Raw genomic sequence first — 56,386 nt, 5'->3', positions numbered from 1 at the left:
TGGCTCACCCTTCATCGGAAAACCGGCATTACTATCAAGACAGCCGACGGTGAAATCGTTGCCACAAACCTCACCAGTAAAGATGCGCTAAAATTAGCTGAACTGCTGGTCGCTAAAAAGTGAGGTGGAGATAGCATGCCACAGATAAGTCCATCTCCACAAACGACCCTGGTTATCCTGCTTGGAGCAAGCCAGTGGCCACGCTTTCCTGAACTTCAAAGCTCAAAAGCATTCACGAATTCGGCCAGCCAGTTGAAAAAGTACTTGCTCAACCCGCGCCAATTCGGGCTTTCAGCGGAGAATTTATTAGATCTCTTTGATGTAGACCAGAGCGCGGATGATATTGATAGCGCTATTGGTGACTTCCTTGATCAAAGGATAAAGGCACTGAAAAGCTCAGGGAGTGCGGCCAGAGACCTGCTCGTTTACTATGTTGGTCATGGGGATTTGTTGGCTTTCAAGCTGAATATTACCTGGCGATCCGCCGCACCCGCAGCGATAGCCCGCGAGCTTCCAGTATAGGCATAGCGTCGTTAGCCGATACCCTGAAAGAAAAAGCGCGACGGCTGAGACGCATTCTGATTCTAGACTGCTGTTTTGCTGCCGCCGCCTTCCACTCATTTCAGTCCGCGCCCGGTCAGGTGGCCTTCCAACAGACGGTTGACGCCTTCAAGGAGGCAAGCCAGGGAACGGGATATCCCCAGAGAGGAACTACGCTGTGGTGTTCCTCGGGACCCAAGGTTCCTTCACTGATTTCACAAGACGGCAGCCATACGATATTCACGGAGGCGCTACTAAAGGTCCTCACGACCGGCAATCCGCACCAGGCGAACAAATCCTATTTGTCCCTGCGTGACCTGAATATGCTGGCCACAGACCTGCTGGCCGATTCATCGAATGCGCCCCGGCCCCATCTGCATTCTCCTGATCAGAGCGAAGGAGACATTGCGGATATCCCCTTTTTCCCAATGTCGCGCTTCAGAACAATGGGCAGCCGGGCAATAAACCACTCCCGATAACGGCTAATCCGGCAAATAGACCTGATCCTTTGCATCAGGTAGCGGCTAACGCGGTGAATAGACCCGATCCCTGGCAAATGCCCGCACAGCCCGCCCTCTGGTATCAGCCAGGAGGGCTGGCTGCCCCCGAGGAACTGGCTAAGCTTTTCACAAAAAAGCTTGCGCCCAATAATCCACGTGCTTCAAATGAAGTTAGCCTGGCATATATTTTGGAAAAGGAGTCGCTGCCAGCTACTGGTAGTAGCCAGGTTATACACGTCTTATTGGAAGCCAAACCAGCCGCATTCCTGGCAGGAATTCGGGCACCTCTCAACATAGCCGTGGTGATTGACCGCTCCGGCACAATGAGAGGAGCCAAAATAAGAAATATCAGGGAAGCCGCGAAAAAGATCGTTGATTACCTGGAACCATCTGATTATATCTCTGTAGTTAATTTTGATGATACGGCACAAGTAATTATCCCTTCGATGCCTTGTAATGACAAACCGGGCATGAAAGCTGCCATTGATCCCATTCGGGATGGGGTGGCTCAAGCATGTCGTCGGGTATGATTCGTGGACTGGGCGAACTGCACCGCTGGAATATCCCCAACGCGGTCAGCCGCATGGTCTTGATCACCGATGGGCTCACCCACAAGGATGCTGATCGCTGTCGCCAATTAGCACGCGATGCAGCGGCGGCTGGCATCTCTATCATTACGCTGGGTGTTGGGTCAGATTGGGATGAGAGCCTGTTAAACGATATCAGCCAGCTAAGCGGCGGTCCACCTGCCCAACGTATCCAATCGCCTGAAGATGCGGTAGAATTCTTCAATCAGCAGGTAAAAAACAACATAGCAACCGTGGTGCATAACACAGTGCTGACCTTGCGTTCGCCCGCAGGTATCACGTTTCGCAAGGCTGTGAAGGCCCTGCCCAATATCCAGAATATTGATCCGGCAGCACTGTCGGAATACCCGGTAGTAATCCCACTGGGGAACTGGCAACAAGATACGGTGAACTATGTACTGCTTGAGCTGATGGTCAACCCATCCTCTGCCGGTCACTCCCGTATTATTCAGGCTGATCTGGCTTATGATATACCCGTTGCAGGTACCTTTGATGCACATCTAAGAGAGGATATCAACATAGACTACACCGCCGGACCCAATCAGGGAACGCAGATAAACGCCCCGGTAAGAAATCCAGTCACAACCATAAGCAAAGATGCCAATCCAGGCGTTATATGCAACCAGTGTGGTTACCGAAATCGTCCCGGCGCAAAATTTTGTAAACAGGATGGGCAACCTCTTGTACCCGGATCTTCAATTCCGATCCAGGCCAGACCGATCCAGGCCAGACCAGTGCAGTCGGGATCATCTCTACGGCAAACACCTATTCAGGCCAGACCAGTGCAGTCGGGATCATCTCCACAAGCGCAGCCTACTATACGAGCCCGTCCAGTGACAACCAATAGTCATACGAGTGGTCAGCAAGCGGTGTACGATGAAGGTCTACAACTGCTCAAGGACAAGAATCATTCTGGCGCTATCGCCTACTTTAAGCTGGCGCAAAGTCAGGGAGATAACAGCTACACAGCGCTTTATTACCTGGGATATGCCTATCGCCAATATGGTGAATCGCTCAAAGAAAGTGATCAGTCGCTTTTTAAGCAGAACACGACGATGGCTGCCGAATACTTTGAGGAGGCATTGAAAGTTAAACAGGATGCTTCAGAGGCTGCCTTTCAACTCGGCCTGTGCTATCGTGATCTAGAACTGTCTGCGCAAGCCATCAATGCCTTCAGAAAGGCCCTGGTCCTGGCACCAAAGGATGAGGCCATTTATCATCAGCTTGGGCTGATTGCGCTGGAACGGCACGCCTATCGGGAGGCCGAGGCATTTCTGACGGATGGCTTGAAGCTCGACCCCGATCATGCCTTAATGCTGATGGCCCTGGGACAGGTATATTCTGAAACCAAACAGCTACCGGCGGCCATCAACATGTTGCGCCAGGCAACGCAACTCGATCCAAACATCTGGCGAGCATGGTATTATCTAGGCCAGGCCCATATGAAACTCAAGGAGTGGAAAATGGCCTTAAGTGCATTAGAACGGGCACGCCAGCTGAATGTAAGTGAGGTAGACATTTATATCGCAATGGCAACTACATATCTCAAATTGCATGAAAAACATAAAACACGCCAGATGTTAGACGAAGCATTAAAATACGACCCTGTTAACGCAGATGCCCTTAGGTTGCAAAGACAACTTTGATCACCCTGATATTGGGATCTTGTGTGTGTCGCAAGGTCCCACGCACCTCACTTAGCCACCAGACAAGCAATTGAGCACAACAAGAAACACGAATCGTACATGCAGGATTTGCTCCCGCTTTTGATCTTCACGCTCGAAAAGCAAAAAAATAAAGCCCCCTCCCCTTCTTTGAGCAACCATGCAACAAGAAAAGAGATGTCATAGGTTCGGGCCTCAGCGCCCGATTGCCCCACCGGTAGTGGGCCCGGTCTCTCGTCACCGACACCTCGACCCACGCGGTGCCCAAACACGGACCATGCGTTTGGGCACCGCGTGGGCAGAGGTGAATGCCACGAGGGACCGAGCGGCGAGGAGACCGGGTCGCCCTACCGGGGCGACAATCGGGTACAAGACCCGAACCTATGGACCCGAACCTATGAGCATCGTCTTTCTTGTGGCTTTTTCGTACACGTACAATTCGTTGTTATTGTGGCGCCCCGATGCATTTGCTTATTTTGAAATGAAATATATTGGAGAATGTCCCAGATTGTCGTCCGGGTAGGCACTTTTTGAATTCTATGAGGCTGGCCATTCTCTTCCATTCTTATTGTATCACCTCCTGTCTACTAGCACACTGCCTTTTTGGACGATTTTTTTTGGCATTCTTTCCCCTATACTCAAGCGGAAACGATGCCACTCTGGCGCACCCGCGATGGCGGCAAGCGAGCAATCTGTTCTATATAGAGGAGGGAAACGTATGAGTTCATTTGTGCTTGGTTTTCAGGATATTGACAGAACAAAACTCATGGTTGTGGGGGGAAAGGCGCGAACCTGGGGGAACTTTCCAGGATCGAAGGAATACGCGTACCAGATGGCTTTTGTATTTCCACTGAAGCCTTTAAAAGAATCATTGGGGAAACGTCGTCGATTAACGAATTACTTGATCAGTTAGCGCTTCTAAAAGTGGAAGACCGGGATAAAATCAGTGAACTTAGCGGTGAGCTTCGCAGGGTCATCGAAGGGGTAGCCATCCCTCAAGACATTCGTGAAGAGATCGCCCGCCACCTCGCCAGGCTTGATGAAAAAAATGCCTACGCAGTACGATCCAGCGCAACTGCAGAGGATTTACCGACGGCTTCCTTTGCGGGCCAGCAGGATACGTATTTGAACATTATCGGAAAGGAGGCAATCCTCAAGCATATCAGCAAGTGCTGGGCATCGCTCTTTACCGAGAGGGCAGTAATTTACCGCCTGCAAAACGGCTTCGACCACCGGAAAGTCCTCCTGTCTGTGGTTGTTCAGAAGATGGTCTTCCCGCAGGCGGCAGGAATTTTGTTCACTGCCGATCCCGTCACTTCTAATAGAAAAGTGGTATCTATTGATGCAAGCTTCGGACTTGGTGAGGCCCTGGTCTCCGGCCTGGTGAATGCGGATAGCTATAAAGTGCGTGACGGCAAGGTTATCGAGAAGAAGATAGCAACCAAAAAATTGGCTATCTATGCTTTAAAAGATGGCGGTACGAAAGAACAGGAGATTGAGCCTGAGAGGCAGCATAGGCAAGCGCTGACGGATGAGCAGATTTTGCAGCTTGAGCGCATAGGTAGAAAGATCGAAGAACATTTCGGTTGCCCCCGGGACATCGAATGGTGTCTGGTTGATGATACATTTTCTATTGTCCAGAGCCGACCTATCACTACTTTATATCCCATTCCCGATGCCAATGACCAGGAAAATCACGTGTATATATCTGTCGGTCATCAACAAATGATGACGGACGCCATGAAACCATTGGGAATCTCTTTCTGGCAGCTAACGGCTGCACGCCCCATGTTTACAGCTGGGGGAAGGTTGTTTGTTGATATTACACAGGATCTAGCTTCACCAGCCAGAAGAGCAATTATAGTAGATGTCCTGGGAAAAGATCCGCTTATAAAAGACGCACTCATGACTATCTTAGGGCGGGGAGATTTTATCAAATCGCAACCAGATGATAAGCAGGGACAAATTCCCGGTAAAAGCAATCAAGGTTCGTCGCTTGCGAATTATAAAACACTCAACGAATACGATCCGGCAATCGTTTCTGGTTTGATCAAGCGTAGTGAAACATCGATAGAAGAACTAAAACAAAACATCCAAACGAAATCAGAATCGGATCTGATTGATTTTATTATGGAAGACATTCAGCAATTAAAGAAGAGCTTATCTGATCCGCAAAGTTTTGGCGTGTTTATGACTGCTATGAATGCTTCATCATGGATCAATGAAAAAATGATGGAGTGGTTAGGTGAAAAAAACGTGGCAGACACGCTTTCTCAATCTGTACCCAACAATATCACTTCGGAAATGGGTTTGGCGCTGTTGGATGTTGCAGATGTGATTCGCCCTTATCCAGAAGTAATTGAGTACTTGCAGCATGCAAAAGATGACAACTTTCTGGATGAGCTGGTCCAGTTTAATGGTGGACAGGAAAGCCGGGACACCATCCAGGCTTATCTCAACAAATACGGAATGCGCTGTGCCGGGGAAATCGATATAACGAGACCTCGTTGGAGCGAAAAACCAACTGCTCTTGTCCCCCTGATTCTCAGTAACATCAAAAACTTTGAACCCGGTGAAAGCAAGCGGAGATTTGAGCAAGGGCGACAGAAAGCATTGAAAAAAGAACAAGAGTTATTGGATCGATTGAGGCAACTACCGGATGGCGAACAAAAAGCCAAAGAGACAAAACGCATGATCAGTCTGATCCGGAATTTCATCGGGTATCGTGAATATCCAAAATATGGCATGATTAATCGCTACTTCGTTTATAAGCAGGCTTTACTGAAAGAAGCCGAACAACTGGTACAAGCCAACGTTCTTCATAAAAAAGAAGATATCTACTATCTTACTTTTCATGAACTTCGTGAAGTCGTACGCACAAAGAAACTGGATGACCAGATCATCAGCAAACGGAAGAACGAGTACACATTCTATGAAAAACTCACGCCCCCACGTGTTCTCACGTCTGATGGGGAAATCATTGCAGGTGAGTACAAACGAGAACATCTCCCTGCCGAAGCTCTTGTAGGTCTCCCTGTTTCTTCCGGCGTTATAGAGGGACGAGCACGTGTCATCTTACACATGGAAGAGGCCGATCTAGAAGAGGGAGATATATTAGTCACCTCATTTACTGACCCCAGCTGGACACCATTGTTTGTATCCATAAAAGGCCTGGTCACCGAAGTTGGTGGACTGATGACCCATGGAGCAGTTATCGCACGTGAATATGGCTTACCAGCTGTTGTCGGAGTAGAAAATGCCACCAGGCTGATCAATGACGGACAGAGAATCCGCGTTAATGGCACGGAAGGCTATATAGAAATCCTGTGAAGTGGGGAAAAGGAACTTATGGGTCAAACGACAACCTGCTCATGATCCTATCCTCATCAACATATGAGTGTCTGGAGATTCTGGGTTTCATCTGGTATGCTTGAGAAATAAGGTTATTGATACGTTCAGGCTAGCATGGAGGCAAGCAGATGGTTGGTAAGCGCCAGATTACGACAATGTGTCCGATGAATTGTACGCCAACTCAGTGTGGCATGAGGATTGAGGTTGAGGATAATAAGCTGATCTCACTCAAGGGCGATGCGCAAAATCCGGATAGTCGCGGTTTCCTGTGTATTCGGGGACGGGCCACGCCGGAGATTTTTGATAATCCGAAACGACTGCTGCGGCCGCTGCGCCGCGTGGGTGAGCGTGGTGAGAATCGTTGGGAGCCGTGCTCATGGGATGAGGCGTACGAGCAGATCGTAGCAGCGATCCAGCAGACACAGCCCGAGCGGGTGGGGCTCTGGCGCGGCCACGGCACCGGGACGACAGGCCCGACTGGCAATACGTTGATTACACGCTTCGGTATGCTGGGCGGCTATCAGCAGTGGGTGAGCGCGATTATCTGCTGGGCGATGGGCGGCTATGGATTGGGCCTGACCGGGGCGCTACAGACCAATACCAAGGAGGACATGGCGGCCAACTCGCGTACCATCCTGTTGTGGGGTGCTACCCTGGCCAGCCAGCCCGATCTCGCGCCGCACCTGGTGGCGGCCCGCAAGCGCGGCGCGCACATTATCCAAATTGATACGCGCCGAACCGAGGCCTCAAGCCACGCCGACGAGGTGATCCTGCTACCTCCCGGTAGCGATGCCGCGCTGGCCCTGGCGCTGGCACACGTGATTGTGCAAGAAGGGCTGCATGATCAGACCTTCATCGACGAGCATACGCTCGGCTTTGAGCAGTTCGCCGCCCATCTGCAGCAGTACACGCCGGAGTGGGCCAGCACGATCACGAGGATTGAGCCGGAACGCATTCGAGAGTTGGCACGCCGCTACGCCACCCAGACGCCCGCAGTGATCGTGCTGGGCGGTAGCTCGATCTTTAAGCACCAGCATGGCTGGGAGCCGGCCCGCGCCATCCCTTGCCTGCCAGCGCTTACCGGACAGCTGGGCATCGCCGGCGGCGGCATGGGGCAGCGCCACGGTGCCGCCCCCGAAAGCGTCGGCTACGCCAATGTGCTGGCGGATATCACCCAGAAAATGCCCGCGGCAGACGCGATCCCCAGCCATATGCCAAGCATCACCGAAGCCCTGACCAACGGCCAGCTGGATGTACTGCTCTTGCTCGGCAGCAACATGCTCTCATCCTATGCCGATAGCAACGAGCTCGCACGCGGGCTGGACAAAACCCGGCTGATCGTCTCCTATGACCTCTTCATGAACGAGAGCGCCCGGCGCTACGCCGACCTGGTCCTGCCGGCCACCGCCTGGCTGGAAGATATCGGGTTGAAGCAAACGGCCACCCATATCTACCTGATGGAGCGCGCCCTCATCCCCGAAGGCGAGTGCCGCTCCCTGATCACCATCCTGCGCCAGCTAGCCGAGAGGCTCGACATCGCCAACTTCTTCCCCTGGCAGGATGAAGAAGCGTATGTCAACGCCCTGCTGGCCGCTCAGAAAACGCCAGACGGCCAGGCCCTGACGGTAGAGGAGATGCGCCGCCGTGGAGGCTACTGGCCGAAGAACGGGCTCTCCCACATCGCTTATCAGGAGTACAAGTTCCACACCCCATCCCATAAAATCGAGTTCTGGAGCGAGCGCGCGCGGCAGGCCGGGCTAGCGCCCTTGCCCACATACACAGCGCCAGCGGGCGAGCAGTATCCCCTGCGCTTCAGCCAGGGACGCACGCTCACGGCCTTCCACTCTTTCTTCGACGAAGGGCAGGCCCTACCCACGCTGGCCCGCGCCAATCCCTGGCCCGAACTATGGATACATCCCGAGGACGCCAGGAAACGCCAGATCGAGAATGGAGCCGCCATCGTTATCAGCAACCAGCGCGGCCAATTTGAGGCCAGAGCCCACGTCACCCCCGACATCATACCGGGCACGGTCTGGATGCGCGACGGCTGGTCCGGTATCAACCGCGTCACTAACGGAGCGCCAATCGTCCCCCTGCACGCCAACGACCTCGTGCCCAACATTCCCGGCGGCCAATCAGCCTTCGACGCCTGGGTCGAGGTAAGCGCAACGTGTGCCAGTATTCCCACCGCACATGATTAGCGCAGGGATCTGAACGCTGCGCGGATCTCGGTCGCAAAGAGCTCTGGCTCTTCCCAAGCTGCGAAGTGGCCGCCCTTGTTGACCTCATTGAAGTAGATGAGGTTGTGATACGCACGCTCAGCCCAGCTCCGCGGGGCACGATAGATCTCGCCGGGAAAGACCGTCACAGCAGCAGGAATGGAGATATTCACCGCGTTGAAATTGTTCGCGTTGTTCTCCCAGTAGAGTCGCGCCGACGAGGTCCCGGTGTTGGTGAGCCAGTAGAGCGTAATGTCGTCGAGCATCTCATCTTTAGTGAGAGATCGTTCGGGCTCACCGCCGCTGTAGGTCCAGTCCGCGAACTTGTCATAGAACCAAGCCGCCAGCCCGACTGGCGAATCCGCCAGACTGTAGCCCAGGGTCTGTGGACGTGTCACCATAATGTCCGCATAGCCGGAACCCCTCGTGTAGAGGGCATTCAGTTGTTCGAATGCGGCCTTCTCCTTTGCAGAAAGCCCGGACGGCGCTGGATCGCCACACTTGAGGACTTTCGCGATCTCCGGTGGGACGGTGGCGGGCATATTCACATGAATACCCAGCAGTCCCGGAGGAGCCTGACGCGCCAGCACGTCTGAGACGACCGAGCCCCAATCGCCGCCCTGAGACACATAGCGCGTGTATCCCAGACGTTGCATCAGTTCGTGCCAGGCGCGCGCCATGCGGTCAGGATTCCAGCCCGTTCCCTGCGGCTTGCCCGAAAAGCCATACCCCGGCATCGAGGGAATGACCAGATCGAAGGCATCCTCAGCGCGCCCTCCATAAGCGGGAGGATCAGTCAGCGGGCCAATGACCTTCAGCAGTTCAAGAATGGAACCCGGCCAGCCATGAGTAATGATCAATGGCAAGGCACCGGGATGAGGAGAGCGAATGTGCAGGAAGTGAATGTCGAGCCCGTCGATCTTCGTCAGAAATTGGGGCAGGGCATTGAGCCGTGCTTCCACCTTGCGCCAGTTGTAGTCAGTGCCCCAGTAGCGGACGAGTTCCCGGATCTTCGCAAGCTGGGCACCCTGAGATCGATCTGTAACCGTCTCGGGGTCAGGCCAGCGTGTAGCTAACACGCGTCGGCGCAGGTCAGCAAGGGCCCCTTCGGGAATGTTGATATGGAAGGGGCGAATGGCGGCCTCAGCGCTCATAACGGGAGGGGCGGCCCTCCTGACATCTTTGCATCCTTTACTTCAGTAAAGGCCTGGAAAAGAGCAGCCAAGGATGTTGCGGCTGCCGCTCCACCAAGATGGCGGAAGAGGGTTCTCCGGTTCATGGACGAAATGCTCGGAGAGAACTCAACATCTTTTTGGGGCGGACGAAAAAAAAGAATGGATTGGTCATTCACTAAAAATACGCCTTTTGTCTGAGAAAAGAGACAACCGGTAAATGACCTGAAGGGTGAGCAGCTTTAGTTCTCAGGATCTAGCTCACTTTTGATGATTCAGCCCGCTTGATTTCTGTAAGAGGATGATGATTCAGAAATTTCCCTTCGTTTTCCAAGAGAGATCAGGAAACGTGCCACTCCTCAACCAGCGCTTATTATTTTTACTTTTTCGGGCAGGAAAGCATAAAAGCGGGGACAAGCCCCGCACGTATAGATCTTTATTATTGCTGCTTTGGTTTCAGGGAGTTGGGTTTTAGAAGGGTTTCTGGCCGCTTACGATGAAGCCAACCGCACCGGCGAAGAAGTGTTGTTCTTCTTCGGCCTGCTTCAGAGCGCTCCAGAAGCGGGTGAGGTCATCGGTTGAGAGCGAGCCGCTGTCCTGGGCACGCTGCAGGAGGCCGCGAAAGACCAGTTGGAAAAATGTGTAATCGAGCTGCATCATACGGCCATCGATCCTGATGTTATGAAGACCGGCCTCCTGGAAGAGGCGCGGCAACTGTCGTCCAAGCCAGGGGTGCTGCATCTGCTCGCAGGCCGCATGGACAATCTTGCGGACCAGGTGGCGGTCGGCTATATCGACAATGATTAGCTCCATATCACCATCAGCAACAACGATCTGGGCACCCGGCCGCGCGACACGTACCATTTCGGCCAGCCCCAGCGCGGGTTCGCTCAGATGACTGAGCACACGTGAGGCGCGGCAGCCATCAAAGCTTGCATCTTCAAAGGGAAGTTGAGTGGCATCGGCCCGCACATACTCTACAGGAAGCTGCGCCTGCTCAGCGCGGGCACGAGCCACCTGTAGCATCGTTTCGCTGTTATCGATACCGACCACGCGGCCATGCGGCCCGGCAGCCGGTATCAGCTCCTGAGTATCCTGACCGGTCCCACAGCCAACGTCCAGGACCGTCGTGCCAGCTGCCAGCGCCAGTCGCGCAATCATCTCTTGTTGGTAGAGCCGCGTCGCGTGTAGCGCGTGCGAAGTATCCATGAATTGAGAGAAAAACGTAGGATTGGTAGTTTGATCAACCGCATGAAACTGAGACACATCATTAACAGGTTTCTGCATAGTTCCGTCCTTTCGGAAGGAAGCATACAGCCTCATGTTACCTGAGAGTCAAGAGGGAAGCCAGCCATTCATCAAAAGAAGGGTCATCATGACAATGTATATGACGGAACACAATGCAAGCAGCACGGTAAGCGGTATATAGAAACGACTTTGTTGGATAAACCTGGCGCGGATTATGATAAAAAATCCAAGCATGGCAGAGACGATGCCAACAAGAAGCATCCATAGCGTATGCTTGAACAGAAAAGTCTCCAGCCAATACATCCCGATACCTACATATCCACCTGCTATAGCTGTAAGCAGAAGAGGCATCGGCTGCGTGAGTTTGCTATTGTTAAGGCTCATATAACTCCTATAATATTTTTTAAGTAGGCAGACGTTTATATTTATGTAACGATCTTTCTATTGTCTAAGTTACGAATAATAATGTTATTGGACAAAACTTGTATTTTCATGAAATGGTACAACATATACAAATATCCTTATTGTCATTAGTAAAATTTGGGGGAGCCAGGAGATGGGGTACCGTGCTAATTGCGTGATTATTGAGCAGGGAAGGGCGAAAATATATTATGCGGGTGGGCTGGCGACCATCATACCACGCTTGCTGTTCGAAGAGTTTGCCGACCAGTGGAGACACATTTCCCCATTCACCCTTATCAGAGGAGGAGTTGCACCAGATTCTTGCTGCCTTTTCTATATAGAAATAAAAGAGGTACATATTATGTCGAAACCTGGCGCAAAGAAAGCATTGCGACAACGCAGAAAACAACAACAAAAACAGCAACAGCATGCCCATCAAAAGCAACAGCGTGTCCAGCAAAAATCGAATCAAGTAGCCACAGCAATTCCACCCACATTTGATGGCGAGCAGGTAGGAGCGCCAACAACGGGAGCGAGCTGGCTGGGACAAAAGATCGCCGCCCTATTGCGGTTCCGCAAAGCTTGAGTCCTGACGGCTTTTTCCTGGGAACCCCGCATATCGTTGCGGGCTCGCAACGAGAAACGCGGCCGGCTCATTTATAAGTGTCTGGCAAACGGGGCACGAGCCTTAGAGGATGGGGCTCCATCCTCTAAGGTATGTGTCAGGGTCAATAGGTGTCTTCTTGGATGGCTTCGTAGAGCACGACGGCGGTGGCAACCGCGACGTTGAGTGAATCGCTGTTGCCACGCATCGGGATGCTGACCACGAGGTCGCAGGCCGCCTGCTGCTCCTGAGAGAGGCCCTGGCGCTCGCTACCCATGAGCAGAATGGCGGGTGACGGATAACCGACCTGGCGATAATGGACAGCGGCCGCATCCGAGGTGCCAATCACCGGATAGTGATGCAGGCGTTTCCAGTCCACAAAGTCCTGGAAAGAGGCCTTGACCAGGCGGCGCGACAAGATCGCCCCACGACTGGCGCGTAACGCGACCGGATCATATGGATCGGCGGCGTGATCCAGCAAAAACAGGCCACGGCAGCCAGTCGCGTCGCAGGTACGCAGGATAGTCCCCAGGTTACCAGGGTCCTGGATCGCCTCCAACGCCACCCAATAGTCGCCCGTTGAAAGTCGCAGCTCCTTGAGCGACTCCCAACGCTGGGGGATAACGGCGACAATGCCTTGCTGAGCATACTTGAGGGAGAGACACTCCAACACGTCGGCACTGACATACAGCCAGGGCAGTCCCTGTTGCTTGTACGCTTCGACCAGTTCCCAGGCCTGCTGGCTCTTCAACACGTCAGGGGCCACAATCAGCTGGCACACGCGGCCCGGCTGCTGCAAAGCCTCGATGACCTGGCACAGCCCTTCAATCAAGGCCAGGCCAGTGCGCTCGCGCTCAGGGCGCTTCAAAAGGGTACGCAGCTGTTTGATCTTGGGATTATTCCTGCTCGTAATGATGGTATCAGAAAAGAGAGCAAGCGTAGTATGTTGTTCTGTCAGAGTATGATGCTGATGCTGCTGTTTTGCCATGAGTTTGTCTGCTTTCCAGATGTATGTGAGACAACAAAATCAAAAGTCTCAGCCAACCTCTGAAAAAGGGAAAACATGTGTAAGCAATGGTAGAGGCGGCCAGGACATGAGGAGAGCCTGGCCCAGACACACCAAAGAGGGGAAGGGTAAAAAAGGCAAAACACTATACACCGATGCATGTCAAGCTACATCAGTAGAAGAAGAGAGAGATACTCTTCAAATTGAGATTTAGCCTCCTTGCGAGCCTGAACCAAGCGCTTACAAGGAGGCAGGGACATTATCCCTGATGATACGTAAATATGAAGAAATCATATGCAAAATGTACCATGCAGAGTAATCGGTGTCAATATGCAAATCCCAAAATTTAGCAGACCATGAGGTATACTCTAAAAAGATGAGATCGGCACAAAAGGGAACCTTGTAGACAAGAGACCAGGCATGCATAGCCCACTTCAAGCGGAGAAGGGACTTTCCAAAACACACCCTTAGATCTGTGCCTGGCCCCCATCGATGGCCAGTTCGATACCAGTAATAAAACTACTGTCATCCGACGCCAGGAACACAACAGCTTTCGCAATTTCGTCAGGCTCGCCCATACGTCCCAATGGAACGCTGGCCGCAGCACTTGCCTTGAACTGCTTACGCTCCTCTTCTGTCGTTACTAAGTCGTCAGAACCAGGGGTATTGGTTGGACCAGGACTGACGGCGTTAACGCGGATCTTACGGGCTTTCAGGTCCAGTATCCAACTGCGTGCGAATGAGCGGATCGCCGCATTAGATGCACTGTACACACTAAAGGCCTCTGTTCCTTTGTTCGCGGTGCTTGAAGCGGTCAGAATGATCGAACTACCATCCCGCAAGAGCGGGAGCGCCTTTTGCACCGTGAAGAGCAACCCTTTGACATTGATGTCGAATATTTTGTCGAAGTGAGCTTCGGAAATCTTCCCCAGGGGAACGAATTCCCCAACTCCGGCGTTTGCGAAAACGATATCTATGTGGCCATGTTGCTGCTGCACGGTGGCATACAGACGATCAAGATCTGCGAGGTTTGAGACATCTCCCTGAACCGCTGTCACGTTCTTGCCAATCTGCCGTACCGCAGCATCCAGTTCACTTTGACGGCGACCAGTGATGTAAACATAGGCGCCCTCTGCGACGAAGCGCTGAGCCGTGGCGAGGCCAATGCCACTGTTACCACCCGTGATGACGGCGACTTTTCCTTCAAGCTTATTCATGTGTTTTTCCTTTGTATGAAAGCGAGTATTGATTCAAAAACGCTTTACCATGTTCTATCGATACTCATAGAACAGACTGATGATGCTATATAAGAGAGCTAAAGAAACTCCTTGCTCGCTCTTTGCCGCGCAAATGTAACTATACTAGTTACATTTGCCAATAAAAAAAGAGTGGGTCTCCTCATATCTGAAGAACACCACAATTTAGTCAGGATCTAGAATACCAGGGTTCACTCTTGTTTGCGTAGCTTGAGAAGAAGGAGTCAATGTCTCAGCGAGAACGTCAGCCACAGTACTCTGAGCCAGCTGTCGCTTCATCGCAGCCTCTGTATCGCTGTAGAAACGTGTCAATGCTGGCTGGATGCCTTTTCCGATGACACATTTCTGGTTGGGAAGCGAATGGTGCAGTTCAAAAAGCGGCGATTGCTCAACTGCTTGATAGACCTCCAGCAGGGATATCTTTTCAGGAGGACGTGTCAATGTCCATCCAGAGCCTGTTCCACGTTGCACATTGACCAGATTGGCTTTGTGCAGCATTCCCAGAATCCGCCGGATAAAGACGGGATTCGTGTTGACACTTCCCGCTATTTGATCTGAGGTGATGCTATCCTGTTGTTGTGACGCAAGAGCAATCCAGGTTAAAGTGTGCAGCGCGATAGTAAAATGGCTATTAGGTCTCATATGTATGCTCTCCTCTTCTCATTGTAACCAGTATAGTTGCAATGAGAAGAATTGTCAAGTGGGTATAGCAAGAAAGCCCAAAGCTACGTAAGAGCGTGCTTTGGAAAGTGCCTTCCCGCTTGAAGTGAACAGGACTTATTATGTCAGAACGCCCTCGCGATGAGAATCGTTCGAGAGCTCCTGAACCTGTACGCTACCCTGGTGTTGTGTCATCTGCATCAATGGCTTGACCAGATCCATCGGTAGCGGGAAGATAATGGTTGAATTCTTCTCGATGGCGATTTCGGTCAGGGTTTGCAGATAACGTAGCTGTAAGGCGGCCGGTTCAGCTCCCAACACTTCAGCGGCACGCGCCAGCTGGGTCGAGGCCTGTAACTCACCCTGGGCATGGATCACTTTCGCGCGCTTCTCACGCTCTGCCTCGGCCTGCTTGGCCATGGCACGCTGCATTGAGATCGGCAACTCCAGATCCTTCACCTCGACGGCCGTTACCTTCACGCCCCAGCGCGAAGTATGCTCATCGATAATCACTTGCAGCTGATGATTAATCTTGCTGCGCTCCGTTAGCAGTTCATCCAGGTCCGATTGGCCCAGGACATTGCGTAAGGATGTTTGCCCGATCAGGGTGGTGGCCTGTTTAAAGTTCACCACATTGACGACGGCCGCCACTGGATCGACGACATTGAAGTAGAGGACCGCCGTTACTTTAAGCGTCACGTTATCGTGTGAGATGATCTCTTGCGGCGGCACGGTGTGCGTGACGATACGCAGATCGACGGTACGCATCTGTGAAATGAACGGTGGGACAAGAAAGAGGCCCGGCCCCCTGGCACCGATCAAGCGTCCCAGCACAAAGATTACGCCACGCTCATATTGCTGTACGATACGAATAGCCGAGAGGAAGAGAAATGCAATAACAAGGACGATAACGCCAAGTAGAGCCCATACCAGTAGACCCATGGCAAGCCTCCTTATGGCTTTAGGAGCACCAGCCGCAATAGAAATGAGGTAAAGCTATGCAGATAAAGCTATATACAACAGTGTACATGACAGATAAAGCATTGTCAACAAAAACAGGTATGGTATTTAATTTATGAGATTATACTAGCAAATTATCAGGTTTAAAGCAATATCGTCTGACAATCTAACACTCTTTACTTCATTTTATTATAATGGTTTAGCTATAAATGATTACGTCAAAAAATAATGTCGACACCGCATAACTTGATATTTATTACGCGTCACCAACAGATAGTGTATACTTAAAGAGTCGCATAGAACTTCCTATGAGTCTGACAGCGTAGGCCAAAAACATGCATGCTTTTCCTGAGCTAGCGGAAGAGGTAACTGGACTGCTGCTAAGGATTCATTTGATCGAGGTAAAATAAAACCATGGGTGATCCCATCACACAGATGCGACTTACCATACGCCTGGAGAGGTACCTGAGCGACTATGCGAAAAAGAAGGTCCAGAAAGATGCCCCCTACCGAGAAGAATGGGATAGAGCCTGGCACGTGGCCGAGATGGCTCGTGCGAACAATGATCTCACCCCGGTAGTGCTTGATGATGTGAGATTAGCGTTGAATAAGCTATAACTGTGCTAGCCCAACGATGCGTATCGATTCGGGGATAAGCCTCGAACCGATACGCATCGTTGTTATTCTAATTTTTCGAGCAGGAACGGAAAAAGCGGGGGCAAGCCCCGCACGTACACTTTGGGCGATCTATGAGGTGGCACTGGTGTAGCGGCGCAGGCCGCGTTGCCAGGTAAGGTGGGTAAGTAGGATGGCCAGGAGGCCTAAAGCGAGACCGAGGAGGAGGGTGAGGGGTTGGGGCCACGGGTGAGGGACTGGGTGGGGAAGGTGGAGACAAAAGCTATAGGAATAACGGAGATCAGGAGGAGGCGCAGGGGCTGGCGGTAGATATCGATGGGGTAGCGCCCAAACTGCCAGGCAGCGGAGTAGAGGACATCTAGCTCGATAGAGGGGGTCCAGAAGGCCAGGCAGGCGAGCAGGACACGGGAGGCCCAGGTGAGGGTACAGCCGACCGCGAGCAATAGGAACCAGCTAAGCCAGCTCCAGAGGGTGGGGACGATATGGATCTGGTTGAGGCCGACGAAAATGACGATCAGGCCCAGCAGAACCTGGGAGAGCGCTAGCGGGGCACAGCTACCCAGGCTGGCCATGAAGAGGCTGGAGATCGGCCGCAAGAGAAGATGGTCGAAGCGGCCATCTTTGATCTGGCCACCAAACCAGCTCAGATTTGGCTCGATGCAGGCAGCCAGGAAACCGCTCACCAGTTGAAAGGTGCCAAGCAGGATGATGGCCTCCCCCTCGCTCCAACCAGCCAGCGCGTGCGTCTGGGTATAGATCAGGCTCAGGGCGATCCAGCCAGAGCCGATCCCGATCAAGGTCATCAAGATCTGGAACAGGAAGTTAGCACGAAAAGTCAGCTCACGGCGCAGGGAGAGCGAGAAGATCAAAGCAAAGATTCTTAGGATACGCATGGTTTTACCCTCCAATCGCGGTATAGCGACGCACACCAGCCTGCCAGGCCAGCATAACCCCGGCTAGAAAGAGAATAATCCAGAGCAGCTGCCAGCCATAGCCGAGCAGCAATGCTGGCGGCGCGAGATGCTCGCTGACGATCTCGGCCGGAAAACCAAGCATGGCGCGGAATGGTAGCGCCTCCCCCCAAAGACGCAGATTGGAGGGGAAAAGCGGGATCGGGACCGCAGAGCCACCCAGCAGAAAGAGCAGCGTCTCACCAAAGCCAGCCACGCCGTGCGCCTGCTCGGTCCAGAAAGCCGAGAGCGAGAGGAGATAGGTAAACAAAAAGCGCAAGATGGCCGCCAGTAAGAGTGCCGGTAGGGCGAACAGGATGTCCGTGAGGGCAAAGTGGGCGTGGGTAATGAGCTCCAGCAGCAGGATCAGGGGCAGGCCGATCATGATATGCCAGAAACGCAGAGCGATGTTGGCACCTAGCGGTCCCAGCACCACCGGCTGCGGTTTGAGCAGGTCATGACTCAGTTCGCCGGCATAGATACCATTGGAGAAGGTATGCTGCTCATACGAGACGGTCAGGAGCTGGCTCACCAGCAAAGCGATGTAGTAGGTCGAGATGGTCGAACTGCCAGGCAGGGCGACGGTCCAGATCGCCAGGCCCAGCAGGGGCGCGACAGCCTGATTAATAACCATCGTAAGCAGGAAAGAGCGCCAGGCCAGCCACTGCAGGATCTGCCGCCAGGTAGCCATCAGCAACAAACGGAGCAAGCGCTTCATAGCACACCCTCCCGGTAGATCTGGTCGATCACACTCTCCAGCGGCGGCTCCTCTACCGATAGATCGGAGACCTCCAATTCGGCGAGCAGGCGGGCCGTCAGCCCGGGCACCTGCTCACGCGGGAGGCGCAACACAGCCGTAGCTCCATTCAACTCAACTAGCTCGCCGTAGCTCTGCCAATCATGGTTGTGGCTATCAGAAATCGTCACCCGTAGAAGCTTGGTGGGAGACAGCCGGGCCGTGAGCCCGTTCAGGTCGCCATCGTATTTGATGATACCTTTGTCAATCAGGATAATGCGGTTACAGAGGGTCTCCACGTCCACCATGTAGTGGCTGGTCAGCAGGACCGTCGCACCGGTGCGGCGGCAATAGCTGGCGATAAAACGGCGCATCATGCCAACGGCCATCACATCCAGACCCAGCGTCGGTTCATCCAGGAAGAGGACGCGAGGACGGTAGATCAAGGAGAGCGCCAGACCACAGCGCATCCGCTCACCCAGGCTCAGGGCACGCACCTGGCGGCCCAGCAGTTGCTCCAGGTCCAGCAGCTCGGTCAACTCGGCCAGGTTCTTCTGGAAATCCAGCACCGAAACATCATAGATCGTTTGCTGAAAGCGCAGCGAGTCCAACACCGTCAACTCGGTTGGGCCACCAATCGGCTGGCTGCCACGGATCAAGGCGATCGAGCGCAAAAAGGGCACCTCACGGCTCCAGGGCGTAAAGCCCTGCACACGCACCGTCCCACCACTGGGATGCAGGATGCCACTCAACATTTTCAGGGTTGTTGTCTTACCCGCCCCATTAGGGCCAATGAAGCCCACCAGCTCGCCAGGTTCGATGGAGAACGAGATGTCCTGTACCGCCTGCACCTCACGATAGCGGCGCCGAAACAACGAGCCCAATGCCGCCTGTAAGCCAGCCTCACGCACAGGAACTTTATAGCGCATGGAAAGATGATTGACAGCAATTCCAGACATAGTAATGCCTCCCTCCACATTTCTGTAAGGTCTATTACACTCTTGCTTCAGGCATGCTTATACACATGCTATGCTGCCCGGGCCGGCCTTGCTTTATTGGCAACATCTAAACCATACAACACATATGCAAGTGTAGAGGGTTTAAAGCACTTTACCGCTCTGGGTTCTGCCTGACTGGCTCAATGGACGAATCAGGCAGAACCCAGAGCGATAAAACCCTCCATCTGATGTTGAAGGTTTTACCTGAAGGTAGCAGGGCGATTGACAGCTCCCTGAGGGATGCTTCCCTGGAAGACTTGCAGGATATTGTGGGCGGCCTCCAGCTCGATGGCCAGCCTGGCCTCGGCCACTGCGGTTCCCAGGTGAGGGGTAAAGAAGGTGTGGGCGACATCGGCCAGCAAGGCAGGCGGGACCTGCTGAGGGTGGTCTGGCAGCGCCCAATCCTCTAACTCAAAGACATCGGCAGCATAGCCTCCAAGCTGGCCAGTGGACAGGGCGGCCGCGACCGCCTGCTCATCCACAATCGAGCCGCGCCCAACATTGATCAAGAGCGCGCCTCGACACAGACGAGCCAGGCAGGCCGCATCAAAGAGGTGCCGCGTCTCACGGTTCAAGGGGAGCAAAGGAAAGATAATCTCACTGCCGGTCAGCAGCTCATCAAGGGTGGCATAGCGCACACCCAGACGCTCTTCTTGCTGCTCATCCAGGCGCACAGCATCGAAATAGAGCAGCTTAACATCAAAGCCTGCCAGCCGCCGTGCTAAGGCCCGGCCGACAGCTCCCAGGCCCAGGATACCCACGGCGCGCCCGGTCAGGCCGGTCCCGTATAGTTGTGGCCGCCAGCCATGATAGCTACCACTGCGCACAAGACGATCCCCCTCATGCAGGTGGCGGGTAAGGCCCAACAATAAGCCCACCGCCAGTTCAGCGGTCGGGACCGTCAACAGATCAGGAACAATCGTCAGCCAGACACCACGGCGCGTGCAGGCGGCGACATCAAAATTATCATAACCCTTGAGGGCACCCGCCACCACGCGCAGTTCAGGGCAGGCCGCCAGGAACGCCTCATCCACCCAATCCGGCATAAACGCCAGCAAGCCCTGGGCAGAGCGCGCCCGCGCCAATATCTCCGCCCGCGGCAACGTCTCAGCGCTCTGATTGGGCACCACAGTACAGAACTGCTCAAGCAACTGCAACACTTCAGGATGTACACGGTGGGTCACCACCACACTTGGCCTGGTCATTATTACTACCCGACTCATTTCTCATACATACTAAATATAATCTACTACTTGTTAGCATAACTCAAAACCGTACCTATGAACAGGCTGTGTTTGACATCGATAAATACTACGAGATACGCTGACAATCATCAGCGCAGACAATTTCTGTCGCAGAAGGATAGGCAAAGCGGTCGCTAAAGGCGCACCGGCAGGAGAAAGTTGATGAGAGAAGTAGCAACGTATCAAGAGGCAATCCAGCGCGTACAGGAGTTAACGCTGCACATTCGCGAGCTAGATACCTTGATGGAGCAGAAGATGAACCAGGCTCTGGAACAGGAGAGCCTGGGGGCTATTTCGCGGTCTTAAATCGTCGCGAGCAACTGGTCCGAGACCAACATGTGCTGATCGACCAGTGGAATGACGCCATGAATGATCTGCTACGCTTCCTGCCATCCTATACACCAGAAAGGCATTTACGGCCATCGATAGCCGGGATGTGAGCTCGACAAGCAAACCGCCGAGCCCACTGCTTTGTGATAGGGTAATTACATATATTATGAAAGCTTGCCCGAGGTACTGGCAGACTGTACAGTATCTGTATGTTCTTTTGAGCGACGGGAATCGGAGAAGAGCAACAGTATAAAGAGAAGGGCCACCCCGACAGAGATCGCCGCATCCGCTATATTAAATATATAGAACTTAAAGCCAATCTGCGGCAGGCGGAAATAGATAAAATCGACCACGTAACCGCCACGAATAAAGCGATCAAGGATATTGCCGGCCGCGCCACCCAGGATCAGGCCAAAGAGCACTTTGTAGACCAGCGGTCCCGTGCGGAACAGGCGCCAGTAGAATGAGATCAACACCACCAGCGCAATGACAATCAGCACACCCAGTAACACAGGATTGGTCAGGAGGCCCATGGCTGAATTCCAGTTCTGCACATAGTAGAGCGTCAAATAGTCACCCAGCACCGACACGCTGCGGCCACTATCAGGCGGGCTCAGGTGGGCCACGACCTGATTCTTGCTCCATTGGTCGAGTATAACTACACAAACGGCGCTAAGAATAGCTATTATGTGGGAGATCGCTTCATTTTTGGTCTTCATGGCATTCCATCCAGTTATCAAAATATACCTATCTTTTACCACAAGCATAGCTGAAAAGCAATCGAGTCCCCCACCCGGCTACATTGCTAAAACAGAGGATTAATCATTCTGCCGCTGCCAACCGCCATCAAGTAAAGAAACGGTGCCAGCCCCGGTGCCTGCAACCCGCACCGCATAAACGCAGCCTTCAGGCGCCTGCGTAATCTCATCCCATGTGATGTCAGGCAAGGGAATCTTCAGCCGCTTGATCCAGGCAGGCTGCTCGGGATCGGATCGCCTTAAACTAAGGTAGAGGAAGGAGACGGTTGGCGTACCATGCACATAGGGACCACGAAAACGAACCTTACCAGCCTTGTCGTCAGAAATAACGAGGACCTCAGTACTATAAGAAACAGAATCATTAGCGTGCAATTGCCCGGCGAGGAGTCCCTGCTGACGATCCTGCAGACCTGACACGGTCTGCTCATAATTGCAGCTACGTTCTAATGATTGTAAACACGTCAAATGTAAATGGACAACCCGGGTCTCATCCTGTTTTTTGACCATATAACAATTCCTTTTTATAGCTCATCCATCGCTATTTACGTTGTGGCAGCAGCGCTAATTTTCGAGGCAGGAGCAGGTTCATCCTGATAGCCTGCGTGAGTGCGATACGAAGGCGGCGATAGACACGCAATTGCTCCTCCACTGGCAAGTCAGGTGAAGGTAGGTCCTCAACGGACCAGAGTTGACGCCGACCGGCGTTAGGAATGAAGGGTCACTGATCAGCAGCCCCGCTACACAACACCACGCCTTCGTCCCAGGACAAGGCGAAGGATGGCTCGGTGGTCTGTGGTGAGCTCAGTAACGGCACAGCAGCTTCAGACAAAACCTGGCGCACCAGGTCAAGCTCCTGTGACGTGAAAGTGCCAGGGGCAATCCACACATCCCACAATTCCTCCTCCTGAGCCGTCAGCAGGCTGGCCGCCAGCAACGCCCGCACCGAACGCCGGGCGCATAAGAAGAAGAGACGCCTGCGTGCCTGTCTCATACTACCACCTGTTCCTTTGCCATTTATGGTTGTATCACATACAATAGAACATACATTCCACCCTGTCAAGACAAAGCATTCAGGAACACCCAAAACAGCTAAACAGTAACGTGTCAGGCACGATAAATCTGATCGACCTCTTTGAGCAGCTCTTTTGGCCACTGCCAGTCACAGATCGCTATGGCATCTGTGATGTGCTCGACCTTACTGGCCCCAGGATAGCGGAGGTCACGCGCGGCTGATTCAGAACCCAGGCCAGGGCGAATTGCGATAAACTGACGTTGTTTTTCTCGGCCAGGGTGCGATAGCTATCGACCAGGCCGAAGTTGCGCTCGGTGAAAAGGCGCTTGAGCAACACTTCGCCATGGGCGGCGCGGCTCTCGGGCGGCACGTCATCCATGTTTTTATATTTGCCGGACAACAGTCCACGCGCCAGCGGACTGTAAACCATGGTACCAACGCCTTCAGAGACACAAAACGGGAGCAACTCCTGCTCAATGTCCCTGTTGAGCAGGTTATATGGCGGCTGCACCGAGATATACTTCTCCAGATTCATCTTCTCACTGATCCCATGGGATTTGGCAATCTGCCAGGCGGCATAGTTGGAGCAGCCGATATAGCGCACCTTACCCTGGTGAACGAGGTCATCGAAGGCACGCAACGTCTCCTCAAGCGGCGTATGAGCATCAAAGAGGTGAGCCTGATAGAGATCAATATAATCGGTTTGCAAGCGGCGCAGCGACTGCTCCACCTCACGCATCACATGGACACGCGACAGGCCCGCCTCATTCTTGCCATGCCCCATCGGCAAACCCACCTTCGTAGCCAGCACCACTGCATCTCTTCTCCCCTTCAGAGACCGACCCAGAATCTCCTCCGCGGCGCCCGTACCATGGGGAAATTCGGTATCCTGCCCCTTTCCATAATAATCGGCGGTATCGATAAATGTAATGCCATGCTCGAAGGCCGCATCAACAATCAAGCGAGAAGTCAACTCATCGATCCAACGGCCAAAGGCCATCGTCCCTAAACACAGCACCGAGACATCCAGCCCCGTCCGTCCCAATGTCTTATAACGCATCGCTTCACTCCTCATTTCTTAGCAGACAATGCAAACAATAATAGAGATAGGAATATACTCAACATCATGGCCACCTACATTCATTATTAATACACGCCACATGCAAGTCAGAGAGAACACAGTGCTCATTTTAGAAAAGGTATCACCAGTCTAAAAAGTCTTATATATATTCCTTTGGCTATAAGAATGTCAATTGTCCCATAGGCCTGCTAGCAGATAGTTTTGCTATACATGGACAACTTATCCCTGTTTCTAGTAGTAGCAATTGATATGGAGCTTCCAAAGCAATAAATCATGCCACGACATTTTAAAACCAACAACGCACTGCTATCTCAATAAGTCAACTCATTCACCAAGAGACATCTTTTATTGCACAAACCAATTTGAATCTTTATTTATCTCTATGCACGTATAATAATCAAGCGATCAAATACTTATATATGTGGTTTAACTACTTAATTATCTTAGTCATCTTTATAAGGGAGATTACAAGTTATGGTAGACAACACTCTTGCAACTCGCCAACGTCCAAGAGGGGTAACTATCCTGGCAATACTTGAAGCCATCGGTGGTGTCTTAGAAGTCATCGGTGGCATCTTGCTGCTGAATGTCAACACAACCCTTGGCATAATCGGCATCGTACAAGGGATTATTAGTCTGGTGCTCGCCTGGGGACTGTGGACGTTAAAACCCTGGGCCTTCTGGGTGACGGCGGTATTGAGCGCCCTGACTGTCTTGTACGGCATTTACCTCCTGGTCACCGGCAATACTGCTTCCCTGGTGCAAACTATTATCGCTCTGGCAATTTTGATCTACCTGTTTGCTGACCGCCATGTACGTGCCGCGTTCCGCACCTGATTAATGTCTACCAGGTTTTACCATCATACAGAAATAAGGGAGGATATATTAAACATGCCTTCCCTTTTTTCTGTGGCATGAAAATCGGTTTCATGTTAAGTAGCTATGATAATGGTATAGATTTAAACGCTTGCTTTTACAAGTTGCGCAGAGGCTAAATCTTTTCGAACGGAACGATGCGACGCTTAAAGACGGCGGCAAACTTCTCAGCGTCATATGACTCAATGACGATCGCCGACGTATCTCTACGATAGCGCGTCACGATCATACTGCAGAGCTCCCAGCCATCCTGTCCATAGTGCCTGGTCGCATCTTCGATCTCACCTGGCTTAAAACCAACATGCAAATATTCCCATTGGTCCATTCAATATTACCTTTCAATGATATAACTAAATTCAAAACAATGTATGCATGAGCTAAAGACAGTATACATTACAATTTATGTTTTTATGTACATTAAAATTTTTTACGGCAAGAAGTAAATACCCAATCTTATTCAAAAACAGGCGAAAACGCCGTTGGAGCGCGGTTAGCGATGCTGCTAACCGCGCCCTGATACAATATTTTTTAAGGCGCGACCGGCAGTTTTCGGGCGCTGCTACGGATAAGCTGCCAGGTGGCCTGGGCATCGGCCAGCGCCTGGGAGCCATGATCGGGGCGCCGGACACACTGGCGCTGACAGGCCTCGGTCAGTCGCGGCCAGCGATATGATCCACATAGTGTCCAGGCTCGGCCCAATATTCGGCATAGGCAATCATGACACATTGCCAGACATAACTACGCATCTCAACCTGGCGCAGTTCGGCCGTCCTGCGCAAGATCTGTGAGTTGTAGACCGCGCCATAGCTGATGATCAACTTGTCGCGTAACACATCATCCAACTCGGCCCAGAGCTGCGCGAAACTTGCCAGCTCATGCGGATCTTCGAAGCCGCTGCCAGTCAGGCGGACGCGAAAAGGATTAAACACACGGTCATAGATCGCCTTGCCACCCGGGTCGACTACCGCGATAGCAACAGCCTCGGCCCGCCTGCCAGCTATCTCAGCACTTTCAGTATCCAACAACACCCAATCTGAACGGTCTAACAGCTTCTGACACCAGAACGGAAACGCCTCGGAAATACGCGCCACATATTGGGCAGCCATGCACTCAACCTCCCCTCTCTACACCACATCACATCAATAGCGTCCATAAATGCCGATGCTCGCCAGGTAGCGATCCTTTATCTCGTAGTAGAAGCCTAGCCGGACCGCGCAGGTGAGTTGCTCACGTAGCTCTTCGGAGGCGGCGCCAGTGAGCAGCAAGTGAGCATCCTCATCACACAGAAAGAGGTCCAGACGGCGAGCCTGGGCCACCAGCTCCTGGTCATCCAGAGGGATTGCCTGCACCAGTTTCGTGAGGCTGCCGTTATCAACCACCGATAAAGGCTCATCGAAGGTCGCAGGCGGATAAAGGGGCTGCCAATCTGGTAATTGATAGCCCTGAGATTGTGTATATCCTGGCACGAACTGAGGGGCGGCATCCCGCTCACGCAGACTCCGGGTATACTCCACCAGTTCTATGACCTGGTCACGCAAGTCGGCGAAGAATAGCGGCATCCCCTTTGGGCGCCCGGCGCTATCGCTGAGCCTGAATGGTACATGGCACAGCCTCGTGTAGGTCTCTTTCATCATTTCCGCGAAGTAGAGATCAGGATCGGGCAGGGTATACTGATCGTCTACAGTGTTGATCTGGAGCAGGTGCCGATAGAGGGTGGTAGCCAGGGTACGCGACGAGGGCGGGCCACGTCATGAAAGGCGCGGGCGATATGGCGCAGGGTCATCTTTGCCTCTATCCCAGCGGCTCGGCGCTGGCCGCCGGCTCTCAGCCAGCAAAGCGTCTATCCGCTGGCGTTCAGCCGTTTTTGGATCACGGCCACGCTTACGGTCAGGGACCGCGTACTCGCTGTTAGCTTCTGCAGCGATTTTCTGCTTGTTTGTCCGCTCAAAATCTTCTGTGGGGGCCTCAAGAAACTCTGGCTGCTCGCTTGCTGCCATAAAGCAAGGCTCACCGTCCATCCCGTATTCAGCTTGCTTGCTGGTTACACGTCTTTCCGGAACAGCTTCGACGTCATCCCAGGTGTCAGGACTGACATGTGACATAATTGACAGGTCAGAGACATCTTTTGCTTCTTGTGCATGCTCGTAATTCGAATTCGAAACGGGTAAAGTAATAATAATAATATTATTATTACTACCCGAATTCGAATTCGAAGCCGACGAAAAAGCAGCGGTTGTCATAGATGACATTTGAGCTGAATTGACAACATTGTCGGCCCACTCACAGCATGGACACATATGTCCCGTCCGGCATGGACACATATGTCCCGTCCGGCATGGACACATATGACACAAACCCGTCCGAGAATTGCAGCTCGTCGTATGGTTCCGCTACCATAGAGGGTTCAATTGAGGATGGGTCGATGGCAAATTGCTCATCCAGGCGCAACTGAGCATGCTCCTGGGCCAGGGCTGCGATACGGCGCAGAAATGGAGTACAGTCATAGTAGCAGTACCCGGTCCTGCGGCCAGCCATGTCAATGCAGTCGGTGATCTCCAGCAAACCACTACTCTTCATAGTCAGGAGATGGCGTCGGATCTGGCGTTCAGACAGGCAGAAGTGAGCAGCCACGTCCGCTATCGTGCAGCAGACTTCGGGCTGTATACTCTCCTTGACGAACATTATCCAGCGCACAAAGGCCATACCCCATTCGGTGATACTGGTCTGATGGTAAAACATCTCAGCCACCGCCAGGACGAGCAGGTCGTCGTCAACGATGCTGCATAGCAATCATGCCAGCAAAGTTCACGCTGTGACATTTTTCGACTCAGACCTTCCAGATCCTCAAAAGAGCAGATCAAGTTCATCACCGCCCCCTATCTGGTCGAATAAATCACATACTATTACTGGCAGTGACAGATCTTTCACTGATCGCGAAATACATTTCTTGACTGTCATAATTGACAATGGTATGCTCTTCATAAGGAACATCGTGTCAGCCGAGGGCCCGATTTCCAGATCATAATCCTCGTGCTGACACATCCTTCCTTTCTATCATGTATATGTTCGTCCCATCCTGGGCGAACAGGCCTATGCAAGCCAGCGCTGTCGTGGCATCGTTGCTTGTGCATAAATCGATCTAGCAAGCGCTGATATGCAATGCACATTAAAAACTAACAGAACATCATATAACCACAAAAGAGATGTGTGTAGTGTCTGGATAGTACTATCAGCATGGGTTCCAACATAAGAACCTGAGAGGAATAAGACTTTTTGCATCTCGTTGGCCCCCTGTTCGCAAGAACATGCTATGGCACTATCTGTCCTTTCTTTAACAAAGTTCGCCAACCTGGCGGCTCTAATAATCCAGGGCAAGCAGAGTGAAGAGAATCCTGTTAAATGGATCGTCATATTAAATGATCTGTCACACCTCCAACTCATGCCACGCCTTTCTCACGGCTTGATTCTAATGCAGGTTATAATACCATTATAGCGTCGAAAAAATCAATCATCTCTTTTGCTAAATTCTTAGATATTCATGCAAGGTTGCAAAAAATCCCTAAATTTAAGTAGTCGGGGTAAAAATTATCGGGATGAATATTGCTTGATAGTAAGGAAGCTTATTGCAAGGAGGAGATAAAAGCATGGAGAACCAACGCGCCGATAGCGCGCCACGAAACAGCCAGCAGCCTATGATGGCATCCAATCCTAATGCACCAGCGGACCGTGAACACTTTGTGCTGGGCCTGTTCTACCACAACCCCGACGATCCGCGTGGCATCGTACCCAGGAACAACGGCTATGGCTCGACCATCAATTTCGCCAATCACAAGCAGAGCCGACTCGTCATCTTCTCACTGCTGGCTGTGATTATTCCTGTGCTGCTGGCATTGATTGTGATTGCCCTCCTCCACCATTAATCAATCAATAATAACAATGGCAAAATGTAAAAAGATTTATGAAAAAGAAACTACGCAAAATAGTTGTTCAGGAGCTACTTTTCTGAAGGCTTTACTTTGATCGAAAAATCATGATATGCTTTCTAGAGAAACTGATGAATTAGCATAAAGGATCATGATATGCCGCTCTACGATTACATTCCCTATGTTGTCACAGCCGCTCAGGCGAACGCGCTGGGTCTGTAGCGGCATAGAAACCAACAAAGCGCATGTCCAGGTGGTACGGTAGCCTGCGTTAAGCTACCTGCTTTCTCTCCGCCACCTGCACCCCACCCACGCGTCTTCGCCACAGGGCACTTCTCGTTTAGCGAGTGCCTGCGGCTTTTTTGTACTGCCCGCCTGTAGCTACTCCACCATATGAGAAGTGCCCCCGCATGTTGTATGTATTGCACTTCCTGCTATGAAGAAAGGATCTACAGGTGTCTATAGTCTCTCAACCACCAGATACGCAACTGGCCAAAGATCATAAGCCAAAGGCGCTCTGGCGCAATCCGGGCTTCTTAATCTTGATTGGAGGACAGGGGATCTCGCTCACCGGAACCCAGATTACCCAGGTGACGCTGCCGCTGCTCCTGCTAGCCTTAACCAACTCACCGGCGATTGCTGGCCTGGTGACGGCCATCGGGTCGCTCTCACTACTGCTATTCTGCCTGCCAGCCGGTGCGCTGGTAGATCGCTGGGATCGCAAAAAGGTCATGATTATCTGTGATAGCGTAAGCACGCTTGGGCTGGCCAGCCTGGCTGTAGCCCTGCTGTTCAATCAGCTCACACTAGTCCACATCGCCCTGGTCGCCTTTTGCAATGAGTCCCTGGGCATCTTCTTCAGCCTGGCCAATACTTCGGCGCTGCCTGCGGTGGTCAATCGGAGACAGATTCCCCAGGCGCTGAGCATCAATGAGACCATCACATCCAGCGCCGCCACAGTAGGGCCCGCGCTGGGTCCGGTGCTCTTCAGCCTGGGCCGGGCCATTCCCTTCATCGCCGATGCCATCTCAACAGCACTCTCGGTCTGCTCACTCTTTTTCATCCGGACCCAATTTCAGCAGGAGCGCGAGGCCCCGCCCGGCGCGCTCTGGCACGACATCTGGGAAGGTATGAACTGGCTGTGGCAGCACAGGCTGATCCGCTTTCTGGCCCTGCTAACCTTTGGCTTGATGGCGCCCTGCTCTGGCTATCTGCTGATCATCGATGTGATGGCCCAACAGATGCATGCCAGCAACGCCGCTCTCAGCTTAATCCTGGCCAGTGGTGGCCTTGGCAGCATCGTCGGCGCACTGCTGGCGGGTCCCCTCTATCGCGCCTTTGGCCTGACCCACATGATTGTCGGCTCCGTCTGGGTGTGGGCGCTCAGCTGGTTGCTTTTCGCCTTGGCCCACAATCCATTTATGCTGGGCGTCGCCAACTCGCTCGGCTTTGTCATCGTGCCCATATACATGGTGCAACAGCTCAGCGTACGTACCGCGTTGACACCAGATCATCTGCGCGGACGCATCAACGCCGTCTTTCGCCTGATCGCCTTTGGCAGCCAGCCAATCGGCCTGGCCATCAACGGCCTGATGCTCCAGTATGCTGGCCCCTATGCGACCATCGCCCTGCTCTTCATCCCGCAGATCATTCTAGCCATCTGCGTCCTCTTCCAGATTAAATTCTTGCGCCAGATGGAAAAAACCCTCGCCGTCTGAGGACCAGGAATCTTTTGTGGATCATATAGAAAGACTTCCTTTCTATATGATCCACTATGATCTACGCTGCCCTTCACACGTGGAGGCGGTGAGGTTTCTGTGAGCTTTTTGGGAGTGGCTATCACCAAAAAATAAAGAAGGCTGTACATTGGTGCATTTCTACTGTACAATACATATATCACGATCGTCGTGCCGCTGATCTGCGGCTGACGGCCGAAACTGGTGGTTGTGCAAGTAGTAGATGAGGTGGAAAGATGTTCGATTCCTTCGGCTATGATCTCTTCTGGAGTTGCGTTGCCTTCATCCTCTTTAGCAGTTTGCTCATTAGCTTTATGCTGCTCCAGGCCAAAGGTAAGCCAGGAAAAATTGCCCCTTCAAATATTGAAGAAGATGCAGCTCTGGTACCCGCAGTAATGTTCTCCATCTGGGGCAAACATGTCTCGACATACCTCTCGTATTGTATAATGATGTTTATTATCCATCATCCCAAATATAAACATCACTGTGAGGTACGGTATGATCGCGATCCAATTGCCATCTGGTCCCGACACGCTCCTGGTTGCGGCTGATTTCCCGCAGGTTGCCGCGCCAATCATCTTCAATCATTGGATTGAACCCACATTGCTCCGGCGCTGGTGGCCCCAGGAAGCGGAGGTCCAGCCAGAGCCAGGAGGAAACTATCACCTGAGCTGGCCCCAGATGGGCTGGCACCTGCGCGGCCACTATACGGCCTTTGAGCCGGGCCAGCTCCTGGCCTTCAGCTGGCAATGGGATCACACGCCGGAGGATGGTGAAAAAATCGTACAGGTACGCTTTGAGCCCATGGAAACAGATGGGACGCGCCTGCTCTTGAGCCACGGCCCGTATACGGACACGCCCCAGGACCAAAAGCTGCGCATCGAAGACCATCTGGCAGGCTGGATCTACTTCTTGCCCCGGCTGCAAAAGCTCCTGGATGTAAAAAGATATCGAGTTGTTAAGAATTATGGGATGTCAAATACAGATCCGTTTGAGGTGCGTGCGGGAGAAAGTTTTGAGGTGAGTGGGAAGGTTGATGCGTGGGATGGCAATAGCGATTGGATCTGGATATGGTGTACGGACCCACGGGGGAAAAGTGGTTGGGTTTCTAAAAATATGATCGATTTTCATGCGGACGGTAAAACGGGAAGCGCTCGCTCCGCCTATACGGCACGGGAACTCACGGTCTCTGTCGGCAATGAGCTTATGGGCGATCAAGCAGACAGTGGCTGGCTGTGGTGTACCAATCGGCAAGGGGAGAACGGCTGGGTCCCTTTAGCTCACCTTAGCTTGCTTACTTAGCTATGCCGCGAGTTCCTTCGGCCAGGGATACTCTGTAATTGATCAGGATAATAGCTTTTCGATCTGTGAGCAGTGCTCCCCTTCGTGTGAGGCGAGGTCGCGCACAATGCTCAGTAGGGTCTGGGTGCCGTAGGTTTCATGGTGTCCGAAACGCTGCCAGTCTTCAAAAAACAGCTGGCGTAGTACGGTCACGATTTCGATACGGCGCAGGGTGAAAAGGGTCAAAGACTGATGAATATCACGGTTAACGTAGCGGGCGGCGTCGGCCCAGCTGCGCTCGTTGAAATCGACCAGCGGGGCACCCTGGCGGGCCAGCAACATATAGATGCGGGTAGTAACGATATCATCTACGGCCCGCATATGGGCGAATATCTCCTGCACAGACCACTCGCCAGGAGCAGGCCGACGCATCAGTTGCGCTGGAGCCTTCCCGTTTATCGCATGCACCAGGCGCTCCGGAATAGCTGCCATATGCTGAACCAGCGCCACAACCTCTTCCTGATTATCAAATGCCATTGCAAAGTTCCTTTTTCAATCAATCTCTATATACAAATCTGCCCGGGACCAATAATCCATTATAGCAGGACACGTAGATATATCTATTTATAGCATATATAGGAGTTGAACGCGCGTAGATCCACATTTCTTTCCATGGACAATAGAGGCGAGGCGGTAGAAGAGACCACCAGATTATCAGGCCAGGAGCCCGCGCTCTTGCAGGACATCAAAGATCAGCTGGTCAACAGGCGAACAGAGTTCTTTATCTTTATATGTCAGCCATACAAATTCGTCAATCTCGGAGGCGGCCTCGATCTCACCTTGAAACTCGGCGGTGTAGCAGGTCATTTTGATGGGCAGGCCATGGACCTGGCCATGGGCTTGCGCCTCAAACTGCCCAAAAAATTGGAGCGTCTCCGGCTGTAGATCGACACTCAGCTCTTCTTTAATTTCACGCAACAGGGCCGCCTGGTCGCTCTCACCCAGCTCGCGTTTACCGCCAGGGAAGTAATAGGTGTCTTTGCCCTTCGAGCGGGTACTTAAAATGTGTTGATCAACCAGGTAAATCCAGGCTAGCTTATCAATATACTGCATAAAACAACCTCCTCCGCACTACCGACCGGTGTTTACGGATGGACAACCTTAGCGTTGGCATGGCAACGCTCAAAAGTAATCAAAGAGATACAATAAAACAACATAGCATCTCTTTCCAGGGAAAGATTAAAGCACAAGCATAAAAATGTCAAATATCGGCTACTATATACGGTACTTCCTAGTACAGGTTCAAACAAGCTCTGGTTAAAGAGAACAAAACCTATTAGAATGGGGAACGAAAGCTCTTCTATCTATCAGAGGCTTGAGTCCAGCCAAGCAGGAATGGATACAAGCTAGATTGCGCTCATCAAATGCCTTTAATCTGCGCCGACCGCGTCCGCGTTATTGGGAGAGGTGGTGTGGATGACCGCACCACCTCCGCAATCCACTCCAAATCGGTCAGGCCTCCTTTGAATGGCTGGATACCCTGTGCCTGTAAGTGGGCGGCTCCCGTCTAGGAGCACACCAATCCGAACCTGCTCTTGCTCCTCAGCGGCCGGGGATGACTCCCAGATACTGGAAGAGGCCGTAGAAATCTTCGAGATGCCAGGTATAGACAATCTTCCCATCCTCGATGTGATGGAAGTCACACGTTCGCATCTTAAAGGGAGAATCGGCTGGGGAATTTTGGGAGGCAGGCTTTTGCAAGTTGCTGCGCACGGTCGAATGCACTGCGACTTTGTTGCTTGCAACCAGGATCTCGTCATTGGTGACATGATAGTCGGGAATGTTCTGTCGGAATTCGAGGACCTTCGCTTTGAAGCCCTCAATGCCTGGTTGCTGTCCTGGTGAGAGAGGATCGTCGATCCAGCCTGGAGCCAGAATGCGATCATAGATACCAACATCGCCTGTATTAAAAGGGAGATAGAACTGGCGAACTAGATCCTCGTAGTCCTGTATACTGGAAGAAATGTTAGCTGTGTTCATGAATGAAGCCTTCCTTGTTGTTATATCGTTCAATGACAGAATTCCGATCTAAGATCAGAAAACAATAAAAAGAACTATACGTCTGGAAACTCTTTCCAGGCAACGAGCAGATGGCGGATCGTGCGCAGCAGAATCTGCCTGGCACGAGCCCGGCCCTGAGCGATCCGTCCATCCATTGCCAGGATGGTCAGTCCGTGAACCACCCCCCAGAGGGCGTCCACGGCATCGTCTGGGTAGGGCAAATTCGTGTTGGTTGCTTCGGCCCAACTCATGACGTTCTCGCGCATCAAAGCAAAGGTCTGTTTTGCCTCTGGAGGAGTCTCCGGTTGTCCAAAGACCACTCCTTGCAAGCCATGCATCACCTGATAGAGCTCTGGCGAAGTAAAAGCAAAGTTCCAGTATGCATCACTGATAGCCAGCAGCCGTTCCTCCGGGTTTGCCGTGCTCTCAGCAGCTTGTTGCATCGTCTGGCACATACGCTCGTATCCATAATGCAGTAGAGCAAGAAGAATTGCCTGCTTGTTCTCAAAGTATTCGTAGATCGTCGGCTGGCTATACTCAATGCGCTCAGCTACCTTGCGGGTAGTGACGGCCTGCCAGCCTTCCTCTGCGGCAATAGCCTGCGCAGCCGAGAGAATGCTCTGGCGAATTTCCTGCCGTTCCCGCTCTCGCCGTTGCTTGCTTCCCATGGTGCTATCATCTTTCATTGAATTATTTTCTATCATCTATCGGAATTATAACTGATGATAGGCATTTTTTCAAGCGGAAAAGAGGGGAAATCGAGGAGAGACGGAAAACTGTGCAAATACTCGCACTGCACAAGAGATTTATTGAGCCTCCACTAGTCCTGGAGGCCAGCGTTGCCGGGATGTGAGATACTAACAGAGCAGAAGAAAGAAAGGAATCATGATTGATGGACCTGCAAGCATGCATTGAAGCCGAGCTGGAACGCTGGCACAATCCCTATCCCCTGCAACAGATTTTTCAGACTGCCGAGCCACAGACGGTGGTTGAGCTAATCAATACTTTTTGTAAACGTGAGCTGGGCAGCAGCATCGCCAGCACCGTCTTTTACGAGGTCAGCATCGGAGTAGTTTGTGGGCTACAACTGCAGGATGGAAGAAAAATCGTCCTCAAGTTGCTCGGCCCGGGTGAATCGATTGAGCGCCTGCGCGCTGTGGTACGCGTGCAGCGCTACCTGCTAGAGCAGGGCTATCCCTGCACCCATCCTATCTGTGAACCATCCGAGCTGGCCAATGGGATCACTATGGTGGAGGAACTGGATGCGGAGGGCGAGTTCCACGATGCCCATCAACCTGAATGGCGCCAAAAAATGGCCGCGCTCCTGGCCTGGCAGCTACACCTATTGCGCCAGCCTGAGCGCATCGCAGGCATCGACCTCAAGCTCTTCGATCATCGCCTACCGCCTGGCGTCCTCTGGGGCAAACCACACAGCAACATTTTTGACTTTGAGGCCACGAGCCGGGGCGCAGAATGGATCGATGAACTGGCACGCCCGGCCCGAGCAATCCTGGACCATGGAGCCGGCGAGCTGGTGCTGGGCCACATCGATTGGAGCACCAAGCACATTCGCTATATCGGCGAGCAGGCACATGTGATCTATGACTGGGATAGCCTGCAACTCGACAAGGAGCCGGCCCTGGTCGGACATGCCGCCATGACCTTTACCTATATCCCATTCATGCCCGGGGTGGCTGACTCGCCGACCCATGAGGAGACACTGGCGTTTATCGCGGATTATGAGGCGGCCCGTGGCAAACCATTCAACCAGGATGAGCGGCGCACACTCGCGGCCACCATGACCGTCACAATGGCCTATGGAGCACGCTGCGAGCATAGCCTGGCCCCGATGAGCGTGAATACCCCGCTGGCAGTCGCCGCGCCATCCTGGCTCGCTACGGGGGTAATTTTCTAGCAATTTAGCCAGCAAGCGAGTTAGAAAGGCTTGAGCAAAGTGCATCAAAACGTCCGTCCGCGCACTGCCGCCGCGGTGTTGCGCCACAACAATACTGAGATCCTGCTCGTCCAGCACCTCTGGAGCAATGGAAACACCTCCTGGCTCCTACCCGGTGGTGGCTATTGCCCGGCGAACAGCCTTGCGCGAACTGCTTCAAGATACTGGGCCCGATAATGCGTATTCTACTTTTCTTCTAACTGCTGCTATTTTACAACAAAATATAGAATGGCAAACTTTACATGTCGCATACTTGTTATGTACAATAGTTTAGGTATTACCATTTTATTTAAGGATCGAAATGCACTAAGGAGGATATATACTTGATCTGGCAACGTCTCTCTCCTATCTGGAAAACTTGTATAGAGGACGCCTGGGCGGCCTATTGTCATAATTCGCTGCCACATGGAGCTGTGGTTACAGATGCCGAGGGCAATATCGTCGCCCATGGCCGCAACCGTATCCGTGAGCAAGCAAGCGAAGGGAAACAGATCTCAGGCAACCGCATCGCTCATGCAGAGCTCAACGCACTGCTTGAGTTGGACTGGCGCAATGTCAATGTGTACGGCTGCAAGCTCTACTCGATCATCGAGCCCTGCCCGATGTGTACCGGAGCTGTTCGCATGGCCCATATGAAAGAGATCACCTATGCCGTGCGCGACGGCGGCGCGGCGGCACCACTTTGATCGATAAAACACCCTTTTTCAAGGATGGTGATATCCACATCACGGGTCCCGAGGATGCCGAGCTGGAAGCCGTACTGCTAGGCCTGCAGGTAGAAGCCACTTTGAGCCAGAAACATCCCAATCCCGAAGCCTGGATCGACCTGCTGACCAGCGAGCTGCCACTGGGTAAAACACTCGGCTACACCCTCTACGAAACGGGTAAGGTGCCACAGTGGAAGGATGAAGGCAAGGACGCAGCCTTTGTCATCGATCAGATCCACGGGCAACTGCTACAGCTCGCCTAGTTGCCCGGACCTTATTTTCTACCAATAGACCAGACACTCCACCATTTTACAGGCAGCAATCCTCTTCGTGAGAAGGATAGTTGCCTGTAAAGTACTATACATACTTACATAGGAGAGACGCTAAAAAGGTGTACTCCAGGAGGTTTCATGGCATCGCTGACCCTCGCGGTCTCAACAGGCAACCAGCAGGTCGACGCAATCCTCACCGGGACAATTGGGCTGCTGGAAACGATATTGCCTGGTCGCATCCGGGCCTATTATCTGCATGGCAGCTTTTACGATCATACCGGCATCGAGACAAGCGATATCGATCTTTTTGTGGTAGCCAGGGAAAATTTCAGCACCGCTGAGCGTACCCAGATCCAGCAAATCATGCACTATTGTGCACTCTTCAGCCCCTTTATGGCCGAGCTCAATGCACTGGACGAAACCTCATTGCTCAAGAATGGGCACTACCGCATCAAGTCAGCCAGCAACCTGGTATGGGGTGAAGATATTCGCGAACAGCTGCCAGTACAGTCCTTTGAACAGTATTTGCAATTTTACGCCGCATTTCCCTTTATTTATAGCGTCAACATGTTGCGCAACCGCGACAGCATAGAGCTACCACTGGCATATCCAGATCCCGAGGGTGAATTTTACGGCTATGATCAGGCGCTGATGCCACCGCAAAACGAGCGGCGCCGTAACATCAAGAAGTTCGTCACCAATATGTGCTGGATCGCCACCCTCTTGATTGCCTGGAAGGCTGGGAAAGAGGTCGAGGGCAAACAGGCCAGTATCCAGCTGTACCGCCAGTATGTCAATGATGAGTGGAGTGACTTTGTTGAAGAGGTCTATAGCTGGGGCAACCAGCGCTGGCACTATTTGATTCCTGAACAGCCTGAAGAACGCCGACGCTTACGCAAACTCTGCCAACAAGCACTGGCCTTTGAACAACACTATCTGGATCTCTATGTGCGCTATCTGCAAGCAGAGATCGCCAGTGTTGGGCCAGGCGCCAGGGCGGCCGCCCAAAAACTCGCTCAGATTCGTGCTTGAACCAGCTGGCTCGCTCCATTCATAATGTAAGCCACCAGGCAAGTTACATTATGAATGGAGTAGGGAGAGATAATAGCCTTCTTTGCGAGCACGGATCGTGATACCAAATTGTTCTAATTTCTGACGTAAACCAAATAATGCATTATAGACGCCTCGCATTTCAGCTCGCCGCTTCCCCGCTTCCTGGGCATCCAATAGACGTTGGTGATACATCCGTATTCGCTCACGCCAATACATCCTGATATGCACATCTGTCGAGAAAAGCGCGAGTTGTAGCTCTTCAAACGGATAGTGGTAGCTGGCCTGCAACACTTCTTGTGGGCAACAACCGGGCGAGGCCAGTAGCGGTAATAAGACACGCATCTCGGTTTCGGTCACGATACGTTGCGCTAGAATAGAGTTCTCATGCCGAACATCTCTCTTTACCAGAGAAATAATCGAACTGGAAATATTTACCAACAGCTCACAACCAGGCAGTAAATCCCCTACATCAAAACAACGAAATATATCATTTTTTATTTCGAGGGTAGAACTTTGAATGACAGAATTCATATGCTACTGCCCTTCCTACTTTTTCAGTAAATTAGCCCTTAATATCAAAAATAATTATTCTCATTTTAAACGCAAACAATACAACTTGACAATTGATTAGGAAAAATAGTATAGAGATAGCGTAATATAAGATTGATGACGTAAAACTCCGTATATAGATTGAGTGACCTTCTAGGTTAATAGTAGCTTTTGCGTATTTAACAACCTGCTAAAGCTAGCATTTTCCTAAAGTTATCCAATAATGAAGAACTTATTGTCAACATACTCGAAATCTACAAGCTACAATAAGTATTGAGGTCCAGATGGGCTGGAAAAGGCTGAAAAGCAATAACATATTTTGGCAACGTAAGACATGTCGTAAGGTATTGCAAGATAACCATTGTCATGGCTGCACAATTGAGTACCGCAGCCTGACTGGCTATACTATTTTATTTTTCAAGTACATGTAAAGAAAGGGCGTAATGCGAAGAGTTGTAATTACAGGTCTGGGGGTAGTTTCTCCCGTAGGTATTGGGAAAGAGGTTTTCTGGGAAAATCTCCTCCAGGGACACTCAGGAGCGATCAATATCTCAGATGTAAACTGTTGTAGCCTCTTTGGGCACCACGAGTTCGGGGCTCAAGTCGTCTGTGAAGCCTCTGATTTTGATCCCAATACCCATCATGTGCCCCAGGCCTACCACACGGCCGATAGGTTTATCCAATTTGCCTTTGCAGCGACGCACCAGGCATTTCATGATTCCAAATTAGACCAGCATTCCTGGGATGCGTCACGCGCAGGCATCACTCTCGCAACCGCCATCTGTGGGACCCAGACGCTTGATTTGGAATTCACTAAAGCTACGAACTATGGGCAAGAAGGATTTCACGCTGAAGGGGTTTCTCCTTTCTTGTACTTTGGAGCCATGGGTAACTCCGCGTCGTTGGCAGTAGGGGCCCATTATGGGCTGCAGGGAGAGTGCTCTACCCTGTCAACGGGCTGTATCGGTGGTCTGGATGCGATCAGTTATGCCTATGAGAGCATTGCTTATGGAGATCACGATATCATGCTGGCCGGGCCAGTGAGGCACCCATTACCCCTATTACCATCGCCGCCTTTGATATCATCAATTGTCTCTCGCACCACACTAATCCGACCAGCGCATCACGCCCATTCAATCAGGACCGCAATGGCTTTGTGCTATCGGAAGGATGTGGCATCGTGGTGCTAGAGGAATTGGAGCACGCCCAGGCACGCCAGGCACCGATCTACGCGGAGATTACGGGCTGTGATGTGACCGAGCATGCCGTCCACATGACCGATATGTCGCCAGAGGGCCGCGACCTGGCCAGAGCGATTACGGGCGCGCTCTGCAAAGCCAAGCTTGCCCCCACCGACATCGATTTTGTGAACGCGCACGGGACCTCCACGCCGCAGAATGATTATTACGAGACGCTAGCCCTGAAGAAATCGCTGGGCCAGCGCGCCTATGAGATCCCGGTCAATTCGACTAAATCTATGGTTGGTCATGCCCTGGCCGCAGCCAGCGCGGTTGAGGTGGTAGCCTGCGCCATGAGTATCCAGTCGCAACGTATCCATCCAACCATCAATCTGGAGAATCCCGATCCTCGCTGCGATCTGGATTATGTGCCCAATGAGGGTCGTGAATATAATTATCGCCGCCTCCTCACCACAGCCAGTGGTTTTTCAGGACTCCATGCAGCAATGGTGATAGAATCAAAATAGGCAGAGAGGCAATAACAGAAAACAATGGTAGCAAAGATCGTAATTACAGGCATGGGAGTACTTTCTCCTTATGGTGTCGGGCCAGATGTCCTCTGGGAGAAGTTGCTGGCCGGCGAGAGCGGGATTACTCCCTTGACCGCTTTTGATACATCCCACCTGCAGTGCCGTGCAGGTGGCCAGCTGCTCGATTTCAAACCCACCAATTATCTTAGCCCCAGGGTGGTACGTAAAATCGATCTCTTCTCAACCTATGCCCTGGTCGCCGTGCAGGCGGCGCTCAAGCAGGCAGATTTACTACTTGAAAGCGGCAAGCCAAAGTGGAGCCAGCAGGAACAGGGCAGCAATCGGGTTGGTCTCTGTATCGGCAATAACCTGGGCGGCTGGCAATATGCAGAACGCGAGTTACGCCACCTCTGGCAACAGGGACCGCGCGAAGTGAGTCCATATATGGCGACTGCCTGGTTCCCCGCTGCCGTCCAGGGCAATATGTCGATTCAATATGGCATCAAAGGTATTGGCCGTACATTCCTTAGCGACCGGGCCAGCGCAGCCATGTCCATTGGCCATGCCGCCGACTGCTTGCAGCGCGGTAAGGTTGATATTATGATCGCCGGCGGCACTGAGGCTCCGTTCTCGCCCTACGCAGCCCTGTGTTATGAGACCTCTGGACTGATGTCAAAGCAGGCCCAGACACAATCGAGCGACTCTTATCGGCCCTTCGATGCCAGACACGATGGCCTGGTGGCTGCCGACGGAGCAGCCTTCTTTGTGCTTGAACGGGCCGAGGACGCGCTTGAGCGTGGCGCGCCTATCCTGGCCGAGCTCAGTGGCTGGGCCTCAACCTACGACGGCTACGACGCCGTCCAGCCCGCCCCCGATGGTCAGCGTTACGCAGCCGCAATGACGCAAGCATTGAAGAAAGCCAATAAGAGCGCGCAAGAGGTTGATTGCATCTTTGCAGCCGGCTCAGCAGTCCCCAACGAAGATATTTCAGAAACACGTGCCATCCGCCTGGCCTTTGAAGGAGCTGCCGAGCGAGTGCCGGTAAGTACCCCCAAAGCGGCCTTTGGCAATATGTTTGGAGCCGCCACCGCGGTAGACATGGCCATCGCCATCCAGGCAATGCGGCAGCATATCATCCCTGGTACGCTCAACCTCGATCAAGTGGCACCAGAATGCGATCTGGACTATGTTCCCAATACAGCACGACCGGTCGAGCAACTCGATACCTGCCTGGTCAACGCTCGTGGTATCGGGGGCACCAATGCATCACTGGTACTGCAAAGCTGGTCATAGTTTTTAAGTATAGCCAGATATTTTTATAGAACCTGGGCCATTCTACTTGATGAAAGGAACACTATACACAATGGCAATTTATTCAACACCTGCAGAAGTAAGCAGCGAAATTGAAGCGTTGGTCAAAGAACATGTTAGCATGGATGTAGATCTGTCGCCAGATACCCTGCTGGAGGACGATCTGTCCGTAGATTCACTGGAACGCGTCGAGCTGGGCGTAAAGCTGGAGAAAAAGTTCGGCATTTCACTGCCCGATGACAAAATCCGTCAAAGCGCCACCGTTGGAGATCTCATTCAACTGGTACTGGATGCTCAAAACGCCAGCAACGTGCACTAAAATAATATCCCCGAACATTATTTTTGTAGACAGAAAGGATAGTTATATTTATGCCTCGTGCATCTCGCTCTATATTTGTAAAAGCCGATCCAGATCAGGTATTTGAATTTACCAACGACATCCCTCGCTGGACCGAGCTCTACACCAATATGTCCGCCGCCCGTGTTGTATCGTTCGAGCGCGACGGACGCTTTGCCAAACTGGTTTTTGAGCTGACCAACAAAGAAGGTCATACCTGGCAGGCGTGGCGCATCCTGGATTACAAGGATCGCGTCGCCATGTCTCGCCGCGGCACCCCCTCATTCCCTTATGTCTTCCACCACCTCACCTGGACCTATGAGCCTGCTGAAGGTGGCACATTAATGACCTGGACCGATGACTTTGAGATGGACCCTGAGTCTCCAATCAAAAACGAAGTCTCGCTCGAACCCATGCTGGAACATATGGGCGAGTCCCAGGCAAACTTTAAGAAGGTTATTGAGTCCTATCTGGCGGCGCCCGCCAGCTAGTTTTTTGTTTGGAGATATGAGTCATCCCGGATTTTTGAAAAATCCGAAAAATGGGTTTCGCGCTCCCAATGCGGGAGGTGCAGGAGGGCGGCAAGCCCTCCTGCCGGGGCGCGGGGACACCCCGCACCCCGGCAGGGAAGACCCTGCACCCCCAGGAACTTTTTCAAAAGTTAGGGATGACTCATATCTGTGTACGTGCGCTGGCGCGCCCGTACCTTTAAACTTTCCATAAAAAGAGAAGGACGCGCAGGAGTTTATGCTCTCCTGCGCGTCCTTTTTGCGTAAAAAAATATAATATAAAAATGAGCAAAAATAAGTGCGAAATAATACAAGTGCCAATACATGCACCAGGAATGCCTCTGGTCAGTCCGCCTCGTTAGTTTCCGCCAAAGATATCTAGAAAGACAGCCTTTCCTCCTTTTTGTATTATTGAAAATCGTTCCGTCTACCATAGCACCAGTCAAATTGGCACCACGTAAATCGGCACCACTAAATCTAGCGATTTTTAAGATAGCATTTCTCAAATCTGCATCGCGCACATCAGTATTAGTGGCATCAGCCCCGGTTAGATCGGCGCCAACGAGGTATGCTCCCTGAAGGTTGGCAGATGTGAGAACTGCCAGGCTCAAATTAGCTCCTTTCAGGTTCGCCCCCTGGAGATTGGCAGAGGAGAGATTCGTGAAACGTAAGTTAGTCTGACTTAGATTACTATGGCTCAAATCAAACTGACTCAAGTTAGCCTGACTTAAATCTGGCTGTATCTCTGGATGCTCCTGACGCCACTGGTTCCAGAACGCTATTCCCTGTTTCAGGGCGTAGATATGAGCTTGATTTGCCATAACCAGCGCTCCTTTCTTGGCATGTTGATCTATTATAAACATAGAAAGCGAGATTGGGCAAGAATTATCCCATTTGTCAGGAGGGTGCTTAATATAATACATATAACTCAGCCTTTTTCCCTGGCCAGAGGAATGGATGCCCAGAAGGTTGCGCCATGGCCCGGGGTACTCTCAACCCCAACGGAACCACCCTGGCGCTCCATCAAGACGCGGCAGATGTAGAGGCCCAGGCCAAGGTTTGTGCCACTTCCACTCCAATCTTTGGTGTCTTTGACACGCATAAATGGGAGCCAGATATGCTGCTGATCCTCCAATGAGAGCCCCGGCCCTTGATCCAGCACCATGCAGCGCGCTTCGTCGTGGCTCGCCAGCAGTTCAATTACAATTGGTTTATTGGGTTGATTATATTTAAGGGCATTTGAAAGGTAGTTGGCAATAACCTGGCTCAAGCGGTCAGGATCAGCCATCACCATCACTTCTTTCGGAGGCAAATGTAAGATGATCTCCTGGCCGGGATAAATGATTTGAAAATCGTCGGCCACATCGGTAATAACCCTGGAAAAATCACAGGGCGTCATGGTGAGCTTGAGCTTATCGAGCGAGAGGCTGGCGGTATCAAGCATATCATGAATCAAGCGATTCTGGATATGGGTATGGCGAATGGAGAGCTCGATCGCTTCAGAGAAGGTACGCAGCAGGCGCTCGACATCAGCCGGCAGGTTATCATGCTTGTGCTTATAGCTATTGACACGCCGTTGCACCAGTTGGAGCGTGCCGCTAATCGCGGTCAATGGGGTCCGCAACTCATGTCCCAGGATACTCATCAGGATCGCACGGTGCCTCTCCAGTTCGAGGTGCTGCGTCATATCCATCACATAAGCAATACTGGTTTCGGCCCCGACATCCAGCGCCGCGCCTGCCAGTGAGACGGAGATCCGCTCTCCCTTGCTGGTCAGAAATTCTTTCTCATAGGGCAGGAAGACACCGGTCTCTTTTAATTGCTCAAAGGCTTGAAAGTCCGCATCCAGATATTCTGGCGGCGTGTGCGTGACCCAGCCTAACTTTCCTTGCAAGACATCCTCATGTGTATAACCCAGCATGTCCAGAAACATTTTATTGGCTTCGACGATGCCACCCTGGACATTGAAGACAACAATACCAATCACATTAGAATCGGCCAGGCGACGGAACTTTATCTCGCTGGCCCTGAGTGCCTGCTCCGTTTGCCTGGCTCTGGTGATATCGATAAAACAGAGGATAATGCCGCTGTCAGTGGGATAGAGGTGCCCCATCAGCCAGCGCTGTAAGGGAACATAGAAGAGTTCAAACGAGCTCGGGCGTTGAGTTTTGATGGCCCATTGGGCGAGGGAGGGCACGCCCATATCAGTGCCCTGTCCGTCAACGTGAAATAGTTGGACCACCTCACTGATATATCTATCGCGCACACGCTCGAAGGAGAGGCGGAAATTTATCTCGGCCTGGTGGTCCATATAGGTACAGCGCCAGTCATGATTAAAATAGAAGATGCCAGAAGTAATATGCTCCAGCAAAAAATGCAGTACCTTGAGCTCCCTGGCCTGTTGCTCTTCGAACTCGCGCTGGATCGTAATATCGTGCGCCAGACCAAGCAGTCGTACCATCTTCCCCTGCTTGTTAAAGACAGCCTGCGATTGAAACGAGAGCCAGAGCAGGGGCTGATCTTCCCGTGCCAGGCGCAATTCAAAACTCCATTCATACTGCCCCATAATGGCTTGATTAAAGGTCTGCCAGGCATGGTGATAATCCTCGGGGTAAACATCCTGGAAAAAGCTCTCTAGTGTTATCGATTGGGTCCCCGGCAAGCCCAGTAGCGCTGCCATACGCTCATTGAGAATAGTGATGGCCCCACTATCTTTACTCCATGACCATAAACCAACCTCGGCAGACATCATATCAAAAAACGCCTGCTGATTATCTCGCAGTAAAGCAAGTGGAACAGGTAACGATCCACTAAGTTCACCAGGCTGCTTCATAGTACCATCTTTCTCATCATCAAACACTCATCAAGCAAGTATGTTTAAGATGTTGCAGGTTGGACTACTAATTAAACGTCCTGCTGTACTATAAAGAGACTTTAAAGAGATTTTTTGACCATGAGTAAATAAAGCCACACTGGCAGGGTGAGATGCAAACGCCACGATCATCAATGCGTTTTTTTCCACTTTCTTGAGAAGGCCAGGAATAGTTTATATTAGCTCTGGTAAACAGCCACGTATCATCTCCCCTTATTCAGCGAGCAATCATCTCAGGAGCGCCAGGTCTGGTTGAGGATACGCAACCAGTTCTGATGGGTCAATTTACGCAGGGCGCTCTCATCGTAGCCATGCGCACGCAAGGCGGCCAGCAGCCTGGGCAGACCAGACACGTCCTGGATCTCCTGCGCAACGGTAATGCCGCCATCGAAGTCAGAGCCAAAGCCGACGCCATCAATGCCGAGGCGCTCCACCAGGTAATCAATATGCTGGATCATCACGCTAAGTGGCGTGTTGGGGTCCATATGGGCATCCGCACGCAAATCGGCCACATCGAAATTCAATCCGACCATGCCATCCGAGGCGCGAATAGCATCTAGCTGGCGATCGGTCAGGTTACGCGCGGATGGACATAGCGCATGGGCCGCCGTGTGGGTAGCCACCAGCGGAGCCTGCGAGAGGCGCTCGACATCCCAGAAGCCCTGCTCATTCAGGTGGGATAGGTCAAGCATGATACCGAGGCGATTACAGGCCTTGACGAGCTCCTTACCGGCAGGCGTCAGGCCAGGTCCAACATCAGGCGTGTGGGGAAAACGGAAGGGGACACCGTAACCAAAGGCGTTGGGACGGCTCCAGACCAGGCCCAACGAACGCAAGCCCGCCTGGTAAAAGACCTCCAACGCATCCAGCCGGGGATCAATGGCCTCGGCCCTTCAAAGTGGAGGATGATAGCCAGGATACCTTCCTGCAGACAATGTTGTAGCTCGGCAACGCTCCGTACTACTTTGAGCTGGCCCTGCGCGGCCGCTTCCAGCCGGAAGAGGCGCGCCGCTACAGCCAGGGTGAGCTGTTGCGCATAGGCAGGATCGACAGCAGGCAGCGGGCGCACCTCGTAGGCCCCCTCAGAGATAACCAGGTGCTCGTTCATCAAGCGCGCTTGCTCAGGATGCCTGGGAAAGATCGCAAAGAAACCGCCCGCCAAACCACCACGCCTGGCACGCGGCAGATCAAGATGCCCCTCACTACTCTCCACAAAAAAGTCTGGCCCCACCCCCTGCTCAGTACCAGCTTGTCCTGATAAAGCACTATGCAGGCGTAGCAAGGTATCATTGTGCCCATCGATTATCGGCAAACCATCAAAAACAGCCATGCAGTCTATCTCCTTCATCAACTATACACCAATTCTAGAGAGTTCTCAGCAGGACCGCAATTTCCGGAAACGCCAGATGTGGCCAGAAAATACGATTTATATAGTGCGTTACGGGAAAAGTATGTATGTACTTTTCCCGTAACGCACTATATAAATCGTATAGAGTTTCTATCTTTGTTGAGGCACCATATGATTCCTGGGACAATTGATGACGACCGTGTTGTTCTGGGTAGAGAAGGTACAGGTGACGCCATTGAGGGTCGCACTGCCCGTGCAGCCCGCTACCTGCTGTCCATTCACCACACAGTTAAGCGGATTGGTAACAGGTGGGGGTGGGGTCATATTAAAGGTAGCCGACGTCACCACACCATTACCATCCTTCTGCGTGGTCACAGGATTGGCCATCTTCAATAATTGAGGGCAGTTCAGGTTGTCGTATGATCCCTGGAAGCGCTGGGCCAGGAAAGTAAAGAGATTGTTGGCGGCAGCGGGATCGGGTGTACCAGCGCCAATGGTCAATTGTTTGTCCAGCTGCAAACGTGGCAGACCAGTTGTAACCATGTCCTGACAGTATTGTGCTCCACTGGCCTGTTGATCATTGGTAGCCGGAATCTGGTCCACGCCACGACGATACAGATTCGTCTTATCCAGACTCTGCACAGTCTGTTTACCCTGCGAGACCATCGTCATCGGATCGGTCGATGGCACCAGGGCAATCGGTTTGGCCTGATAAACTGAGGCCTGCAACTCATCCAGGGGTAGAGCCGACGCGGGCGCACCATTATCAGCCAGATTGGGGGCCGTCCAGGATTTACATCCCAGGGCAGGATCAAGGAAGTTAGTCAGCAGCGCATTATCGCTTGGATTGGCAACGACGGTGGCATTCTGTAATTGTGCCTGATTGGCTGCCGAAAACTGGGCCACCTGACCATTACCCGTAGCCAGATAGCGGGTCTGCACATTATCGCTCTGGTCCTGGTCAATCACGCTGAAATCGCGCACCGTCGGACATGGCTTGCCATCCTTCGCCACACCCAGGGCCGGCACCTTCACACGCTGAGCAACAATGCCTTGATTGACAGCACCAAAGAAAGCAGGAGCATTACAATAGGCAAATTGCCCAAAGATCGAGCGATTCTGGCCATTTACACACCGTCCCTGCCCTAACGCATCATCATTGCGCCCCCGGAGAGACAAATTATTGCCGTTGAAACCAAACCAGAGAGCGACAATCGAGCCGGCAGGTAAGCGGGGCTGCATAGGCGCAAGCGCTGGCTGAGTCCCCTTATCGATGACCAGCGGATTATAAACGCTAAATGTACCACCGCCTGGATCATAGATCACACCCTGCACAAAGGCACTTTGAGCAGCATTTGACTCGTTGCAGGGCCCATTGTTAGGATTCGTCGCCACCAGTTGATATGGAGTGGCTAACCCCTGTGCCGAGAGTGGATTGGCGGGAACGATCAAGGTACAATCCATGTTGGGTTGTGCGTTTGCTGCATGGGACATAATACGAGGAAGAATAAAAATAAAGGTCCCCGCACCTAACAACACTACCAGGGTTACAATCGTCCCAATAAGTCCAAGCGGACTTATGCGTTTACGCCGTTTCCGCTGGTTTTTTTGCCCATCCCAGGAAGGTGGAGTCTGTGGCAAAAATGGGGCTTCTGTTTGCATAGGGTTCTCTTTCTTACTCTTTTGCTTATGCGTCCGACCAGCAATGAGCAATTTTTCTTTAAATAATGGCAAACAGTGATATCTTGTGGAACAAGAAGTTCGCGCATGACATAGACGCATCTCAATTCAAAATGATACCATTCCACACACGAACTTTCTATTATCTGCCAGAAATTCACTAGGAAGTACTATATAATGACAATATGTTTTATTTTTAAGCATACGACCACTGGCGCCGCCACAACGTCTTGGATCTACAAAAGCTCCAATATGGTTAGAGCGAAAAAGCGTCTCTTAATCTCAAAGAACGACATCGATGCTTCTTTTCCACATTAGATTAGCATAGTTCATAAGCTCGATACAAGAAGATGGGTAGAAAGTACTCATTGCTTATAAGCGGACCTTCTTTGTATTTCTTGGATAATAGCTAAAGCGGGCACAGCGAGCGGGAGCAACAAAAGTCCCGTTGCTTGAAGTGTATATTTGCGCCCATAGGTCGCTTTGTGCTCAAGCTCAAACGCCACCTCCTGCCGGGCGCTCTCATGCCTCACAATACTAATGGCATAGAGCAGGAGCGGCACATAGTTTAAGGCAATCCACGCAAGAACCAGACCTATGATCATCATGAAGAGCGGATGACCAGGGTTATTAAAGAAGGCAAAGAGGCTGAAGATCCCAAAACCACTACAGAGAAAGACTCCCAGCGCAAATTCAGCAAGAATAAAGCGGGAACCATGAAAGACAAGGTCTAAGGCAGCCAATTTGCGGATGTTGATAAAGATTTCCTTTTTGGCTGGCCGGGATTGCTGGCTCGACATATACTTCTCCTTATGTTGATAAGGCAACGCTCAGGGGTGAATCTGCTGCTGCAAGGCATTCATTTGCTGCCAATAGGCGCTAAATGCCGCTTTGCCAGCATCGGTCAGGCGATAACTGGTCGCTGGCACTTTTCCTTTGTAGTATTTCCGAATACTGATATAACCGGCCTCTTCCAGCAAAGTCGCCTGTCGGCTCAGATTGCCCTTGGTCAGACCGGTAGACAGGCCTAGAAACTTGAAGTCAGCTTCCTCGACCTTGCTGAGTACAGCCAGGATCAGCAGGCGCGCAGGCTCATGCACAATACGATCAAGCTCATGGACAGGCTGAAGATCGGTTTTGAGCAGCTCAGGATCGGAGATAGCTTTATCTTCAGTTTCACTCATTATTCAACATTACTCCTTCTCAGAGGCACAAAGGAGAGCCGATAGGCTCCGAAACTCACGATGTTCCTGGATACCACGTACAATCATACCCAATCCAATCAAGGGAAAGACTAATGTACCTGACACCTGCTCGATAGTATGTGGCATAGTGGTGCCAACACTATTTATGATACAGGCAACCAGTAAAAACACACCAATCACAAATTCATCCCCATTGCGCAGGTAGCGCCAGCAAATCCAGGGAATCACGAGCAGGGAAACAGCCGCCAATATCCAGTAGAGTAGCTGGCTATGTAATTTTGATAAGAAAACGTACCAGCAACCAGCAATACATAACTCAACCAGGACAATAGAGAAGAAATGCGACCAGCGACTGCGGGATGGCCAGAGTTCCTGGGCATAACCAAACGTACGATAAAGACGTTGCCGGATTACTTCTTTGCCGATCAACCAGCCAATTGTTAGCCCAATTGTTAGGGCAGTTGTAACCAACCCGGGTGAGAACAAAAGATTAACCAGGTAGATAGCGATACCAATGATCCCACCCAAAGTGGTGCCCAGACCGTTTTTGCGCCAGGAATAGCTGGCATAATCCTGTGTCACCCGTTGTGCTTTTTGAATAGTGTCCATTTGTAGATTGTTCATGCATGCTTTCCTCTGCAAATACCATCAAAACCAGTTTACAACATAAACCTGTTTCAAATATACATGTAATCTACACCATAGTCAAGTCCCTTGTGGGGGAAACAGCAAAGCGGTCCGTGGCTATTGATAAATGCCCTGAGAGTGATGCTTCATCAGTCAAACCAGGCTTGCCAGGCGGGCCAGCCCTGCACCAGTTGGGCAAACGCACTATAGCCGTGCGCTCGTGGATGCGCCCCATCATTGGCCAACGCCTCACTTTTCCAGGCCTCTACACGCAGCAGCGGTTCAAACGTCGCCAGATAAGGGATGGCCAGTTCCTGGCAAAGTTGGTCAAACCGGGCAGAGAGCCAGGCAATACGCTGATTCTGCTCATCTTCAGGCATGGGAGGAGGACCAACCATCAGTGTGGGGCGCAGCGCTTGAGCACGCTGCAACATCTCACGAGCGTGTTGCAACGACTCCCGGGGCGCAACGCGCGGCCGCCCATCTTCATAGACCGTATCGTTAACACCGAACGAGAAGACCAGGCGACCATCGCAGTCCGCGGGCAAGCGTTGCAGTACCTCGGCCTGCCAGCGTTGAGCAATCTCAAGACTGGTCTGGCGGCGAATCCCCAGGTTATAATAGGTGATCTCATGCCCCTCCTGCTGGGCGGCAGCACAGATGCGCCCGGCCCAACCCAGGCAATATGGATCTCCAGTGCCATTCACAAACGAATCGCCAACAAAGCAAATGCGCAAATGCTTCAATTTTACCTCCGTGCCACTATCGGAACGTTCTTACAATATTTCAGCAGTATACATGTGTATATCCATATATGCTGCATGGACAATATTTTCTTTCTCTGTTATAAAATAGATGATTATTGAATCAGGCCCAACGATTCAGGGGAGGGTGTTGGTGGAAGGGTACAGTACTGACTATTGTTCCTTTCTCCTTGTGCCTCCCTTCCCTGCATAGGAAAGGAAATGTTTTTTATTATGTGTACAGGTAACTTGCGTATCTATTATCGCTTAATTGCGTTATGTTTGCTACTCATACTGGCCGTCCTGGGCTCAATGTTCAAAACGGGAACGGCCCAGGCACATAGTCAGCCCATGATCCAGGTGCTGGCGTACGACCATGAATTCGACGCCAATAATTGTACCGTGGCGACAGTGGTAGCCAGGGGGTTTCAAACCTCAAGCTTATTCTTGTCGGCGACGGCCACGCTGGGCATGATTGGGAGCGCGACGCTCACAGTGACCCCCCCACTGGTGCAACTGGGAGTGGATGGCAACTTCGATGTAAAAGCTACCCTCTGTTATCCGCACACACCGCTTGAGCGCCTGGTCCAGATCACCGATCTACAAATTACAGCCACAGATAGCAGGTCGGGCGTGCAGGCCACATCCGAACCACTGAATATCACTGATCCGCAACCAACCATAAACGTCTTGCAGACCAGCGTGCCACAACTGGCCGGCTGTGCAACTGTAGTCGTCCTGGGAAATGACTTTCTGGCCTCGCGCCTGGCGGAAAACGATGTGGCAATCCAGGGTAGTACCGACGATTCAGGTCAGCCATTGACGGTAAGTCCACCACACGTTAATGTTCTGGGCGGTGGAAATATCGCCATCTCTACCCAGTTCTGCGGTCTGGCACCCAAAGAGAGCTTTAATATCCAGGTTGTTGATAATGGCTCATTATATAGCTCAAATCAACTGCTTATCCATACTATCTAACAACATCTTGCCCGTATATAGCCTCTAACAAACACAAAGAGCGACCATCCTGACAGGCCTCAGGATGGTCGCTCTTCTCATCACTGCTGGACGCTATTGATTATCTACATTAATCGAGCCATTAATTGTTTTAATAGTCACACTGGCCGCATTGGGATCGGTAGAAGTATTTAAATGGTTGGTGATCTCGCCGTGCAGAGTATTCGTAGACACGTTAACGGCCTCATCCTTCGGCAGCCGCGCAACGATGTTGCCATTCAAGGTCTCAAAATCGTAGCTGCCCTTGGACTCAAGCGAACCACTAAAATTGATCGGGCCGTTGGCAGTCTTCAATGAAGACCCATCCTGGAGCGTCGAATTTTCAATGCTGATCTCGCCATCAGCGGCTGAAATATTCATTTTGCTGGTCAAACCCTCAATATCTACAGGCCCTCTGGCCATATCAATAGTGAGTGGCATATTTTGTGGCACGGTCAGATCAATATTGCCATCACCAAAGCCTGGCTGATCAGGTCCGACCTGCTGCAGCGTAATGACGCCGTTATCAATACTTGATTTGACATTCACATTGCCATTAGTGACCATTTGTACATCGGTCGTATTTCCGGTATGGATGTGCAGATTGCCATTAACGCCGTGAAAGACCAGCTGGGTACCAGCATAAGTAGAGTTCATCATTGGCTGAGGTCTACCATCCATCTTCCCCATGTAGTGAGGAACGGCCATCATAGAATAGCTGATGGTTCCAGCCCCCATCACTAAAGCCACCAACACCACAAGGGCGATGATCAGGTTGCGCAGGGGATGGCGGCGCCGACGCTGCGGGGATTGTAGTGGAGGCCGGGGACGCAGCTTTTCACCCTGCCCATAAGGATCGTTATACTCATACGTTTGCTCGGGCGCATAAGCATAGCCCTGCTGCTCACGCGGATCACGATTGAGCTCCCGCTGGAAACCGGCTTCACTATATTGAGAAACATGCGGGCTCTCCTGCGGCCACTTCTCTTCGAACTGGGATTGTTGCTGCGACATGCTCACCCTCCATGCAGAAATCGCGAAATATATTCTCTAAGCAGACAAACTATAAGACAGCTATAGCTGATATTGATCTCAATAGAAGCATTGCCAAAGTTTATACGGTCTGCACGTGGCTGAGTTACAAAAAACGCTCCTCGGTGAAAGAATGCAACAATTTTCTTCTTTTGTTGCTTTTATGAGAATGGGCCGCTTTTAGAGCTTTAAAGCTCTAAAAGCGGCCCATTCTGACCTAGTGTGATGATTTATAGTAGACCATTCTGGTCTGATTGTTGATTATTAGTGTTGTTGTTGCCACCACCCAGGGCGCCACCCATGTTGCCCATGCGATTGGAGGCTTCGTTCTCCAACTGCTTTTGCAAACCATCCAATATACCTGAAACAGCCTGTTTAGCCTGTGGCGTGAAGCGCTCGCCGCCTGGGACGCGGCCGGCATATTGATCGATGACATCACCAATATGGCCTTCCAACTGCTGGCGAGCTGAATGCAGGGAGTCGTCAATAAATCCATCCTGCTGTGGATTACCTTGATCTGGCATCTTTAACTCCTTAATTATGCTAGAGAATAAGCTTTTCCTCTATCACGTTTGGGAGGGCTGCCGCGCTTCTAAAGACGTAGCTGTTGTTTCTACTCGCCAGCTCGCATAATGGCTATGGGCGGCTCAACTTATTGTTGAAGCAGGGTTCCATCCTCATCGATCTTAAAGGTCTGGCCAGCTTCGTCGATATAGCGCCCTTCGGGGGTGATCTCAAAGGTGCTGGCAAAACCTGGCAGGGCACCGACCGCGCTGATACTCTTCTGGTAGATGCCCGGCTCTAAATCGGCCAGGTAGTCACCACCCGTGACACCGCTGGCCAGCACGACATTTTCCCACTCGGCAGGCTGTTGATCACTAGAAGTCTGTTTATCGATATGGAACTCGCCAGCAGTAGGTATGCGTAGATCCACAGGAATGCTTACACGTACTTTCATAAATAAAACCAGTTCCTCTCTCATAACCTATTCCTTCACTGAAGCAGAAAAAGGAAAAGACAGATACAGTAAAAAACGATCTTTGGCGCCGCACAGCCACAACAACATGCGCTCCCCATTGTTTTTTATAGCGTGACATTGCTGAGATCAAAATTTGGCGGGGATGGAAGAAAAGGTGCAAATAATGGACGCTTGCCTCTTGAGAGCCACGCGGGCGACTGCGCTCATACGGTTGAGCGGTAAGAGATGTATTTATTCTACTAACAACCTTATTATATCATGCACGTCAATTCCTGCACAACGTCCAAATGAGCGGTCTATTTTGCAAGATTCTCGGCTATACTTCTAAAGCATCAATCAGTCCTTGGATGCCTGTTATTACGTGTCGGAAAGGTGGCTGCATGTCTCTACAACAGCGTTTTCGCCCGGCAATACAACAGGTCCGCCATAGCGGTGGGCTCATCGGGTCTATTGTACGTCTGACCTGGCTGGCAAGCCCACTACTGGTCACTACGGTGCTCTTCCTGTTAGTGCTTGAAAGCCTGCTCTCCCCCTTGAATCTCTGGCTGACCCGCTGTGTGCTGGATAGCATTACGAGCACTCTACCCGTCAGCCGCATATCTGATCCACTGGCCACTCGCTTTCCGCTGCTGTCCTGGAGCGTGCTCGCGGCACTGGGTATCATCCTGAATCAACTCATCCAGCTCGTAGGCCAGGCCCTGCAACACCTGGCGGGTGATCGGGTAACTACGTTTATTGATCGGAAGGTCATCGAGGCCACCAATTGTTGGCAGGGGTTAACACGCTTTGAAGATCCCACGCTCGCCGACGATCTAGCGCGCATCCATACATCCGTTAATCAGCTTGGCCTGCTCTTGATGCTCGAAGGGACAAAGACACTGGCCAGGGTCTTGACCATGCTAGCGACCGTCGTCATTTTATGGCAACTGCAGCCCCTGCTACCGCTGCTCCTGCTACTGGCTTCGCTGCCCATGGGGCTTATGTTTAGATCCTATTATATGAATGTCGCCCGCCACCTTTACCAGCTAACGCCACAGACCCGGCGCCTCGAATACTATCGCAATACTTTGCTAACGCCAGAACCAGCCCGGGACGTGCGCCTGTATGGGCTTGGTCCTTTCTTTCAAGAGCGCTATCAACAGCTCTACACAGCAAGTATGGAACAATTCAGCCACATCCAGCGCCACGCCGCCGTGCGCATGACATTAGCCCAGCTCCTGGCAACGGCGGCCGCAGGCGCTATCTTCCTCTGGCTGGCCTGGCTGGCACTCCAGGGACATCTGAGCATCGGCGGCCTGGTCCTCTATAGTGGCGCGGTTTTATTGCTCCAGCAAACCCTGCTCTCAAGCATCGACACGCTCCTGTTTCTGTCCCAGGAACTACGCTTCCTACCAGGACTCTTCAGAATACTGGCCGCGCCGCCGGATCTACCCTCGGCCCACAACCACTGCCAGTACCAGAGCCGATACGTAGCGGCATCGTGTTTGAACATGTCAGCTTTACGTATCCCGACCAAAATTCGCCCACCCTGCGCGATGTCTCGTTTGAGCTGACTCCTGGTGAGAGCCTGGCCCTGGTTGGGCATAATGGCGCCGGCAAAACCACCCTGATCAAGCTGCTGTTGCGCCTCTATGATCCGACCGAGGGCCGCATAGTTTTGGATGGCAAAGATCTACGTGACTATGATCTGGTCGCGCTGCGCCGCAAGTTTGGGGCCATCTTTCAGGATTTTGTGCATTATGACCTGACGCTGGGCGAAAATATCGCTCTGGGAGAGGTTGCTGCCCTGGATGACCAGGCCCGCTTATGGCAGGCGGCCCGGCAGGCAAATGTCGCGACGCTGGCAGAGACGTTGCCACAGGGAATGGATACCTTGCTTGGGCGCTCATTCGGAGGTCAGGAACTTTCGGGTGGGCAATGGCAGAGGGTTGCGCTGGCCCGTGCCTTCGTGCGAGATTGCCAGGTACTGGTACTTGATGAGCCGACCGCTACACTGGATGTGCAGACAGAATATGAGCTCTATCAGCGCTTCCATGAACTTACACATGGGCGTATGACGATCCTGATCAGCCATCGCTTCTCCACGGTACGCATGGCCGAGCGCATACTCTATCTGGCCGATGGCCGTATCCAGGAAGCGGGCAGCCATGCAGAATTGCTGGCCTTGAATGGCGAGTACGCGCGCCTGTACCGGCTACAGGCCTCTCAGTATCTAGCGGAATCAAAAGATGAGGTGCAAGCATGAAGCTTTTTCGCCGTATCCCTGACGCGCTAGCTAAAATGGCCACGGACCTGAACGCCTTACGCCGTGGGCTGGCCCTGCTTTTCGCGGCCGCCCCGCTGACCGCCCTCTGCTACACGGGATTCATAGTGACCGATGGCCTGGCTCCGGTGCTACAGGTCTGGCTACTCAAGCTGGTCGTCGATGCGCTGGTGCAGACGCCTGCCCGGCCCTCACAGGCCATGCTCTATGTCTCCATCTACGCCATAACCTTGATCATACCCGGCCTGCAACAAGCTACCGAGGGTATGTTGATCTCTAGCTTGCAACGCCAGGCGGCGGCGGCCATTGACCAGCAGGTTATGCAGGCGGCCACGAAACTGGTGGATCTACAAAAAGTAGAAAGCCCAGGTTTTCAGGATGAAGCGCGTTTACTGCAGGAAGCGCTACAGCCACTCTACTGGACCTGGGTACGCATCCGCAATGGTTGCC

61 protein-coding genes and 4 pseudogenes (2 of these 65 only partly in view) are annotated in these 56,386 nt (G+C 52.1%); 29 read left to right on the top strand and 36 right to left on the bottom strand.

The window, feature by feature from the left end:
- From EL645_RS23905 to EL645_RS23880, 6 genes and pseudogenes are all read left to right on the top strand, one after another.
- A protein-coding gene (locus EL645_RS23905) for a hypothetical protein (protein ID WP_126552884.1) crosses the window boundary here: on the top strand, nt 1-91 show its end. It extends 215 nt beyond the left edge of the window; only the last 91 of its 306 coding nucleotides appear in the window; the start codon falls outside the window, past its left edge; the stop codon is at nt 89-91.
- A 44-nt stretch (nt 92-135) separates the two neighbouring features.
- Entirely contained in the window at nt 136-522 is a 387-nt protein-coding gene (locus EL645_RS23900) for a hypothetical protein (RefSeq protein WP_126552882.1), read from the top strand.
- 550 nt (nt 523-1,072) lie between these two features.
- A complete protein-coding gene (locus EL645_RS44480; protein ID WP_136625274.1) occupies nt 1,073-1,570 on the top strand; it encodes a VWA domain-containing protein in 498 nt (165 codons plus the stop codon).
- Nucleotides 1,555-3,273 (top strand): tetratricopeptide repeat protein, encoded by a 1,719-nt coding sequence (locus EL645_RS44475; protein WP_126552878.1) that lies wholly within the window; start codon nt 1,555-1,557, stop codon nt 3,271-3,273. Before EL645_RS44480 ends, EL645_RS44475 begins: the two co-directional genes overlap by 16 nt.
- A 736-nt stretch (nt 3,274-4,009) precedes the next feature.
- Nucleotides 4,010-6,621 (top strand): annotated as a pseudogene (gene ppsA / locus EL645_RS23885) (phosphoenolpyruvate synthase).
- 149 nt (nt 6,622-6,770) lie between these two features.
- Nucleotides 6,771-8,843 (top strand): molybdopterin-containing oxidoreductase family protein, encoded by a 2,073-nt coding sequence (locus EL645_RS23880; RefSeq protein WP_126552876.1) that lies wholly within the window; start codon nt 6,771-6,773, stop codon nt 8,841-8,843.
- Here EL645_RS23880 and EL645_RS23875 read toward each other — a convergent pair.
- The 3 genes from EL645_RS23875 to EL645_RS23865 form a co-directional block, all read right to left on the bottom strand.
- On the bottom strand, nt 8,840-10,015 hold the full coding sequence (locus EL645_RS23875; protein ID WP_126552874.1) for an epoxide hydrolase family protein: 1,176 nt from the start codon (nt 10,013-10,015) through the stop codon (nt 8,840-8,842). The two genes, EL645_RS23880 and EL645_RS23875, sit on opposite strands and share 4 nt — an antisense overlap.
- 489 nt (nt 10,016-10,504) lie before the next feature.
- Nucleotides 10,505-11,320 carry a methyltransferase domain-containing protein gene (locus EL645_RS23870; protein WP_161977638.1) on the bottom strand — a complete coding sequence of 272 codons (816 nt, stop codon included), beginning with the start codon at nt 11,318-11,320 and terminating at the stop codon, nt 10,505-10,507.
- 48 nt (nt 11,321-11,368) lie between these two features.
- Nucleotides 11,369-11,665: a hypothetical protein gene (locus tag EL645_RS23865; RefSeq protein ID WP_126552870.1), complete on the bottom strand. Its 297-nt coding sequence runs from the start codon at nt 11,663-11,665 to the stop codon at nt 11,369-11,371.
- A gap of 379 nt (nt 11,666-12,044) precedes the next feature.
- Here EL645_RS23865 and EL645_RS23860 point away from each other — a divergent pair, with 379 nt between their 5' ends.
- Complete coding sequence (locus tag EL645_RS23860) at nt 12,045-12,269, top strand: hypothetical protein (protein WP_126552868.1); 225 nt, start codon at nt 12,045-12,047, stop codon at nt 12,267-12,269.
- 142 nt (nt 12,270-12,411) lie between these two features.
- On the opposite strand, the gene EL645_RS23855 is transcribed toward EL645_RS23860, so the two are convergent.
- The 4 genes from EL645_RS23855 to EL645_RS23840 all read right to left on the bottom strand — a co-directional run bounded on the left by EL645_RS23855 (nt 12,412) and on the right by EL645_RS23840 (nt 16,151).
- Entirely contained in the window at nt 12,412-13,275 is an 864-nt protein-coding gene (locus tag EL645_RS23855) for a TrmH family RNA methyltransferase (protein WP_218031987.1), read from the bottom strand.
- 485 nt (nt 13,276-13,760) lie between these two features.
- Nucleotides 13,761-14,510 (bottom strand): glucose 1-dehydrogenase, encoded by a 750-nt coding sequence (locus tag EL645_RS23850; protein WP_126552866.1) that lies wholly within the window; start codon nt 14,508-14,510, stop codon nt 13,761-13,763.
- Between the two features lie 204 nt (nt 14,511-14,714).
- Complete coding sequence (locus tag EL645_RS23845; RefSeq protein ID WP_126552864.1) at nt 14,715-15,191, bottom strand: Rrf2 family transcriptional regulator; 477 nt, start codon at nt 15,189-15,191, stop codon at nt 14,715-14,717.
- Between the two features lie 138 nt (nt 15,192-15,329).
- The gene (locus EL645_RS23840; protein WP_126552862.1) at nt 15,330-16,151 is read right to left on the bottom strand and encodes a slipin family protein; all 822 of its coding nucleotides are present in this window, start codon (nt 16,149-16,151) and stop codon (nt 15,330-15,332) included.
- A gap of 432 nt (nt 16,152-16,583) precedes the next feature.
- Here EL645_RS23840 and EL645_RS23835 point away from each other — a divergent pair, with 432 nt between their 5' ends.
- Nucleotides 16,584-16,787: a hypothetical protein gene (locus EL645_RS23835; protein ID WP_126552860.1), complete on the top strand. Its 204-nt coding sequence runs from the start codon at nt 16,584-16,586 to the stop codon at nt 16,785-16,787.
- A gap of 203 nt (nt 16,788-16,990) precedes the next feature.
- Here EL645_RS23835 and EL645_RS23830 read toward each other — a convergent pair whose 3' ends face one another.
- From EL645_RS23830 to EL645_RS23815, 4 genes are all read right to left on the bottom strand, one after another.
- Nucleotides 16,991-17,698, bottom strand: coding sequence for an ABC transporter permease (locus tag EL645_RS23830; protein WP_126552858.1), 708 nt, complete (start codon nt 17,696-17,698; stop codon nt 16,991-16,993).
- Nucleotides 17,699-17,702: 4 nt separating this feature from the next.
- Nucleotides 17,703-18,473 carry an ABC-2 family transporter protein gene (locus EL645_RS23825; protein ID WP_126552856.1) on the bottom strand — a complete coding sequence of 257 codons (771 nt, stop codon included), beginning with the start codon at nt 18,471-18,473 and terminating at the stop codon, nt 17,703-17,705.
- Complete coding sequence (locus EL645_RS23820) at nt 18,470-19,450, bottom strand: ABC transporter ATP-binding protein (protein ID WP_126552854.1); 981 nt, start codon at nt 19,448-19,450, stop codon at nt 18,470-18,472. The genes EL645_RS23825 and EL645_RS23820 overlap by 4 nt, the downstream gene beginning before the upstream one ends.
- Before the next feature lie 239 nt (nt 19,451-19,689).
- On the bottom strand, nt 19,690-20,694 hold the full coding sequence (locus tag EL645_RS23815; protein WP_126552852.1) for a phosphonate dehydrogenase: 1,005 nt from the start codon (nt 20,692-20,694) through the stop codon (nt 19,690-19,692).
- 201 nt (nt 20,695-20,895) lie between these two features.
- On the opposite strand from EL645_RS23815, the gene EL645_RS39510 reads away from it, so the two are divergent.
- Nucleotides 20,896-21,039, top strand: a complete 144-nt coding sequence (locus tag EL645_RS39510) for a hypothetical protein (RefSeq protein ID WP_161977637.1) — start codon at nt 20,896-20,898, stop codon at nt 21,037-21,039.
- A gap of 188 nt (nt 21,040-21,227) precedes the next feature.
- On the opposite strand, the gene lspA is transcribed toward EL645_RS39510, so the two are convergent.
- From lspA to EL645_RS23795, 4 genes and pseudogenes are all read right to left on the bottom strand, one after another.
- Nucleotides 21,228-21,782, bottom strand: coding sequence for a signal peptidase II (gene lspA / locus EL645_RS23810; protein ID WP_161977636.1), 555 nt, complete (start codon nt 21,780-21,782; stop codon nt 21,228-21,230).
- Between the two features lie 99 nt (nt 21,783-21,881).
- Entirely contained in the window at nt 21,882-22,328 is a 447-nt protein-coding gene (locus EL645_RS23805) for a DUF5990 family protein (protein ID WP_126552848.1), read from the bottom strand.
- A gap of 211 nt (nt 22,329-22,539) precedes the next feature.
- Entirely contained in the window at nt 22,540-22,812 is a 273-nt protein-coding gene (locus EL645_RS23800) for a hypothetical protein (RefSeq protein WP_126552846.1), read from the bottom strand.
- Between the two features lie 113 nt (nt 22,813-22,925).
- Nucleotides 22,926-23,893, bottom strand: a pseudogene (locus tag EL645_RS23795) (aldo/keto reductase).
- 495 nt (nt 23,894-24,388) lie between these two features.
- Between EL645_RS23795 and EL645_RS23790 the strand changes: the two are divergent.
- Nucleotides 24,389-24,751 carry a DUF2127 domain-containing protein gene (locus tag EL645_RS23790; protein ID WP_126552843.1) on the top strand — a complete coding sequence of 121 codons (363 nt, stop codon included), beginning with the start codon at nt 24,389-24,391 and terminating at the stop codon, nt 24,749-24,751.
- A 154-nt stretch (nt 24,752-24,905) separates the two neighbouring features.
- On the opposite strand, the gene EL645_RS23785 is transcribed toward EL645_RS23790, so the two are convergent.
- From EL645_RS23785 to EL645_RS23770, 3 genes are all read right to left on the bottom strand, one after another.
- Nucleotides 24,906-25,115 (bottom strand): hypothetical protein, encoded by a 210-nt coding sequence (locus tag EL645_RS23785; RefSeq protein WP_126552841.1) that lies wholly within the window; start codon nt 25,113-25,115, stop codon nt 24,906-24,908.
- Between the two features lie 325 nt (nt 25,116-25,440).
- The gene (locus tag EL645_RS23775; protein ID WP_126552837.1) at nt 25,441-25,896 is read right to left on the bottom strand and encodes a hypothetical protein; all 456 of its coding nucleotides are present in this window, start codon (nt 25,894-25,896) and stop codon (nt 25,441-25,443) included.
- A gap of 33 nt (nt 25,897-25,929) precedes the next feature.
- Nucleotides 25,930-26,349: a hypothetical protein gene (locus EL645_RS23770; protein ID WP_126552835.1), complete on the bottom strand. Its 420-nt coding sequence runs from the start codon at nt 26,347-26,349 to the stop codon at nt 25,930-25,932.
- Between the two features lie 42 nt (nt 26,350-26,391).
- On the opposite strand from EL645_RS23770, the gene EL645_RS39505 reads away from it, so the two are divergent.
- On the top strand, nt 26,392-26,544 hold the full coding sequence (locus EL645_RS39505; RefSeq protein ID WP_161977635.1) for a hypothetical protein: 153 nt from the start codon (nt 26,392-26,394) through the stop codon (nt 26,542-26,544).
- Here EL645_RS39505 and EL645_RS23765 read toward each other — a convergent pair.
- A complete protein-coding gene (locus EL645_RS23765) occupies nt 26,539-27,030 on the bottom strand; it encodes a hypothetical protein (protein WP_126552833.1) in 492 nt (163 codons plus the stop codon). The genes EL645_RS39505 and EL645_RS23765 overlap by 6 nt on opposite strands.
- A gap of 40 nt (nt 27,031-27,070) precedes the next feature.
- Complete coding sequence (locus tag EL645_RS23760) at nt 27,071-27,529, bottom strand: hypothetical protein (RefSeq protein ID WP_161977634.1); 459 nt, start codon at nt 27,527-27,529, stop codon at nt 27,071-27,073.
- A gap of 905 nt (nt 27,530-28,434) precedes the next feature.
- On the opposite strand from EL645_RS23760, the gene EL645_RS23750 reads away from it, so the two are divergent.
- From EL645_RS23750 to EL645_RS23735, 4 genes are all read left to right on the top strand, one after another.
- Nucleotides 28,435-28,710, top strand: coding sequence for a DUF5808 domain-containing protein (locus EL645_RS23750; protein WP_126552827.1), 276 nt, complete (start codon nt 28,435-28,437; stop codon nt 28,708-28,710).
- Between the two features lie 458 nt (nt 28,711-29,168).
- Entirely contained in the window at nt 29,169-30,431 is a 1,263-nt protein-coding gene (locus EL645_RS23745; RefSeq protein WP_126552825.1) for an MFS transporter, read from the top strand.
- A 254-nt stretch (nt 30,432-30,685) separates the two neighbouring features.
- Complete coding sequence (locus tag EL645_RS23740) at nt 30,686-31,000, top strand: hypothetical protein (protein ID WP_126552823.1); 315 nt, start codon at nt 30,686-30,688, stop codon at nt 30,998-31,000.
- A complete protein-coding gene (locus EL645_RS23735; protein WP_126552822.1) occupies nt 30,948-31,751 on the top strand; it encodes an SRPBCC family protein in 804 nt (267 codons plus the stop codon). The genes EL645_RS23740 and EL645_RS23735 overlap by 53 nt, the downstream gene beginning before the upstream one ends.
- A 42-nt stretch (nt 31,752-31,793) precedes the next feature.
- Here EL645_RS23735 and EL645_RS23730 read toward each other — a convergent pair whose 3' ends face one another.
- The 4 genes from EL645_RS23730 to EL645_RS23715 all read right to left on the bottom strand — a co-directional run bounded on the left by EL645_RS23730 (nt 31,794) and on the right by EL645_RS23715 (nt 34,477).
- The gene (locus tag EL645_RS23730) at nt 31,794-32,267 is read right to left on the bottom strand and encodes a DinB family protein (protein WP_126552820.1); all 474 of its coding nucleotides are present in this window, start codon (nt 32,265-32,267) and stop codon (nt 31,794-31,796) included.
- 177 nt (nt 32,268-32,444) lie between these two features.
- Nucleotides 32,445-32,843, bottom strand: coding sequence for an NUDIX hydrolase (locus tag EL645_RS23725; RefSeq protein ID WP_126552818.1), 399 nt, complete (start codon nt 32,841-32,843; stop codon nt 32,445-32,447).
- Nucleotides 32,844-33,332: 489 nt separating this feature from the next.
- Nucleotides 33,333-33,770 (bottom strand): ester cyclase, encoded by a 438-nt coding sequence (locus EL645_RS23720; protein ID WP_126552816.1) that lies wholly within the window; start codon nt 33,768-33,770, stop codon nt 33,333-33,335.
- Nucleotides 33,771-33,844: 74 nt separating this feature from the next.
- Nucleotides 33,845-34,477, bottom strand: a complete 633-nt coding sequence (locus EL645_RS23715; protein WP_161977633.1) for a TetR/AcrR family transcriptional regulator — start codon at nt 34,475-34,477, stop codon at nt 33,845-33,847.
- Nucleotides 34,478-34,683: 206 nt separating this feature from the next.
- Between EL645_RS23715 and EL645_RS23710 the strand changes: the two genes are divergently transcribed.
- The 5 genes from EL645_RS23710 to EL645_RS23690 all read left to right on the top strand — a co-directional run bounded on the left by EL645_RS23710 (nt 34,684) and on the right by EL645_RS23690 (nt 37,756).
- Nucleotides 34,684-35,706: a hypothetical protein gene (locus EL645_RS23710; RefSeq protein WP_126552812.1), complete on the top strand. Its 1,023-nt coding sequence runs from the start codon at nt 34,684-34,686 to the stop codon at nt 35,704-35,706.
- Between the two features lie 39 nt (nt 35,707-35,745).
- Entirely contained in the window at nt 35,746-35,922 is a 177-nt protein-coding gene (locus EL645_RS39500; protein ID WP_161977632.1) for an NUDIX hydrolase, read from the top strand.
- Nucleotides 35,923-36,068: 146 nt separating this feature from the next.
- Nucleotides 36,069-36,431: a nucleoside deaminase gene (locus EL645_RS23700; protein WP_161977631.1), complete on the top strand. Its 363-nt coding sequence runs from the start codon at nt 36,069-36,071 to the stop codon at nt 36,429-36,431.
- Nucleotides 36,428-36,715, top strand: coding sequence for a hypothetical protein (locus tag EL645_RS23695; RefSeq protein WP_126552806.1), 288 nt, complete (start codon nt 36,428-36,430; stop codon nt 36,713-36,715). Before EL645_RS23700 ends, EL645_RS23695 begins: the two co-directional genes overlap by 4 nt.
- Nucleotides 36,716-36,862: 147 nt before the next feature.
- Complete coding sequence (locus EL645_RS23690) at nt 36,863-37,756, top strand: nucleotidyltransferase domain-containing protein (RefSeq protein ID WP_126552804.1); 894 nt, start codon at nt 36,863-36,865, stop codon at nt 37,754-37,756.
- 48 nt (nt 37,757-37,804) lie between these two features.
- Here the strand turns inward: EL645_RS23690 and EL645_RS23685 are convergent, their stop codons facing one another.
- Entirely contained in the window at nt 37,805-38,308 is a 504-nt protein-coding gene (locus tag EL645_RS23685; RefSeq protein WP_126552802.1) for a hypothetical protein, read from the bottom strand.
- A gap of 461 nt (nt 38,309-38,769) precedes the next feature.
- Here EL645_RS23685 and EL645_RS42985 point away from each other — a divergent pair.
- From EL645_RS42985 to EL645_RS23665, 5 genes and pseudogenes are all read left to right on the top strand, one after another.
- Nucleotides 38,770-39,473: pseudogene (locus EL645_RS42985) on the top strand (beta-ketoacyl synthase N-terminal-like domain-containing protein); the annotation flags it as partial.
- Nucleotides 39,474-39,506: 33 nt separating this feature from the next.
- Complete coding sequence (locus EL645_RS42980) at nt 39,507-40,031, top strand: beta-ketoacyl-[acyl-carrier-protein] synthase family protein (protein WP_371865755.1); 525 nt, start codon at nt 39,507-39,509, stop codon at nt 40,029-40,031.
- 24 nt (nt 40,032-40,055) lie between these two features.
- Nucleotides 40,056-41,327 (top strand): beta-ketoacyl-[acyl-carrier-protein] synthase family protein, encoded by a 1,272-nt coding sequence (locus EL645_RS23675; RefSeq protein WP_126552800.1) that lies wholly within the window; start codon nt 40,056-40,058, stop codon nt 41,325-41,327.
- Nucleotides 41,328-41,397: 70 nt separating this feature from the next.
- Entirely contained in the window at nt 41,398-41,664 is a 267-nt protein-coding gene (locus tag EL645_RS23670; protein ID WP_161977630.1) for an acyl carrier protein, read from the top strand.
- A 50-nt stretch (nt 41,665-41,714) separates the two neighbouring features.
- Complete coding sequence (locus EL645_RS23665) at nt 41,715-42,173, top strand: SRPBCC family protein (RefSeq protein ID WP_126552796.1); 459 nt, start codon at nt 41,715-41,717, stop codon at nt 42,171-42,173.
- 254 nt (nt 42,174-42,427) lie between these two features.
- Here EL645_RS23665 and EL645_RS23660 read toward each other — a convergent pair whose 3' ends face one another.
- The 8 genes and pseudogenes from EL645_RS23660 to EL645_RS23625 form a co-directional block, all read right to left on the bottom strand.
- The gene (locus EL645_RS23660; RefSeq protein ID WP_161977629.1) at nt 42,428-43,012 is read right to left on the bottom strand and encodes a pentapeptide repeat-containing protein; all 585 of its coding nucleotides are present in this window, start codon (nt 43,010-43,012) and stop codon (nt 42,428-42,430) included.
- A 107-nt stretch (nt 43,013-43,119) separates the two neighbouring features.
- Nucleotides 43,120-45,024 (bottom strand): sensor histidine kinase, encoded by a 1,905-nt coding sequence (locus tag EL645_RS23655; protein ID WP_126552792.1) that lies wholly within the window; start codon nt 45,022-45,024, stop codon nt 43,120-43,122.
- Nucleotides 45,025-45,296: 272 nt separating this feature from the next.
- Nucleotides 45,297-46,393 (bottom strand): annotated as a pseudogene (locus EL645_RS23650) (dipeptidase).
- Nucleotides 46,394-46,561: 168 nt separating this feature from the next.
- Complete coding sequence (locus EL645_RS23645; protein WP_174845313.1) at nt 46,562-48,073, bottom strand: hypothetical protein; 1,512 nt, start codon at nt 48,071-48,073, stop codon at nt 46,562-46,564.
- 383 nt (nt 48,074-48,456) lie between these two features.
- Nucleotides 48,457-48,891 carry a hypothetical protein gene (locus EL645_RS23640; RefSeq protein WP_126552790.1) on the bottom strand — a complete coding sequence of 145 codons (435 nt, stop codon included), beginning with the start codon at nt 48,889-48,891 and terminating at the stop codon, nt 48,457-48,459.
- Between the two features lie 30 nt (nt 48,892-48,921).
- Nucleotides 48,922-49,275: a winged helix-turn-helix domain-containing protein gene (locus EL645_RS23635; RefSeq protein ID WP_126552788.1), complete on the bottom strand. Its 354-nt coding sequence runs from the start codon at nt 49,273-49,275 to the stop codon at nt 48,922-48,924.
- 9 nt (nt 49,276-49,284) lie between these two features.
- On the bottom strand, nt 49,285-49,920 hold the full coding sequence (locus EL645_RS23630) for a hypothetical protein (RefSeq protein ID WP_126552786.1): 636 nt from the start codon (nt 49,918-49,920) through the stop codon (nt 49,285-49,287).
- A 152-nt stretch (nt 49,921-50,072) separates the two neighbouring features.
- Nucleotides 50,073-50,669, bottom strand: a complete 597-nt coding sequence (locus tag EL645_RS23625; RefSeq protein ID WP_218031985.1) for a GDSL-type esterase/lipase family protein — start codon at nt 50,667-50,669, stop codon at nt 50,073-50,075.
- Nucleotides 50,670-50,900: 231 nt separating this feature from the next.
- On the opposite strand from EL645_RS23625, the gene EL645_RS23620 reads away from it, so the two are divergent.
- The gene (locus tag EL645_RS23620) at nt 50,901-51,644 is read left to right on the top strand and encodes a hypothetical protein (RefSeq protein WP_126552784.1); all 744 of its coding nucleotides are present in this window, start codon (nt 50,901-50,903) and stop codon (nt 51,642-51,644) included.
- 93 nt (nt 51,645-51,737) lie between these two features.
- On the opposite strand, the gene EL645_RS23615 is transcribed toward EL645_RS23620, so the two are convergent.
- The 3 genes from EL645_RS23615 to EL645_RS23605 form a co-directional block, all read right to left on the bottom strand.
- Nucleotides 51,738-52,676 (bottom strand): DUF4097 family beta strand repeat-containing protein, encoded by a 939-nt coding sequence (locus EL645_RS23615; protein WP_126552782.1) that lies wholly within the window; start codon nt 52,674-52,676, stop codon nt 51,738-51,740.
- A gap of 248 nt (nt 52,677-52,924) precedes the next feature.
- Nucleotides 52,925-53,218 carry a hypothetical protein gene (locus EL645_RS23610; RefSeq protein WP_126552780.1) on the bottom strand — a complete coding sequence of 98 codons (294 nt, stop codon included), beginning with the start codon at nt 53,216-53,218 and terminating at the stop codon, nt 52,925-52,927.
- Nucleotides 53,219-53,346: 128 nt separating this feature from the next.
- Nucleotides 53,347-53,676: a hypothetical protein gene (locus tag EL645_RS23605; protein WP_126552778.1), complete on the bottom strand. Its 330-nt coding sequence runs from the start codon at nt 53,674-53,676 to the stop codon at nt 53,347-53,349.
- Nucleotides 53,677-54,053: 377 nt separating this feature from the next.
- Between EL645_RS23605 and EL645_RS23600 the strand changes: the two genes are divergently transcribed.
- The 3 genes in view from EL645_RS23600 to EL645_RS23590 are tightly spaced (each overlapping or abutting the next) and all read left to right on the top strand, a layout consistent with a single transcriptional unit that may run on beyond the window.
- Entirely contained in the window at nt 54,054-55,226 is a 1,173-nt protein-coding gene (locus EL645_RS23600) for an ABC transporter transmembrane domain-containing protein (RefSeq protein WP_161977628.1), read from the top strand.
- Nucleotides 55,154-55,918 carry an ABC transporter ATP-binding protein gene (locus EL645_RS23595; RefSeq protein WP_161977627.1) on the top strand — a complete coding sequence of 255 codons (765 nt, stop codon included), beginning with the start codon at nt 55,154-55,156 and terminating at the stop codon, nt 55,916-55,918. Before EL645_RS23600 ends, EL645_RS23595 begins: the two co-directional genes overlap by 73 nt.
- Nucleotides 55,915-56,386 carry the 5' portion of an ATP-binding cassette domain-containing protein gene (locus EL645_RS23590; protein ID WP_126552772.1) on the top strand. 1,190 nt of this gene lie beyond the right edge of the window, so 472 of the gene's 1,662 nt are visible here — the first part of the coding sequence; its start codon is at nt 55,915-55,917; the stop codon falls past the right edge of the window. Before EL645_RS23595 ends, EL645_RS23590 begins: the two co-directional genes overlap by 4 nt.

Origin of the sequence: Dictyobacter kobayashii, from assembly GCF_003967555.1 — a bacterium.
Classification (GTDB): Bacteria; Chloroflexota; Ktedonobacteria; order Ktedonobacterales; family Ktedonobacteraceae; genus Dictyobacter; species Dictyobacter kobayashii.
This window is presented reverse-complemented; position numbering and strand designations above follow the sequence as displayed.

Bases quoted from the DNA above. Each gene is read 5' to 3' on its own strand.
- EL645_RS23900 (WP_126552882.1), top strand. From the start codon at position 136: ATGCCACAGATAAGTCCATCTCCACAAACGACCCTGGTTATCCTGCTT.
- EL645_RS44475 (WP_126552878.1), top strand. From the start codon at position 1,555: ATGTCGTCGGGTATGATTCGTGGACTGGGCGAACTGCACCGCTGGAAT.
- EL645_RS23880 (WP_126552876.1), top strand. From the start codon at position 6,771: ATGGTTGGTAAGCGCCAGATTACGACAATGTGTCCGATGAATTGTACG.
- EL645_RS23875 (WP_126552874.1), bottom strand. From the start codon at position 10,015: ATGAGCGCTGAGGCCGCCATTCGCCCCTTCCATATCAACATTCCCGAA.
- EL645_RS23870 (WP_161977638.1), bottom strand. From the start codon at position 11,320: ATGCAGAAACCTGTTAATGATGTGTCTCAGTTTCATGCGGTTGATCAA.
- EL645_RS23865 (WP_126552870.1), bottom strand. From the start codon at position 11,665: ATGAGCCTTAACAATAGCAAACTCACGCAGCCGATGCCTCTTCTGCTT.
- EL645_RS23860 (WP_126552868.1), top strand. From the start codon at position 12,045: ATGTCGAAACCTGGCGCAAAGAAAGCATTGCGACAACGCAGAAAACAA.
- EL645_RS23855 (WP_218031987.1), bottom strand. From the start codon at position 13,275: ATGGCAAAACAGCAGCATCAGCATCATACTCTGACAGAACAACATACT.
- EL645_RS23850 (WP_126552866.1), bottom strand. From the start codon at position 14,510: ATGAATAAGCTTGAAGGAAAAGTCGCCGTCATCACGGGTGGTAACAGT.
- EL645_RS23845 (WP_126552864.1), bottom strand. From the start codon at position 15,191: ATGAGACCTAATAGCCATTTTACTATCGCGCTGCACACTTTAACCTGG.
- EL645_RS23840 (WP_126552862.1), bottom strand. From the start codon at position 16,151: ATGGGTCTACTGGTATGGGCTCTACTTGGCGTTATCGTCCTTGTTATT.
- EL645_RS23835 (WP_126552860.1), top strand. From the start codon at position 16,584: ATGGGTGATCCCATCACACAGATGCGACTTACCATACGCCTGGAGAGG.
- EL645_RS23830 (WP_126552858.1), bottom strand. From the start codon at position 17,698: ATGCGTATCCTAAGAATCTTTGCTTTGATCTTCTCGCTCTCCCTGCGC.
- EL645_RS23825 (WP_126552856.1), bottom strand. From the start codon at position 18,473: ATGAAGCGCTTGCTCCGTTTGTTGCTGATGGCTACCTGGCGGCAGATC.
- EL645_RS23820 (WP_126552854.1), bottom strand. From the start codon at position 19,450: ATGTCTGGAATTGCTGTCAATCATCTTTCCATGCGCTATAAAGTTCCT.
- EL645_RS23815 (WP_126552852.1), bottom strand. From the start codon at position 20,694: ATGACCAGGCCAAGTGTGGTGGTGACCCACCGTGTACATCCTGAAGTG.
- EL645_RS39510 (WP_161977637.1), top strand. From the start codon at position 20,896: ATGAGAGAAGTAGCAACGTATCAAGAGGCAATCCAGCGCGTACAGGAG.
- lspA (WP_161977636.1), bottom strand. From the start codon at position 21,782: ATGAAGACCAAAAATGAAGCGATCTCCCACATAATAGCTATTCTTAGC.
- EL645_RS23805 (WP_126552848.1), bottom strand. From the start codon at position 22,328: ATGGTCAAAAAACAGGATGAGACCCGGGTTGTCCATTTACATTTGACG.
- EL645_RS23800 (WP_126552846.1), bottom strand. From the start codon at position 22,812: ATGAGACAGGCACGCAGGCGTCTCTTCTTCTTATGCGCCCGGCGTTCG.
- EL645_RS23790 (WP_126552843.1), top strand. From the start codon at position 24,389: ATGGTAGACAACACTCTTGCAACTCGCCAACGTCCAAGAGGGGTAACT.
- EL645_RS23785 (WP_126552841.1), bottom strand. From the start codon at position 25,115: ATGGACCAATGGGAATATTTGCATGTTGGTTTTAAGCCAGGTGAGATC.
- EL645_RS23775 (WP_126552837.1), bottom strand. From the start codon at position 25,896: ATGGCTGCCCAATATGTGGCGCGTATTTCCGAGGCGTTTCCGTTCTGG.
- EL645_RS23770 (WP_126552835.1), bottom strand. From the start codon at position 26,349: ATGCCGCTATTCTTCGCCGACTTGCGTGACCAGGTCATAGAACTGGTG.
- EL645_RS39505 (WP_161977635.1), top strand. From the start codon at position 26,392: ATGGCACAGCCTCGTGTAGGTCTCTTTCATCATTTCCGCGAAGTAGAG.
- EL645_RS23765 (WP_126552833.1), bottom strand. From the start codon at position 27,030: ATGACAACCGCTGCTTTTTCGTCGGCTTCGAATTCGAATTCGGGTAGT.
- EL645_RS23760 (WP_161977634.1), bottom strand. From the start codon at position 27,529: ATGTTTTACCATCAGACCAGTATCACCGAATGGGGTATGGCCTTTGTG.
- EL645_RS23750 (WP_126552827.1), top strand. From the start codon at position 28,435: ATGGAGAACCAACGCGCCGATAGCGCGCCACGAAACAGCCAGCAGCCT.
- EL645_RS23740 (WP_126552823.1), top strand. From the start codon at position 30,686: ATGTTCGATTCCTTCGGCTATGATCTCTTCTGGAGTTGCGTTGCCTTC.
- EL645_RS23735 (WP_126552822.1), top strand. From the start codon at position 30,948: ATGATCGCGATCCAATTGCCATCTGGTCCCGACACGCTCCTGGTTGCG.
- EL645_RS23730 (WP_126552820.1), bottom strand. From the start codon at position 32,267: ATGGCATTTGATAATCAGGAAGAGGTTGTGGCGCTGGTTCAGCATATG.
- EL645_RS23725 (WP_126552818.1), bottom strand. From the start codon at position 32,843: ATGCAGTATATTGATAAGCTAGCCTGGATTTACCTGGTTGATCAACAC.
- EL645_RS23720 (WP_126552816.1), bottom strand. From the start codon at position 33,770: ATGAACACAGCTAACATTTCTTCCAGTATACAGGACTACGAGGATCTA.
- EL645_RS23715 (WP_161977633.1), bottom strand. From the start codon at position 34,477: ATGAAAGATGATAGCACCATGGGAAGCAAGCAACGGCGAGAGCGGGAA.
- EL645_RS23710 (WP_126552812.1), top strand. From the start codon at position 34,684: ATGGACCTGCAAGCATGCATTGAAGCCGAGCTGGAACGCTGGCACAAT.
- EL645_RS23690 (WP_126552804.1), top strand. From the start codon at position 36,863: ATGGCATCGCTGACCCTCGCGGTCTCAACAGGCAACCAGCAGGTCGAC.
- EL645_RS23685 (WP_126552802.1), bottom strand. From the start codon at position 38,308: ATGAATTCTGTCATTCAAAGTTCTACCCTCGAAATAAAAAATGATATA.
- EL645_RS23675 (WP_126552800.1), top strand. From the start codon at position 40,056: ATGGTAGCAAAGATCGTAATTACAGGCATGGGAGTACTTTCTCCTTAT.
- EL645_RS23670 (WP_161977630.1), top strand. From the start codon at position 41,398: ATGGCAATTTATTCAACACCTGCAGAAGTAAGCAGCGAAATTGAAGCG.
- EL645_RS23665 (WP_126552796.1), top strand. From the start codon at position 41,715: ATGCCTCGTGCATCTCGCTCTATATTTGTAAAAGCCGATCCAGATCAG.
- EL645_RS23660 (WP_161977629.1), bottom strand. From the start codon at position 43,012: ATGGCAAATCAAGCTCATATCTACGCCCTGAAACAGGGAATAGCGTTC.
- EL645_RS23655 (WP_126552792.1), bottom strand. From the start codon at position 45,024: ATGAAGCAGCCTGGTGAACTTAGTGGATCGTTACCTGTTCCACTTGCT.
- EL645_RS23645 (WP_174845313.1), bottom strand. From the start codon at position 48,073: ATGCAAACAGAAGCCCCATTTTTGCCACAGACTCCACCTTCCTGGGAT.
- EL645_RS23640 (WP_126552790.1), bottom strand. From the start codon at position 48,891: ATGTCGAGCCAGCAATCCCGGCCAGCCAAAAAGGAAATCTTTATCAAC.
- EL645_RS23635 (WP_126552788.1), bottom strand. From the start codon at position 49,275: ATGAGTGAAACTGAAGATAAAGCTATCTCCGATCCTGAGCTGCTCAAA.
- EL645_RS23630 (WP_126552786.1), bottom strand. From the start codon at position 49,920: ATGAACAATCTACAAATGGACACTATTCAAAAAGCACAACGGGTGACA.
- EL645_RS23620 (WP_126552784.1), top strand. From the start codon at position 50,901: ATGTGTACAGGTAACTTGCGTATCTATTATCGCTTAATTGCGTTATGT.
- EL645_RS23615 (WP_126552782.1), bottom strand. From the start codon at position 52,676: ATGTCGCAGCAACAATCCCAGTTCGAAGAGAAGTGGCCGCAGGAGAGC.
- EL645_RS23610 (WP_126552780.1), bottom strand. From the start codon at position 53,218: ATGCCAGATCAAGGTAATCCACAGCAGGATGGATTTATTGACGACTCC.
- EL645_RS23605 (WP_126552778.1), bottom strand. From the start codon at position 53,676: ATGAGAGAGGAACTGGTTTTATTTATGAAAGTACGTGTAAGCATTCCT.
- EL645_RS23600 (WP_161977628.1), top strand. From the start codon at position 54,054: ATGTCTCTACAACAGCGTTTTCGCCCGGCAATACAACAGGTCCGCCAT.